The organism is Marinococcus salis, assembly GCF_054971365.1.
Genome location: NZ_JBQOJB010000006.1, coordinates 1 through 57,671, shown reverse-complemented (window position 1 = coordinate 57,671; position 57,671 = coordinate 1). Strand labels below are relative to the sequence as shown.

Here is a 57,671-nt window from a genome sequence, read left to right as displayed (position 1 = left end):
ACCGTGACCGGGGCAAGCACGATGATACTTTTTCTAAGAAAAAGAAATCGGCGGCTGATTCTTTGCCGTGGAAGCTGCAAACAGACCATGAAGCATTTCCTTATTCACTGTGATATCTTTAACCGTGTACTTATCAAGCACTGCTAAATAAGCTTTCAGAGCCTCTCCCAAAACACCCTGGAGCCGGCATCTTCCTGCTAAAATACATTGATTCGTTTCCGGATCAAAGCATTCCACCAGCGTCAGGTTATCTTCTGTCTGCCTTACAAGCCAGCCAACGTTAATTTCTTCCGGTTCTTTAGCTAAACGAATTCCTCCATTCCGCCCTTTCACCGTATGAATAACGCCAAGCTTCGACAACTCATGCCCGACTTTTGTCAGATGGTTGTATGAAATAGAGTATGCTGTCGATATTTGTTTAATGCTGTGCAGGGACTCGTCTTCATCATGAGCAGCCAAATACATTACCATCCGTAATGCATAATCCGTATAGGTTGTTAACTGCAAAGCCCTCGCTCCTTTTCATCCAGGATAGTGTTAGTTTATCACACCCCGTAAATGTTAATCTAATTAACTGCCCACAAAAAAGAAGAGACAGCGTCTCCTCTTTTTTGTGTGGTTTTTGCAGAAAAATGGAGCCTCAAATGCTCTGAATGAGCGATGATGCCACCGTAAAATAAATAAGCAGACTGATAATATCAGTGAGTGTTGTAATGAATGGGCCTGAAGCAATGGCCGGGTCCAGTTTCAGCTTGTTAATCACAAGCGGTACAAGTGTCCCGATAACACTGGCGACTCCAAGCGAAATCATAATGGAAAAACCGACAATAACTCCTATCAGAGGCTCCCCGTAAAAAAGATACAATAAGATCGTAATTACAATACCAGAGGCAACCCCAATCATAATCCCCGTGGAAAACTCCCGGCTTATAGTCCGCCACAGCCCTTTTCGCTCAATATTTCCAGTTGCAAGCGCCCGCACGGATACAGCAAGCGATTGTGTACCTGTGTTTCCCGCTGACCCCATAATCATTGGGATAAAAGCCGCAAGCAGAACGACGCTTTCAAGTGTGCTTTCAAACCAACCGATCACCTGGGCTGTAAACAGCCCTAAAAACATCAGTAGAATAATCCAGGGTGCCCGGAGCCTAGCTGCTTTAAAAGCGTTAACACTTACATCCGTAGAGCCACGGGAACCTGAGATTTCTCCGATGTCCTCGGACGCTTCTTCTGCAAGCACATCGAGTGCGTCATCTACCGTTACGATTCCCACAAGCCGGCCTTCATTATCAATAACAGGCGTAGCTAGAAAATCATATTTTTGTATCAGCTGGGCGACCTCTTCCTGGTCATCCTCTACGTGAACGGAAACGACCCGGCTGCTCATTACTTCGGCCACGGTGCGGTCTGAATCCGCTACAATCAAATCACGGATCGATGCAACCCCGGCAAGTTTATCCTGTGCATCAACTACATACAGATAATAGATCATTTCTGCATCCGGCCCTTCCCGCCGAAGATGCTCGATTACTGCCTCAATCGTGTCCGCTGCTTTGATAGAGACAAATTCTTTTGTCATGATGGCCCCGGCTGTTTTATCTTCGTAGGCCAGCAGTTCCCGTACGTCGTTGGCGCCCTCTTGATCCATTGCCTGCAGAATATGAGTCATCTGCCTTGGCTCGAGCTCTCCTAAAAAGTCAGCAACATCATCTGCATACATATTATTGTACACTTCGGCAGCGTACTGATCGTTCAACTGCAATGCTACTTCTTTTTGTACTTCAGGTTCAAAGCTGTCAAACACTTCGGCAAATTCTTCCGGAGACAAAAATTCGTAGACGACCGCCCGCTCTTCATCAAGCTCCAAAAAGACTTCTGCCTGGTCCGCAGGATGCAGATCCAGAAATAATTCCCGAAACGTTTCCATGCGCTCCTGCTGCAATGATTCTGCTATCAGCCCCACGAATTCTTCCCGTGCTTGTTCATTTAATTTCTCCATCCTTTTCCTCCTCTCCAGGCCGAAACAGGCAACCGCGGTTATTCTTTCTGCCGACTGCTCTCTTTCCACTGTTTCAAACAAAAAACGCCTTCCACCGTTGGGAAGACGTGCATAATCAGCCAATCACCATATATGCCCGTTCTGTTCCCCTTCGTCGAGCTTTAGCACTGCACAGCGTAGGAATGTATCATCCAGCTTCATTAAAAAACACCTTAATTCGATGAATTCTGTTGACCCATTGGCGTCTTTAGACATTTTTGGGCAGAAGCTTCTATCTATGCAGGAGCCTCACCTAACGAGATTATAACTAGCAGTAACGTTGAATATAACGCTGCTCTCTCTTTTTGTCAACGCAGGGAGCATTCTTTTCCACTGAACATATTCCCTTTCCTGTCGATATAAAAAGAGAGATTTTGACTTTTAAAGACAGGACGTCCAATGATGCGAAACGTATATTTGTTTTTTATAATCACATTCCTATTCACATGCTTCTTATCCCTCGGCGGCCTTTTTTACTATTATTACACTATAACTGCTGGACAAAAAGAGAAAATAACAACGGAGCCCTTGCACGAAGAAGCTTCTACAATTTCTGGCCCGCAGACCATTCTGGTGGCAGGCACAGACAAAGAAGAAACAGCCTCCCGCGCAGATGTCATTATGATTGTCTCTATTCATCCTGATAATGAATCCACTCTGTTATTTAACATTCCAAGAGATACTAAAGTTTACATTCCGGGCAGGGAAGGCACGGATAAAATAAATCATGCCTACAGTTATGGAGGAATGCCTTTATTGAAAAAAACATCTGAAGAATTTCTGGACACCTCCATTGATTTTACAGTCGAAGCAGATATGGAGGGTTTTCGGGAAATTGTCGATGCGTACGGCGGGGTCACCGTCCAAAATGACTTAACCTTTACTAAAGATGAAGGAAAGCCTTTTACTTATACAGAGGGAGAGCTTCATTTAAATGGGGATCAGGCCCTCTATTATGTCCGTATGCGTAAGCAGGATCCAAAAGGGGATTTGGGAAGAAACATTCGTCAACAGCAGGTGCTCGAAGCACTGCTTGAAAAAGCAAAAAGCCCGGCTACTCTGCAAAAAGCGGAAGAACTGCTTTACGCCCTCGGTGACCACATACAAACGGATATGACGTTCCAGGATATCCGCAGCTTTTCTTATCACTACACCCCTGCCCTCTCCCAGATCCAGACGACTGAAATCCAGGGCAGCGCTGCTGAGCAAAACGGTGTAAGCTATTATCTTGTTTCTTCCGAAGAACAAATGAAAACGCAGCTTCGCCTTGAACGGCACCAAACAGGTAACAGCTATTAATTCTTCCAGCCACTAGCTTAGGAGTTTGGTTTCTCCCTGGCCTCACTTCGTTTCCAAATCAGAAAAGAGACCGCGTTGTATCCCGCATGGGCAGCCGCAGCCCCCCACAGCGTTCCCTGCCATAAAAGCAGGCCGCCAAGCAGGAGCCCCAGGACAAAAATCCAGGCGTGGATCAGCTGTTGGCCGGCATATTGCGGCACGTGCACCAGCATAAAAATAAAAGCGGAAACACCTAACGCAAGAAAATCCGGCAGTATAAGCACCAGTGCGCCAAGCACCGCTGCCCGAAACAACATTTCTTCTGATACCGCTGCTCCTGCTGTCACAGCCCAAAAGCTTCCACGGCGGCGAATCAGCTCCTTTAAGAGATCAGTATATGTATTGTCCGGCACGGCAAACCATTGTTTTTCGTGTGCCCACCAGGCGAAAAATCCCGCCGCTATTCCTGTGCAGAGCCCGGTAAAGCTATCGGAAACAGCTGAATTGAAAGGAAATAAACCGCTTATATATCTCAAAGCCTCCCCCTGAAATACAGCAGCAACAACGCCAACACCAACTGCAAACAGCAGCAAAAAATTCAACCATAGAGCACGGCCGGAGATCCGGGACCCTGAACTATTCATCATAGCTGCTTCCTCCTGTGATTGTTATATAAAAACAGCCGGCGAGCTTAGCCGGCTGTTTATCTGTTTCTTATAGTTCGTTGAGTGCTGCAATAATTTCTTTATCGCCACTGATTAAATCAAATTTCTTGCGGATAGTGCCCGGCGTATCCAGAGAAGCTGCGATTACTTTCGCTACATCCGCACGTGGAATTTCGCCCTTTTCATTTAGTTTTTGCTTTAACTCTACTGTGCCGCTAGGATCATCGTTTGTAAGCATCCCCGGCCGTACAATAGTATAATCAAGACCGCTTTCTTCAAGGTAGTCATCCGCCACTCGTTTAGCAATAAAGTAATGGCGCATTTTTTCCGGGCCGTTCTCTGGTTCGTCTGTATTCATTGAACTTACCTGGATGAAGCGTTTCACTCCGTGGGCTTTGGCTGCTTCTACGGACTTTCTCGAACCCCACAAGTCGATAATGGTAGTTTTATCAGGGCCAGTATGCCCGCCTGAACCCGCTGCGAAGACAGCTGCATCCTTACCGGCAAATGCGTCGGAGATATCCCCTTCCAAATCACGGACTGCTGTCTCGTCCGCGCCCAGGCTCTTCAGCTCTTCAGATTGTTCTTCCTTTCTAATTAACGCCGTCACATGATGCTCCGTTTTTTTCAGTTCCTCCACCAGATGACGTGCAATTTTTCCGTTCGCTCCAATTACCAATACATTCATTGCAAGACCTCCTTCGATTAACATTCCATGGTGATATTCCCATAACCTTCACAAAATAAACACAAGCCTCCCCCCTTTCGCTTCGGACCGTCAATATATACGGTGAAGGAGGTGAGACACATGGCTCAGCTAACAAGAACTAATCTTTCATTTGAGTTTTATCTAGGTCCCGGTGAAGACGGAAGCGGCGAATACAAACGAAAAACATTCCGCAATATAACCCCTGAAATTTCAGATGATGATCTGCAGGAAATTGCGAATGGCATTGCTGCTCTTCAGTCCCACGTCGTACAAAGCCTCGAGCGCAACAACGAGTACAGTATGCAGGTCCCGGTGTAAAAGCCCGGAATAATTTTAACCGCAGGAGGTGAAAATGATGAGCAAGCAATTACAGCTTCGTTTTGAAAGCGATTATGGCAAAGCTACTACCCTTTCCATTGAGGATCCAGCAGAACCTGTTGATGAAACAGCAGTAGAAGCATTAATGGATAGCATTATTGCTAAGGAAGCCTTTTTCACAAGTGATGGCATTGTTACTAAAAAAGTGTATGCAAGAGTCGTGGAACGAAATGTGAACACTGTCTGGGAAACCAATTAACCCGCTTCCCTCAGCCTCTCGGGCTGGGGGATTCTTTATAAAGGAGGATTTTTCGTGGAGGAATGGATAAAGTTAGCCGGAGACCAGGGAGCCGCTGTAATGCTAGCCTTTTTTCTCGTTTACCGGATGGAGCGTAAACTGGATACACTTATCTGGACCGTGCAGAGGCAGAATGAACAGCTCTTTTCCTTTTCCGGGAGAGCCGGGGCACTAAAGAATTCTACACACGCCAAAAAACCATAAACAAAAGCCAGCCGTGATCCGGCTGGCTTTTATTGATTTTTGTGATGAGCGAAAAAGTAATTTTTTGAATGATAGCGTACGCTCATTACAATTCCTAAAATAAACATTGTCCCGACAAGCGAGCTTCCTCCGTAGCTGAGAAGCGGCAGCGTAAAGCCAGTAACAGGCAGAAGGCCAAGGCTTTGACCAATATTTTGAAATATCTGGAAAGCAAACAGCCCAATCACGCCTGCGCAGATGTACTTGCCATAAGCGTTATGTGAACGCATGCTAATCAAAAGGATCTGGTACAGTAGCACAAAATAAAGGGTAATAACCATCGCGCCGCCCAGAAAGCCATGCACTGAACCAATAACTGCAAAGATAAAGTCCGTATGGGCTTCCGGAATATAAACCTGGGTTCCGTCATTGCCAAACAACCTTCCAGAGCCGATAGCCGTCAGTGCTCTTGCTGTTTGAAAACCAGCATCCTGATTTTCAAACGGATTCAGCCACCCCTGAATTCTGCTTACCTGGTAAGGGTCCATATTAGAAAATACAAACCGCTCCATCAAATTGGGAAACTGAAAAAATGAAACGACAAATCCAAGTATTGCTAAAAGCGGCCCTCCGATAGCTACTACCAATATTTTATAGGAAATGCCTGAAACGACTAAGAGAGAAACGAAAATAGCACCTACGAGCATGACGCTCCCCATATCCGGCTGCGTCGCCAAAAGCAGAACCACCGGAAGTGTCGGCAAAAACATTTTCCCTATAAGTATAAAGTCAGAGCGCATATTTTTGCTTCCACTGTACTCTGTATGGTGATTGTAAATAATAGCGCTGAGCGTCAAAATCAGGAAAATCCTCATGAATTCCGCTGGTTGAAACTGGCCGAGGCCCGGTATGATATACCATGATTTCGCTCCATTGATTACCGGGGCGATACTTGAGGGAGCGACCAGCAGCCCTGCCAAAAGAGCCAGCCCCACAGCGTATAAAAACCAGTGCAGTACCAAGTAATACTCAAAATCAAAATGTAGAACTACCATCATAATCGCAAAAGCCAGCACGAAAAAAATAATCTGCTGAATCATAAAATTACCTTCATACTGTTCAAGCTGCTGTGCCTGAAAAATGTAGAAACAGCTGACTACTGAAAATAAAAACAATACGAACATCATATTGATATCATACTGTTTTTCTTCGGTCGATTGATGTAAACTCATGGAAGCATGTCCCCATTATATAAAATTTCGGACGCACGGCGTCGCTGTTAACATCATACCTTGTTCTACCTGCGGCGTACAGTCCTGTGAATATTTTTACCGTTCTCCTTCTTCGGTTTTTGCGCTTCCCTATAAGAAACAGGGCTGTTTTCCTCATCGTAAAGGAGAACAGCCCTTTGAATCAAACAGACGCCGTATCCAACGACTCGGCTACTGCATAGACATTTAATAGAGTGAACACGCGGTTTTCTTTCTTAACTACATTCTTTAAATACATTTGTTCTTCTTTCGACATTGCCTGAGGCGGCGCTCCGATTTCACTTTCAAATATATCCATCACGTCGTTAGCCGCGTCCACAATAAGGCCAGCATGGTTGCCTTCAAGAGCTAAAATTAAAATTCTCGTTTCTTCCGTATATGAGACTTCTTCGTAGGAAAGCTTTTTTCGAAGATCAATGATTGGAATGATAACACCCCGTAAATTAATTACCCCGCGTACGCTTTTTTCTGCATTCGGTATACGAGTGAAATTCTGCATTCGTTCGATCGACTGGACATAACTTACTTCAACCCCGTATTCTTCGGCCTCCAGCCGGAATATAATGACTTTTTTCACGGCGTTTTCTTCTGTCATACTATCTTTTCCTCCTTACAATAGAGCATTCGTATCTACAATTAATGCTACATTGCCATCACCAAGGATCGTTGCTCCGGATATGGCGCGCACGTCCCTGAGGTAATGGCCAAGCGATTTCAGTACGACATCCTGCTGGCCAATAAAGCTGTCGACGACCAGGGCGGCCATTTTTTCCCCTTTATGAACCACTACTACAGAATAATTTTCCCGATCCCACTCCCGTGCCACTGGAACTTCAAACACATCCTCCAAAAACATCACCGGGATAATGTTTCCGCGAAAATCAATCATTTTCCGCTTGTGCACATAAAATATGCTGTCGCTCTTAATACTTGCCGTTTCTACAATCGAAGTCAGCGGCAGCCCGTAATGCTCTTGTCCTACATCCACAAGCATTACATCAATAATTGAAAGAGTCAGCGGCAGCTGAATACTGAACTTCGTCCCCTTCCCTTTCTCGGAATGCACACTGATTACACCGCCGAGCGACTCAAACGTGTTTTTCACAACATCCAGGCCTACACCGCGCCCCGATAAATCAGTCACTTTATCGACAGTGCTGAATCCTGCTGAAAAAATAAACTGATGAATATCGTAATCCGTCAGGGCGTCCGCATCTTCTGCAGCTATTACTTCGTTTTCTACTGCTTTTTTCAATACACGCTCCCGGTCAATCCCGCCGCCATCATCCTCAATTTCAATATACACATGATTCCCGCTGTGATAGGCACGAAGCTCTACGTGTCCCTCTTCCGGCTTGCCGTTCTGCCTTCTTTTTTCGGGCATCTCAATTCCATGGTCGATCGAATTTCGTATAAGGTGAACGAGTGGGTCCCCGATTTCATCAATAATAGAACGATCGAGTTCTGTTTCTGCCCCGATGACTTCAAGTTCAATCTGCTTGCCAAGGTCTCTAGACAGGCTCCGCACCATTTTCGGAAAACGGCTGAACACTTGGTCTACCGGCACCATTCGCATATGTAAAATAATTTCCTGCAAGCTTCCGGTCGTCCGGGACATTCTTTCGACTGTCTCTGTCAACTCACTGCTTCGTATTTCTTCGGATATACGCTCGAGGCGCCCGCGGTCAATAACCAGCTCTTCAAAGAGGTTCATCAGCTTATCCAGCCGGTCGATGTTAACCCGGATCGTTTTGTTGGTATCAGCACGCTTCCGTTCTGGAGCACTGGTTTCTTTCTCAACTGGAACCGTTGGCTTTTCGGAACTTTCCCGGTTCTCCGTTTTACTCCCTAGTTCAATTTCCTCTACCAGCACTTCTCCAATTTCGGAAATAGAAGCTATCCGGCTGACCAATTCTTCTTTTGCAGCGGCGGTCACTACTGCTACAGTAAATTCGTTATCAAACCGTTCTGCTTCAATATCTGAAGCTTCCGGCACAGATTTAATAACATAACCGTCTGCTTCAAGAGCTTCAAATACCATATAGGCACGTGCTGCTTTTAGCATGGCATGCTCCTCAAGTACGACTTGAATTGTATATGCCTGCATTCCGCTATCCACCGACTGGGCGATTACTGCCTGGTCGTATTCGTTCCAATCCATGGCAACACTCTTTGTTTTTTCTGTTTTCAAAGCTGTCTCAGATTGAGTGCTTTTGCCAAGAAGCTTCGCCGTAATGGCCTGTATATCTTTTTTTCCATCGCCACCCGAAGCGATATTTTCTACAATTTCTTCAGCTATATCTGCTGCTTCAAGCAATACATCCATCGTTTCTGCATCTGCAAGCCTTGTTTTTTCACGCATTTGGTCAAGAACATTTTCGAGGGCGTGCGTCACATTCGTCAAATCATCGTACCCCATTGTCCCGGCCATGCCTTTCATCGTGTGGGCTGAACGAAAAATTTCCCCGATAATCGTTTCATCCTCCGGTTGCTTTTCAAGTTCCAACAAGTGGACGTTAATCGCCTGAATGTGCTCCTGGCTTTCTTCAATAAACATATCCAAATATTCTGTATGGCTCATGCCCGTACCTCCGCCTTTTGAACTCAATACTAATCAATGGTGAGCTGTAACATCATCTTCTCTTTTTATATCGACAGCCCGGAGCAGGTATTTGAGATAAGAGCAGAGTAAAATTTTTCTTTCAGGGATTCGGGCAGCCTTGCGGCTTCAGGAAAGCATAAAAGCCCCCGCTATATGTGACGGAGGCTTCTTCATGCTTTTCATGTTAATTTAAATCAAAATGTTGGCCATTCACTTCATAAACCACCCACTCTGCCAGGTTGGTTGTATGATCCGCAAACCGCTCGATATAGCGGCCGATAAAAGATAGCTGAGTAATATCTTCCAGCAGTACTTCATCGGCTTTCTGCCGAAGCTGCTTCTGTATAAATGATTTGTATTTACTGTCCACATGATCATCTAAAGAAGCAACACGTTGGGCGTGCATCAATTCCTGATTCTCATATGCCTCCATGGCCTGGTCAAACATTTGCTTGGCAATTTCCGCCATATCAGTTAACTGGTCAGTATCATTCCGGCTTCTATTTTCACTTAATCTGGCTGAGCCTTTGGCAATATCTACTGCAATATCCCCCATTCGTTCAAGATCACCAGCCATTTTTAAAGCCACAATGCATCTTCGAAGATCGGTAGCCACCGGCTGCTGCTTGGCAATGGTCAGCATTGCAGCATCCATGATTTTCAGCTCCATGGAATTGATGTTTTTATCGTCTGCAACAATATTTTGGGTAAGTGATTGATTGTCATTGATTTTTAGGGCGAGCAGGGATTGCTCGAAAGCATACTTCACGTATTTTCCCATAGCGAGCACCTCTTGTTTTAAATACGTCAAATCCTGCTCGTACGACTTTCGAACGCCCATTATATAACCTCTTTCTTCCGGATCAGCCGAATCTGCCGGAAATATAATCTTCGGTTTCCTTTTTTTCCGGTGAGGAAAAGATTTTATCTGTTTGATCATGTTCTACAATGACGCCATTTAAGAAGAAAGCTGTACTGTCCGAAATCCGGGCGGCCTGCTGCATATTATGGGTAACAATAACAATCGTGTAGTCTTTTTTAAGCTCCTGGACCAGTTCTTCTATTTTCAGCGTGGAAATCGGGTCCAATGCTGAGGTAGGCTCATCCATTAAAATAATATCAGGCTCGATCGCGAGGCAGCGGGCGATACATAGACGCTGCTGCTGGCCGCCGGAAAGGCCGAAAGCATTTTCTTTCAGCCGGTCCTTCGTCTCATCCCAGATGGCTGCTTTTTTTAAGCTTCTTTCTACGATTTCATCAAGCGTTTTTTTATCTTTAATGCCATGAATTTTCGGGCCATACGTGACGTTGTCGTAGATTGATTTTGGAAACGGGTTCGGGTTTTGAAACACCATACCTACCTTAGTCCGTAAATATTCTACACTAAAATTCTTTGCAAAAATCTCATTTTCCCGATATTTGATAGAGCCGTTTGTTTTCACAATCGGGTTCATTTCGGTCATTCGGTTTAATGTTTTAATAAATGTCGATTTTCCACAGCCTGAAGGACCAATAATAGCTGTCACAGATTTTTCCGGGATTTTCATTGAAATGTCCTGCAGCGCATGGTTATCAGCGTACCAAAGATTCAACTGCTCAACATTGTAGGCAAGCGGTGCTTTTTCCTCGGCATTAATACTATTATCCTCTACTGAACGGTTTTCATGCTTGGTTTGCATCTGGCTACCCCTTTCTTTGTGCCTTTTATTAAAAGCGCTTCTGGAATTTACTTCTGATAAATACAGCAATCGAGTTCATAACCAAAAGCATCAACAGTAAAATAATGATCCCAGCTGCTGCAATATCCTGAAATTCCTGCTGTGGCCGGCCGGTCCAGTTATATATCTGAACCGGCATTGCTGTGAAATTCGAAAATAGGTTTGAAGGGGTGGAAGCGACGTATGTTAACGCACCAAGCACCAGGATAGGAGCTGTTTCACCGATCGCCCGGGATAAAGCTAGAATGGTGCCTGTTAACACCCCCGGCAAAGCTGTAGGCACAACAATTCTAAAGATTGTCTGCCATTTTGTTGCCCCCATCGCATAGGAGGCATGCTTAACATCTGTCGGCACTGCGCTGATAGCCTCTCTAGAAGCCACAACGATAATCGGAAGCACAAGCAGGGAGAGCGTCAGTCCCCCAGCAATGACGCTTGCTCCCATGCCCATGAGACGGTTAAATATTGTAAGCCCCAGCAGGCCGAATACAACAGACGGGACACCAGCAAGATTCGAAATGTTAGTTTGAAGCAAGTTTGTAAATTTGTTTCGAGGTGCGTATTCCTCCAAATAAACAGCAGTACCGACCCCTAAAATAAATGAAACAGGTGCCGTAACCAGCATGAGCCAAATTGTGCCAGCTAAGGCAGCCAGCAGTCCGGCATCTTCAGCGTTTCTTGACGCAAAATTAGTCAAAAGGCCCCAGTCAAGGAAGCCTGCTCCCTGGGTGACTATTCGTACCAGTAATATGAGAAGCATTGCTATACTAAAAGCTGTAGCGGTAAAGCATACACCCTTGAAAACTTTATTCCAAATCTGTCTTTTACTTAACTGCGGGGAGTTTTCCTTCTGTACTTCCTGCGGTACTGTCGTATTTGCAAATTTCATTTAGTAATCCTCCCGGAATCTGCGGGAAATGTAGTGAGCCAGCAGATTCATAGCCAAAGTAAAGACAAACAACGTCATTCCGACAGCGTAGATACTGTAGTAAATCGGGGTACCAAACCCTGCGTCTCCCTGAGTTGCCTGCACAATGTAGGCAGTCATAGTCTGTACAGCCCCTGTCGGATCGAATGTCATTGTTGGACTCGCTCCACCGGCCACTGTTACAATCATTGTTTCTCCAATCGCCCGGGATATTCCCAGAACAAAAGAAGCAATAATGCCTGACAAAGCTGCCGGCATAACTACTTTTACGGTCACTTCCATTCGGGTGGCCCCTAAAGCAAAAGCGCCCTGGCGGATCGAATTTGGCACAGAACTCATTGCATCTTCCGAAAGGCTTGCAATCATTGGAATGATCATAACACCAACGATAATTCCGGGACTAAGCGCATTATAAATATCCATCCCTGGTATAATGGATCGTAAAATCGGTGTAACAAACGTAAGAGCAAAAAAGCCATACACAATTGTCGGTATGCCTGCCAATACCTCAAGAACAGGTTTTACTGTTTTACGTACTTTTTCCGATGCGTATTCACTTAAATAAATAGCAGCGCCCAGTCCGAAAGGTACTGCCACAAGCATAGCAATTCCTGCAATCATTAATGTCCCGTTCACCAATGGCCAAATACCATACTGTGGGTCAGAGAAAAATGGATACCATTCCACAGAAGCGAAGAAATCAGCAAACGGCACATTACTGAAAAATGTTATTGTTTCAAATAAAAGAGTAAAAACAATACCGACAGTAGTAAGTACCGATATTAAAGCACAAATAAAAAAGACAATAGGCATCAGCTTTTCCATGAAACTCGATGAACCCGAACCTTTGGTTCTCTGCTCGATTCGTTCACTGACCGAGAGTTTTGAACGATCTTCCATTTCTGCACATCCCCTTAACAGATAATTCCCTAAGTGCAAGGATAAAAGCAAGGGAGTATATTCTCCCTCGCTTCTCCGTGCCATTTTCTTCTATTGATTAACTACTTCGTCAATCTTTTGGGCATTTTCTTCATACACTTCCTCTGGAGCCGCTACGTATCCTACTTCTTCCGCTAAACTTCCTGCGTTTTCATTCATGAACCGCACATACTCCACAACATCTTCGTTCTGCTGAAGAGATTCATTTTTCACATATGTGAACAACGGGCGCGCAAGTGGGTATGATTGATCGTTAATTGTTTCCTCGCTAGGCTCAATACCTTCATTTCCGTCTTCTTCCGGTACGATTGGAACTGCTTTTAAGGAATCCTGATTTTCTGCATAGTACGCATAACCGAAGAAGCCGATAGCGTTCTGGCTGCCTGCGACACCGTTCACCAGTACGTTATCATCCTCGGAAAGCTGTGCTTCACGGTTAATGTCTCCTTCTTCAAGCACTGCTTCACTGAAATAATCGTACGTGCCGGAATCCGTGCCTGGCGCGTAGATATCAATTGGCTCCTCTGGCCAGCTATCACGAATGTCAGACCAGTTCTGTGCATCACTTCCATCTGCAAAGATTTGTGATAATTCTTCAAATGTTAAATTGTCCACGAAGTCATTTTCCGTATTTACAGCTACGGTGATGCCGTCGTAAGCCAATTCCAACTCGGTATATTCAATACCCGCTTCTTCCAGCGCCTCTTCTTCTTCCTGTTCAATAGGACGCGAAGCGTTACTTAAATCTGTTTCGCCAGCAATAAAGCGTTCAAATCCTCCCCCGGAACCCGAAACCCCTACAGGAGCTTCGATATCCCCGTGCTCCTGCTGAAACTCTTCGGATACTGCCTCCATAATCGGAAAAACCGTAGAGGAGCCGTCAATAGCAATATCCCCAGAGCCTCCGCCTTCCTGGCCAGCACTTTCTTCTCCGCTGCCTTCACTGCCGGAACTCTCTTCCGAACCCCCGGGCTCTTCTCCCCCGCCGCCACATGCGGATGCAAATACTGCCAGCGTAGCGAATGTTGGAATCATCCATACTTTTTTAAAGTTCAAACCAACTTCCTCCTCTTTATTTATGTAGTCAAGGCAAAGCAACTCTTTTGCTCCCAGTTCTTAGTATAGGACTTAATTATTAAGAGAAAGTAGCTGAACTGTTAAGAATTTGTAAAGGTAAAAATGCTTCCGTTTTCATTTAAACACAAAAAAATCATTCCCCCCGGGAGAAATGATTTCTGCTTCATTCGATAGTTAACTTGAGGCCCGTTGCTGCAAGCTCTACGGGACCAGAAAATATATTTTCTGCTTCTTTTTTTAACTGTATGTGCTCTCCGAAATGAGGAAGATGAGTCAATATTAATTTTCCTGCTTCAGCTTTTTCAGCTAGTTTTGCTGCTTCTTCGGAATTCATATGTCCGGCAAATGACCCATCCTGCCCGGCATAAAAACTCGACTCTGCTATAAGTATATCCACCCCGGCAGCTGCCTGCGCAATTTCGGGTATATATGAAGTGTCCGCGGTAAAAAACAGGCTTCCGGAAGCCGTTTCAATCCGAAAACCAAAGCAGGGCACAGCGTGTTTTACAGCCACAGGAGTAATAGTAAACGGCCCAGCTACAAACGGATCCTCCGCCCGGTATTCTGTCGGCTGTACTACTTCTTTATAAAAAAGGCGCTGAAAGCCTTCTTCATCCTGCCGGTGCGCATAAACCGGCACCTGATGATGCTTTTCCGGCCAGAGTATAGGTTCAAGCAGGCGATAATACTGAAAAGCTCCAAAATCACCTACATGATCCTGGTGGTAGTGGGAAAGCAGTACAGCATCAATTCCGCTAAGCTCTGTATAATGCTGCAGCTGGGAAACCACCCCGCTTCCGCAGTCAAGCAACAGCTGAAATCCTTCTTCTTCAAGCAGGTAACCGGAAGCTGCTTCCCCTGCCTCCGGAAACGCATGCCAAAAGCCTATAATCGTTATTTGCATTTCCCCCGCTCCCTTCAAATAAAAAAATCCGTTTAAACAGAAAATATCTGTTTAAACGGATACAAACGTTACGCTTCTTTTGCATAAACGCTCACGCGTTTACGTTTTTTCCCGACACGCTCAAATTTCACAACGCCGTCGATTTTGGAGAAAAGAGTATCGTCTCCGCCTTTACCGACGTTGTTGCCAGGGAAAATTTTCGAACCGCGCTGGCGGACGAGGATAGAACCACCGGTTACGTGCTGGCCATCGGCGCGTTTGGTGCCCAAACGCTTGGAAATGGAGTCACGACCGTTTTTTGTACTACCTACCCCTTTTTTCTGAGCAAAGAACTGCAGGTCTAATTTCAACATCAACATTCACCTCCTATGCTCTTCAATTGATATAAATTCACCGTATTGATCAGCTATGGTCTCCAAAGAGACAATCATGCCCTCTGCCAGCAGCTGCATCTGTTGGTTATCCTCTTCAGTGCTTTCTTCCGGAAGCACACAATGAAAATAACCGCCTTCTGTGCCTAAATCCACTGTTGGATCTGTATGGCAGAGAGCCGCCATCGCATTAACAGCCCCAAAGGATACTGCCGAGGCGCCGGCACATACTAAATCATAACCGTAAGGGCCTGATTCAGCGTGACCGGTCATGGTAACAGAACGAATACGCTCTGTTTCATCGCGGCTAACAGTGACCCGTATCATAATTACGCATCAATGCTGTTGATTGTAACTTTTGTGTATGGCTGACGATGGCCCTGCTTACGGCGGTAGTTTTTACGTTTTTTGAATTTGAAAACGATGATTTTCTTGTTACGGCCTTGTCTTTCGACTTTGCCTGTAACTTTAGCTCCCTCCACAAAAGGAGAACCAACTTTCACATCGTCGCCTCCGACAAATACTACATTGCCGAATGTTACTTCATCTCCAGCTTCTCCGTCCAATTTTTCAACGAAGATAGTCTGGCCTTCTTCTACTTTTAACTGTTTTCCACCAGTTTCAATAATTGCGTACATTTCTGCACCTCCTAATCACTTAGACTCGCCAATACAGGTGCCTTTCCAGGGCTTAAACCTGTTCTTGTGCGGTTGTAGTTTGGGTGCTTCCAAACAACTAACGTTACAAATAATAGCATATATTAAAAACGAAAGTCAATTCCCCGCTGCTTCATTTGAGCTTTCAATGCCTCATTTCTTTGTGCTGCTACTTCAAGACTTCCCGCATAGCGCACAATGATCTCCTGTTCTGTCGGCGCAGAAACAATGAACAACCGTCCCGGCGCTATTTGCTGCAGGGCTTCATACAGCGCTTTGCCTTCCCGGATGAGCAGCCGGTCCGGCACCTCTAATACAATCGCATCCACCTCTTCTTCCTTCCAGGCGCCGAGCATTCGTTTCGATTTTTCTGCGAGTTCTTTTTCCGACAGTCTCCAGCCTTTACCGTATTCAGTTCCATAGGGTTCGAGTATGTGTTCTTCGAGGCTCTGGCGGGAACGCTGCCGGGTCAGTTCCAGAACGCCAAGTGCAGAGAAGCCGGCAATTCGGATCTTCTGCGGATCCTCATCTGATTTTTCTTCTAATGCCTGCATTAAACGCCTCCGGTCTTTTTCGTCATGCATGCGTATAAAATCAATCATGACCATCCCGGAGAGATTTCTTACACGCAGTTGATGCATTACTTCTGCAGCTGCTTCGAGATTCGTTTTTATGATCGTATCCTCCAGACCATGCTTTCCGGTAAACCTTCCCGTGTTTACATCAATCGTGACGCACATTTCTGTTTTCTCGATCTGTAAAAATCCTCCGCTTTTCAGCCAGGCGACAGGCTTCAAAGCCCGCTCGAGATCCGCATCCACATTCTCTCTTGAAAAAATGTTTTCCGGATGGTCCAGCAGCACAAATTCCGGCCGTTGTTCCAGCGCCCGCCCGCTGAATTGTGCCTTTGCTGTTTCCACCGCTTCTTTTGTATCTGCAACAATTCTTTTTATTTGCTCTCCAGGCACATAAGCCAGGCATTTTATTAAAAAGTGTTCTTCCTGCGACACCTTTCCCGGCGAAGATAAACTCTCCCCCCGGAGGATCATGTCCTGCCACAGGCTCTGCAGCTGGGATACTTCTTTTTTAATTACATCCAGAGGCTGTGTTGTTCCTTCTGTACGCACGATCAGCCCGTCCCCATTCAACGGCAGGGCTTCTTCCTGTTCGAGCCATTCTTCTTTTACAGCGTTCTCCACCTTTTGTGAAATAAACAAACCCGGCTCATCGGGGAGGTAGACACAATATTTTCCCGGCAGTGACAAATTTTCTTTAAGTTTGGCACCCTTGCTGGCCGTTTCTTCCTTCACGACCTGCACAAATAAATACTCCCCCTTTTTAATGAAACTTTTAATCCCCCGCTGCTTTTTTTCAGCAAGCGGCTCTTTCAGCAGCCGGTACGACATAATATTGTCCATGTGCAGATATCCTTTTTTCCCTTTACCGATATCAATAAATGCAGCATCCATGCCTGGAAGCACATCCACGACTCTTCCTTTATAGATTTCTCCGGCCGCCGTGTCATCCATTGCTGACTCGAAAAAGAACTCTTTCACTCTTCCATTATGTTTCAGGGCCGCTCTTGCTTCCCCGGATTTCATATTTGCAATTAATTCCATCGAACGTTCCTCCAGTGGTACATTTCTTTCTGAAAGAAAAAGACTGCCACTTGCTGGTGGCAGTCATTCAGTTAGACTTATTTTCTTCTCTGACCTTCGCCTTTTCGTGAAGAAGAGCAATCTGCGTAGTCAGCCGCTTCAGCTCCTGTTCAGAGGCTGCTTCCTGCATTTGTTTATTTAAAAGAGCCAGTTTCTGGCGTTCTTCATCGGAAAGATAAGGGTGCTTTTCTATAACGGTCATCAGTGATTCCTCCTTCGCGCATTCGGATAGATACTCGAAGCCTTTCATTCTGTAAAAACCTTTGCAGGAAAGACAGGCGATTCGGGAATCAGATCCAAAACAGCATGCCCTTTCATTGTTATTATACCACGCTGATCTTAAAGAAAACAAAATTGGCTTATCTGCCCAAAAAGGACAGGAAGAATGCTCCCTGTCCAAGTATCTGCTATGCTTTTATTCCGAATAAACTTTTCACTTTAGAGAAAAAGCTTTTCTTTTCTTCTACTGCCATCAGCGGCACCGATTCCCCTAGCAGCCGGCGCGCAATATTACGGTACCCCAGCGAAGCTCTGCTGTTGGGATTCATTGCAATCGGCTCGCCTTTATGAGCTGCTTTTAACACATGCTCCTCGTCTACAATCATCCCAAGCAGGTCTACTGCAAGTGTAGCTACGACGTCTTCCACGTCCAGCACATTGCCCTCTCTGGAAAGATCGCTCCGCACCCGGTTCACTACCAGCTTAGGCGGTTCAATGTCTTCATTTTCCAGGAGCCCAATGATACGATCAGCATCTCTGACAGCTGCCGTGTCCGGCGTGGTGACGACGATTGCTTTATCTGCGCCGGATACGGCATTCTTGAATCCCTGCTCAATACCAGCCGGGCAGTCGATAAGAATAAAATCGTATTCTGGGCGCAGTGTTTCTACAATCTCCTGCATTTGTTCCGGGTTCACCGCAGATTTGTCCTTCGTCTGAGCTGCCGGCAGCAAGTGCAGGCAATCGAACCTCTTGTCCCGGATTAATGCCTGCTGTACCTTACAGCGTCCTTCTGCGGCGTCCACCAGATCATAAATAATCCGGTTTTCCAGACCCATTACGACATCTAAATTCCGAAGCCCGATGTCGGTATCAATCAAACATACTTTTTGTCCCTGCAGTGCAAGTGCTGTACCGATATTAGCCGAAGTCGTGGTTTTCCCGACCCCGCCTTTTCCGGATGTAATTACTATTGCCTCTCCCACCAACGGTTCCTCCTTTCAGACCTTACATGCTCCTCGTTCCGGCTAACGGTTACCGGAAAGTGTTTTCGGCCTGACATGCTTATGTATATGAGACCGAGCGTAAATAATGCCCGAGCATTTTTGTTTCCTCAAATGCAATTGCCTTGTATTCTTCTCCAGTGACATACGCGTAGCCCGGACCTTCAATAGCAGGCTTCTGTTCCTGCTTTTCATGCTTTTCCGGTGCGTAGAAATACGTATCCGAAATAGAAATTTGTTTAGGAATCATTACTGAGGCACATACCACAGCATGGCTTTCACCTTCTGTGCCGGCTCTTGCTATTCCCTTTAATGCCCCGATAACATAAATGTTACCCGTAGCTTCGACTACTCCGCCGGGATTGACATCGCCGATAATCAGGATGTCGCCTTTTTTCCGGAGCACCTGGCCGGAACGGACGATCTGTGTGACAGAGGTCACCGTGGCTTTTTCAATGGCCTCGTGTGCTTCATCTTTTGTCATTACGTTCGAATGGACTTCATGCACCCGTACGGAACCCGTTTTGTTCAACACTTCCGTAATTTCTTCTTCGTGACTTTTACTTAAATAACGGTTCCCGGCATGCACACGGACTTCCACTTGAGGCCCGTTTTCAAACAAACGCTGCTCCCGTTCAATCTTCTTCTTTAATTCTTCAAGAAGTTCCTGATAAGAGCACTGATCATTTAATACAATGGTTAGTCCTTCTTTAGTGCCTTTAATCGTTACATAATTTCCATTGTTATTCGTCATATTTTCACCCCTGAACCCTTAAGCGCTCTCCATTCTTAGTAAATGTCGTTCTTTCCATTATACGGTTTCATTTCACAGGAATAAACAGCAAACCACTTCTTTTTTTTGAAAATTATCGCTGTCTGATCTTTTCCTGGTTTTCGATCCAGTCAAAAACACGGCGGAAAGGAACAAGAAGCAGTAAAGCAGCAGCTCCGTTAATAAGCCACGAAGCAATCATACGCTTCACTAAAAATTCCCCGAAAGAAAGTCCGGCAATGCCTAACAAAAAATAAATAAAATAGATGATTAGCTCAAATACGAAAAGCGCGCAAAATATGATCAGCCACTGCCATCCATAACTGTTTCGGACTACCGGCAGAGAATAGGAGCTCATATACGCAATAAAGCCAAAGCAGAACGTATAGATACCGAGAATCTGCGTGTACGTAAAATCATAGAGAAAACCAACAAAAACACCTGCCCATACTCCTGCGACCGGGCCGCGGTATATGCTGGTCAAAACCACCCCGATAAGCGCAAACCTTGGCATCCACACCCATCCACTTTCATTTTCCTGTGGAAAAAGGATTTCAAACCACGTTCCTTCGACAAGAAATAAGCAAAAGATCGATACGGGGATAAGAAAGCGCGTCATGACTCTCCGCCGCCTTCTTCACCGACCGGGTCCACGTTTTCTTCTTCTTGATTTTCCTGCTCCTGATCTTCTTCGAGTGAAGGGAATTCTTCACTCAAGTCTTCAATGCTCCGGTCTAAAACATTCACATACGTGAGGTCACTGAAGTCTGCCGCTGGTTCAATAAGGGCATTGTACGTTAAACCGTACTCATCCGGCTCAACGCTTTGTACTTCACCAATCGGGATACCGCTTGGAAACGCCCCGCCCATTCCTGATGTAACCACCTGCTGGCCTTCTTCAATTTCTGCATCGCTGCGAATTTTCCGGAGCATGAGGCCATCCCGGTCTTCGTCCCAGCCTTCAATAAAGGCGTTGACTGGATCTTCACCAGTATCAACGCTGGCGCTGATACGGTTTGTCCGTTCTCCGTCTGATAGCAATTGGACCGTGGAGGAAAATTCGGAAGCCTCTGCTACACGCCCGATAAGACCTTCGTTTGTAACGACAGCCATATCCTGTTCAATACCGTTTTGAGTACCCTGATTGATGCCAATCGTCTGTGTCCAGCGGTCAGGATTACGGTAGACAACAAGCGCCTGCCGGCTTTCATAGTCGCTCAGCATTTCCTGCGTCTCTGATGATTCCCGGAGCGTTTCATTTTCCTGACGGGTATTTTCAAGCTCTGCCGAAGTGGCAGCATACTTTTCGAGCTGCTGTTTGAGGGTTTTATTTTCCTCGTATGTATCCAGCAGGTTTTCCACAGCTTCGAAGCGATTTGCTGCAAAGTGAGCCGGGCGGCTGATGGTCGATTGAAAGACACCGACAGAGTCTCTTACAAACTCTTCCGGCCACGGCACCGATTCCCGTTCTCTCATAGAGAACCCAATGAGTATAACAAGAAGAATAATGCTTACCATCAAGATGATTAATCGCTTGTTGTTAAAAAAGTGCGGCATGGTTACCCACCTACTCTAAAGATAGATTAAGCATTCCGGCCTGAGCGGGATGTAATACCTGCTTTCGAGCGGAATAAATGAATATTTTCTAAAGCGCGTCCTGTACCAAGTGCCACACAATCCAAAGGCTCTTCCGACACTAAAACCGGCATATTTGTTTCTTCGCTGAGCACCCGGTCAATGTGCTGCAAAAGCGCCCCTCCTCCTGTTAACAGGATCCCGCGGTCCATTATATCCGCGGCCAATTCCGGCGGCGTCTGCTCAAGTGTACTCTTCACCGTGTCAATAATAGTCGATACCGTGTCTTTAAGACAGCCTGAAATCTCTTCAGAGGTAATTGTAACTGTTTTGGGAAGTCCGGTCACTACATCTCTCCCACGAATTTCCATCATTTCATTGTTTTCATTTTCTGAAGGAGGAGCAGCAGCACCGACTTCAAGCTTAATGGCTTCTGCTGTACGCTCTCCAACCATAACATTGTAGGTTTTTCTTATATACTGGATGATTGCTTCATCCATTTCATCACCGGCAATACGGATTGATTGACTTGTGACAATTCCACCGAGAGAAATGATCGCCACTTCTGTTGTTCCGCCCCCAATATCAACGACCATGCTTCCCGTAGGCTCCCATACGGGCAGGTCAGCTCCAATGGCTGCTGCAAACGGTTCTTCAATCGTGTAGGCTTCTCTTGCCCCGGCCTGTTTGGTTGCGTCTTCTACAGCCCGCTTCTCAACTGCTGTAATACCTGACGGCACGCACACCATCACGTTCGGCTTTCTTGAGAATATAGAACGTTTTTTGACCGATTGCCCAATAAAATATTCCATCATGGTAGCCGTCGTATCAAAATCAGCAATGACGCCGTCTTTCATTGGACGTATGGCCGTAATATTCCCTGGCGTACGCCCAATCATGTTTTTTGCACTGTGACCTACAGCTTCAATATTTCCCGTGTCTGTCCGTATGGCCACCACCGAGGGTTCACGAAGAATGACTCCTTCTCCTTTGGCGTAAACGAGCGTATTTGCCGTACCTAAATCGATCCCCAGGTCTCTCGTTCCAAACATCTATGTATATCTCCTCTCGTCTTGCAAAATGCATGACAGCCTTTTTTCAGCAGGTATTATCATTAAATTGTCTAATAAATTGTTATGTTGGATAATGGTTTTTCGGCATCCCCAGAATGCCTGTATGTAGTGGGGCGTTCAGCGGCCTTTAGATGAATAGTGTCATCTGCGGCTTTTTCGCACTTCTGACGCCCCGTTAATATGCATTAAATTATAATTGTCCCTGCATGCACTATTTTTTATTATACTGAAAATTATTTGAAAAACATAGGGTCAATGCACCTGTTTTTTTAGATAGGTGTATTTTCACGCCGGCCAATTTCCTCTTTTTTCAGAAAGCAAATAATTTTTAATCTGTTGTTTTACATAAAACCCTGCTCTTTCATACTCTCAAAGCGGTGATCGCCTACGATAACGTGATCAAGCAGCTCAATGCCCAGCAGTCTGCCGCATTCTGCCACCCGTTTGGTTACCTGAATATCTTCACTGCTCGGCGCCGGATCTCCGGATGGATGATTATGCAGACAGATAATCGACGCTGCTGAACGGCGCAGAGCTTCTTTAAATAGCTCCCTTGGGTGGACAATACTTGAATTCAGGCTGCCAATAAATAATGTCTGTTTATGGATAATTTGATTTTTAGTATTCAGGCATAATACTACAAAATGCTCCTGCTGTAAAAACCTTAGATCTTCCATCATGTATTCTGCTGCATCTTCCGGAGAACGAACAACGTACCTGTCCGGGTAAGAATAACGAAAGATACGCTTTCCCAGTTCGAGTGCTGCTTGCAGTTCCAGTGCTTTCGCCTTTCCAATTCCCGGGATTTCCATCAGCTCTTCTCTGGTAGCTTCTTTCAATAATGGCAGAACGTCAAAGCGTTCCATTACCCGGGCAGCTACTTCCAGTACCGGCGCCTGCTTTGTACCTGTGCGGAGAAGCACGGCCAGCAGTTCCTGTTCCGTCAACGCCTCCGCTCCTTTATGTTCCATTTTCTCACGGGGCCGAAACGGTTCTTTTCCAGCAGGCATTACAGTTACATTCATTAGTAATCGTCTCCTTCATGTGCGGGGATATAAAATGGGGGTTACAAAAACGATAGGTACCACTTCAGGCATATTTCTCCGGCAAACAAAGTAAATATGCCGCCAGCGGCAATAGCGGGAGCAAAGGGGAAAGGTTTTCCTATTTTAAAAATGCCAAAAGGATACAGGAGGAAAACAACCATAGAGGCTGTAAATACAGCAGCCGCAAAATTGACGGCAAGCAGGCAAGGCCCAAAGAAAAAACCGAGAGCGGTAAATATTTTCAGGTCACCGCCGCCCATCCCTCCTCTTGTCGTCATGATAATGGCTGATAAAAGGAAAAAACCGGCGACTGCGCCTATGAAGCTTTCGGTCCAGGCAGGCTCTTCCAACCAGAAAAATTTTAAAAGCACCGCTCCAAGTAAAAACAGAAGCGACACCCTGTCTGGAATGAGCATGGCTGTAATATCACTGATAGTAATAATAAAAAGGTAGGAAATAAGAAGTAAAGCTGCAGCGAATTCTGCCGTCAGCCCGAAGCGGGCATAAGCGAGGAAAAACAAGACACCACCGGCGCCTTCCATAAGAGGATAAATCGCAGAAATACGGTTTTTGCAGAAACGGCATTTACCGCCCAGATACAAATATGAACAGCAGGGGACTAAATCTCTTTTTTTGATCGGCTGGATACATACCGGGCAGCGCGAAGGGGGCCGCCACACGGACCCGCCGGTAGCCAGACGCATGCCGGCGACATTACAGAAGGAACTCACTATCATCCCTGCCGCTGTAATATATACAGCGAGCAATATGCTCATCACAACACCTCTTCCATTTTTTTCTTATTATAGCATGAATTTCTTTTTATTAGCTCGAAAATATATTAAAAAAGCAGAAGCCGGCGTGCTTCTGCTTTTCGTTTCATTATTGATTCCACTCCTGCGTCAGCTGGGAGATGAAATACAGGGATCCGGCAAACACGACCACGTCTTCCTGTCCCCGGCCCGTGTTGGCGTTTTCCCATGCTTCCTGCCAGCTCCGGGCTTGTTGAACATCTGCCGAATTGGCTGCCGCAATATCTTCCGGGGCTGCTGCCTGTGGAAAATCAAAAGGCACTGCTGTGATAGATTTTATATTCAATCCGTCCAGCTGGTCGAGCACCGGTGCCTGTAATTTATCTTCTTTCATGCCAACAATAAAGTGGAAACGACTGTTGGGATAGTGCTGTCTTAATGCTTCTTTAAGACTTTTCATGCCTTCTTCATTATGAGCACCGTCGAAAAGGACACGCTGTTCGCCAGGCGCATTTTCAAGTCTTCCCGGCCAGGATGCTTTCTTCAGGCCGGTCCGGATGTGCTCATCTTCTGCGGGCAGGGCGTAATACATTTTCAAATAACGTGTAGTAATCACAGCGGCTGCCGCATTCTCTACCTGATGCTCCCCGAGCATGGACACTTCGAGATCTTCCATGTCTCCAAGCAGGGAATAAAAAGAAAATTGGGTTCCCGATTCTGATGGTGCGAGGCGGCGGACATGAAACTGACGGCCAAGCTGGTAAAATTTCGAACGCTGGTAATCGGCAGCTTCCTCAAAAATGCCAGCAAGCTCTTCATTCTGTTCACACGTTATTACAGGTACCCCGCCCTTAATAATACCGGCTTTTTCCCGGGCTACTTCTTCGAGCGTGTCCCCGAGTATTCCCTGATGATCGTGCCCGATGTTTGTGATAATGCTCACCATAGGGTGGATCGCATTAGTAGCGTCCAGGCGACCGCCAAGGCCAACTTCCCATATGACTACGTCCGGAAACGTTTTTCTGGCAAAATACATTGCCGCGATGACAGTAATCACTTCAAACTCCGTCGGCGAACCAAACGGGGTGCGCGCAATACTCTCTACTACCGGGCGGAGTACTGCAGCAAGCTCCAAAAAATCCTCCTCACTGATCGGCTCTCCGTCTGTCGCAATCCGCTCACGGAAATGATGGATATACGGCGAGGTGAACGACCCGCAGACAATGCCTGCTTCTGTCATAATGCTTCTCGTAAATGCTGCGGTAGATCCTTTACCGTTTGTACCGCCAATGTGAATGCCTTTCAGCCGGCGTTCCGGATTGCCGACAGCTTCAAGCATCATATTCATCCGGTCAAGGCCCGGGCGGATGCCAAACGTTTCGAGTGAGTGCACCCATGCTTCTGCTTCTTTATATGTGTGCAAAATATACCTCCCTTTAAACAGCCATGCAACAGGCCCCCTGGCCGGGGGCCGGCTCTTGCTTAGCTTTTTTGCAGTTCTTTCATTCTGGCCGTTACTTTTTCTCTTTTTTGTTCATAATCTTTTTGTTTTTCTTTTTCTTCTTCAACAACGTGGGCAGGAGCTTTGCTGACAAATCCTTCGTTGTTCAGCTTTTTAGTGACCCGTTCCACTTCTTTATCGAGCTTGTCTTTTTCCCGCTGCAGACGCTCTATTTCTTCATCTACGTTAATCAAGCCTTCGAGCGGCAGAAAGATTTCTGCCCCGCTCAGAACGTGAGAAATGGACTTTTCCGGAGCTTCCAGTGCCGCATCAATAGTCAATGTCTCCGGGTTTCCGAACCGTACAATATAGTCCCGGCTCCGTTCGATTCGTTCCAAGACCTGGCTGCTGGACGGCTTCAGGCTCATCGGCACTGCTTTACTCGGTGGAACATTCATTTCCGCCCGTGTATTCCGGACTGAACGAATAACCTCCTGAATTAATTCCATATCACGTACCGCTTCCTCGTCAAACAGCTGAGGGTCTGCTGTCGGCCAGGAAGCACTCATGATCGACGTCCCCTCATGGGGAAGGTGCTGCCAAATTTCTTCTGTAATAAATGGCATCATAGGGTGAAGCATGCGCATCGTCTGGTCGAATACATGAACAAGCACGGACTGGGCCATTTGTTTCGGCTGTTCGGCTTCGCCGTACAGTGGAAGTTTAGCCATTTCGATATACCAGTCGCAGAGGTCATCCCAAATAAAGTTATAAAGCGTCCTTCCGGCTTCGCCAAACTCATATTTTTCCATCAGCTGGGTGGCGTTCTGTTTTGTTTCCTGCAGCCGGTGTAAAATCCAGCGATCTGCTACCGTTTTTGTGCCTTTGAGCTCGATGTCTTCTGCCGTTACCCCTTCCACATTCATCAGCGTAAACCGGGCGGCGTTCCAAATTTTATTGCCAAAATTCCAGTTGGCCTCTACTTTTTCCCACTGGAAACGAATATCGTTGCCCGGCGTCGTGCCTGTAGCGAGCAGAAAACGCAGAGCGTCCGCCCCGTACTGATCGATAACATCCATCGGGTCCACCCCGTTGCCGAGGGATTTACTCATTTTCCGTCCTTCACTGTCACGTACCAGGCCGTGAATAAGCACGTCCTCAAACGGGCGTTCTCCGGTAAATTCCAGCCCCTGAAAAATCATCCGTGACACCCAGAAGAAAATAATGTCATACCCGGTCACAAGCGCACTAGTTGGGTAATAGCGCGTATAGTCTGTGCTTTTTTCCGGCCAGCCCATAGTGGAAAACGGCCATAAAGCCGAACTGAACCAGGTATCAAGCACATCCTCATCCTGCTTCCACTCTTCTGGGTTTTCCGGTGCCGTGCGCCCGACATAAATTTCACCTGTTTCTTTATGATACCAGGCCGGGATACGGTGCCCCCACCACAGCTGTCGGGAAATACACCAGTCCCGAATATTTTCCATCCACTGCAGATACGTTTTTTCGAAGCGTTCCGGCACAAAGGTAACTTTTTCTTCCTTCTTCTGAAGCTCTACGGCCTGGTCCGCAAGCGGCCCCATATTTACAAACCACTGCGTGGAAAGATACGGTTCAACTACGGCGCCGCTCCGTTCGGAATGGCCGACAGAGTGCATATGTTCTTCAATATCAAACAGAATGCCCTCTGCCTTTAGATCCTTCGTTAGCTGCCGACGACAGGCAAAGCGGTCCATGCCTTCGTAGACGCCGGCATTTTCATTCATGCTGCCGTCTTCATTCATCACAAGCACGCGCGGCAGATCATGGCGGTTGCCCATTTCAAAATCATTCGGATCATGCGCAGGCGTAATTTTCACTGCCCCTGAACCAAAATCCATGTCTACATAGTCATCTGCGATGATCGGAATTTCTCTTCCAATCACGGGGAGCACGGCTGTCTTACCAATAAGGTGTTTATAACGACCGTCCTCTGGGTGTACGGCTACTGCCGTATCGCCGAGCATTGTTTCCGGCCGGGTCGTCGCTACTTCGATCGAGGTGTTTTCGCCTTTAACCGGGTAACGCATATGGTAAAAGTGACCCTGTACTTCTTTGTATTCCACTTCAATATCTGAAAGTGCTGTCTGCGTTTCAGGATCCCAGTTGATAATGTATTCACCCCGGTAGATAAGGTCTCTTTCATACAATGAAACAAACACTTCCCGCACCGCTTCCGACAGGCCTTTATCAAGCGTGAACCGCTCTCTCGAATAGTCGAGTGACAGCCCGAGCTTGGCCCACTGGCTGCGGATGAAATCTGCATATTCTTCTTTCCACCCCCACGTTTTTTCGAGGAACGCTTCCCGCCCGAGCTCATATCGGCTTGTGCCTTCTTCCTTCAGCTGCGCCTCGACTTTGGACTGGGTGGCGATACCAGCATGGTCCATCCCCGGAAGCCATAAAGCGTCATAGCCCTGCATGCGTTTCATGCGGATTAAAATATCTTGAAGTGTTGTATCCCACGCATGGCCGAGGTGAAGCCGGCCGGTCACATTCGGCGGCGGAATAACGATAGTATACGGGGTGCCATCTGTCTGGCCTGCTTCAAATTGGCCGGTTTCTTTCCAAAACTCATACCAGCGGTTCTCTGTTTCTTTTGGATCATACTTTTTCGCCATTTCCATTTCTTGTTTTCCCATACAAATCCCCTTTCTTCTCATAAAAAAACTCCTCATCCCTAGTAAGGACGAAGAGTTTTCGCGGTACCACCTTAATACCCGCTGCCAAGCAGGCACTTTCCCATAACGGCGGTTACCGTCTTTTCTTACTGTATGCGTTCAGAAAAGAAGCTCGAGGGCGACTTTCCGCACGGGTTGTTAAAGAATCTCTCAGCCCTGGATTCTTTTTCTGTACAACGAACCTGCGTGCGTACTCCTCCCTGTTTCTGCTTTTATTATTAATATTGCTTTAGTGTCTTTATTTTACGAAACGAAGACCCATGCGTCAACTGTCTTCCCCGTGTTCTTTATTTGCAGCCAGGCTTGCAAAGACGCGGTCAGCCGCATCAATGGTCCGCTCGATGTCTTCTTCACTGTGCTCTGTCGATAAAAACAGCCCTTCGAACTGCGAAGGCGGAAGCGAGATGCCTTCTGCCATCATTCCACGGAAATAACGGGCGAACATCCCTAAATCAGATTTTTTCGCAGAGGCAAAGTCAACAACGGGTTCATCGGTAAAGAACAAGCCGATCATTGCCCCGGCCCGGTTAATTTGATGAGGGATACCGTGTTTAGAAGCCGCCCGGTTCAGTCCTTCTTCAAGCTGGGCAGCACGGGCACGAAACGTTTCGTAGCTTTTTTCGTCCACCTGCCTGAGCGTTTCAAGTCCGGCTGTCATCGCCAGTGGATTGCCGGAAAGTGTGCCTGCCTGATAGATAGGCCCGTCCGGCGCAATCTGCTGCATAATATCGGCACGGCCGCCGTAGGCTCCCACCGGAAGGCCGCCGCCAATGACCTTTCCAAGGCACGTGAGATCAGGCGTCACGCCGTAGTGGCCCTGGGCACTGTTATAGTCCACCCGGAAGCCGCTCATAACTTCATCAAAAATCAACAGGCTTCCGTACTGGTTCGTAATGTCACGAACGCCTTCCAAAAACCCTTCTCCGGGGGTGACAACGCCCATGTTACCGGTAACAGGCTCGAGGATAACTCCGGCAATTTCGTCACCGTACTCGTCGAATGCCTTTTGCAGGCTGTCGAGATCGTTGTACGGAACCGTCAGCGTGTTCTGGGCAATGGAGCCCGGGACGCCCGGGCTGTCCGGCAACCCCAGCGTAGCAACACCGGAACCGGCTCGAATAAGAAGGGAATCCCCGTGGCCGTGGTAACAGCCTTCCATTTTCACGATTTTATCCCGGCCGGTAAATCCGCGGGCTAGGCGCAGAGCGCTCATGGTCGCTTCCGTGCCCGAATTCACCATCCGTACTACTTCAATAGATGGTACCCGGTCAACGACAAGCTCTGCCAGGCCGGCTTCGGTTACGTGCGAGGCTCCAAAGCTCGTACCCTTTTCAGCCACGATCTTCAAGCTGTCGACCACGTGTTCATTCGCATGCCCGAGAAGAAGCGGTCCCCAGGACATCACATAGTCAATGTATTCGTTTCCGTCGATATCTTTAATGCGGGAACCTTTGCCTTCGTCCATATAAACGGCCGGATGGCCGACAGATTCATATGTCCGCACAGGGCTGCTGACGCCGCCCGGCATTACTTTCTTTGCGCGTTCATGTGCGTGTATTGAATTATGATACGATTTCATGTCATACCTCCTGAATACTTAAAGTTATCTTGTTGCTATTCCCGTCCTTATTATAACGAAAACAAGCCCTGGACTGAATACATTCCAGAGCTTGTTTTTATTATTTACTGTCTTCCTGCATATAACGGACAGCGTCTTTGGCAAAGTAGGTTACGATCAGGTCCGCACCGGCACGCTTCATGCTGGTCAGTTTTTCCATAACTATATCTTTTTCATTTACCCATCCGTTTTGGGCAGCAGCTTTAATCATCGCATATTCCCCGGACACATTATACGCTACCACTGGATAACCGGTGCGCTCTTTCACTTCTCTCACAATATCGAGATAAGCAAGAGCCGGCTTCACGATAAGAAAATCGGCTCCCTCTTCGACATCGGTTTCCGCTTCCTTCAACGCTTCAAGCCGGTTCGGAGGGTCCATCTGATAGGTTTTCCGGTCCCCAAACGAAGGCGTGCTGTGAGCCGCGTCACGGAAAGGCCCGTAAAAGGCACTGGCATATTTAACTGTGTAGGACATCAGCGGGACCGTGACGTGCCCAGCCCGGTCAAGTCCTTCCCGGATCGCCGCTGTAAAGCCATCCATCATGTTCGACGGGGCAATAATATCTGCCCCGGCTTCTGCCTGGGACACGGCAGTTTCTGTTAAGTTTTTCAGCGATTCATCGTTATCCACATAGCCTCCATGAATCACCCCGCAGTGGCCATGGTCCGTATACTGGCACAGACAGGTATCCGCAATTACTGTTAACTCCGGATTGTGTTCTTTTATCTGCCGGATTGCCCGCTGGACGATACCGTTTTTTAGAAAAGCCGGCGTCCCTTCTGCATCTTTTTCTTCCTCATGAGGCACGCCAAATACGATAACGCTCGGAATTCCGAGGGATTCCAACTCATCCATTTCTGCATTCAAATAATCCAGAGAAACGTGGTAAACGCCCGGCATGGACGGTACTTCTTTACGCACATTCTCTCCTTCGACCACAAAAATAGGATAGATTAAATCGTTGGGCCTTAGTTCGTTTTCTCTTACCATTGCTCTTATACCCGGCGTCGTCCGCAGCCTGCGGTGCCGGCGGAAATGTAAATCAGCCAATGTGAAGCCTCCTAAATGATTTCCTTGGTTTTTTCTATGATTCCTTCGACGGAATGGACCTCTGCTTCATAAACATGCTTGAAGCCGCTCTCGCGGGCAGCGCGTCCGGTCGAGGGGCCGATTGCCACTACGGGAATAGCTGAAAGCACCTGCCGGTAAGCACCTGCAAGCTGGTGCAGCGCATTTATAGAGGAGGGACTCGCCGCTGTCAGCACGTCGATCTCCCGGGTTTTTAAGACAGACTGAAGGAGGGAGTTATTTTTTTCTTCGGGTACCGTTGTATACAAATGCCACACCCAAATGTTGATACCCTGGGCTGCCAGCAACCGGTGCAAGGTGTCAGCCGCCTGGGCGCTTTGAGGAAGAAGTACACTTTCCCGGCGGTCGATTACCCGCCCGGCTGATTCAGCTAACGAAACAGCGTTATATTTTTCCGGCATCAGCTCTACCTGAAAGCCTTCCAGTTCCAACGCTTGTCTGGTTTTTGGTCCTACAGCAGCTGTTTTTAAACCGTCAGGAATACCAAGACCATACCGTTTTTTCCATCCTGCCAAATAGTAGACGGCATTCACGCTTGTAACAAGCATCCAGTCTATATCGCCGTTCTTCCAGCGCTCTGCTGCCTCCTCCTCCTGTTTGTATCTTGGCACCGTAGTAATAACCGGCACCGCTTTAACACAACAGCCTGCAGACTGAAGACCCTGCACCAGACTTGCATTCTGGCCGGTCCCTCTTGTCACCAGCACTGTTGCTGTCACTACTCTTCCCCCATCTCTTCCCGGGCCTGTTCCAGAATTTCTTTGCCGCCTCTTCCAAGCAGGGCATGAGCAGCTTTTTTGCCCATACCCTCTGGATTATCACCTGTCAGCTTTTCCCTCAATATATTTTTTCCGTCTGTAGAGCCGATCATCGCAGTTAACTGCACATTCCCCTGTTTATTTAAAGTAGCATACCCGCCGATCGGCACCGCACATCCACCCTCTACTGCTTTAAGGAAAGCCCGTTCCGCAGCTACACATACCGCTACCGGCTCATCATGCAGATGTTGAATGATCTTTAATATATCTTCATCTCCGCTTCGGCATTCAATACCAAGCGCTCCCTGTCCTACAGCCGGTACGCACATAGCAGGGTCCAGGAATTCTGTTACAATTTCATCGCTCCAGCCCATACGCTCGAGGCCTGCAGCCGCCAGAATAATAGCGTCGAAGCTTTCCTCCCGCAGCTTTCGAAGCCTGGTTTCAATATTGCCCCGAATCCACTGAACGTTCAAATCCGGACGCTCCGCTTTAATTTGAGAAGTGCGTCGCAGACTGCTTGTACCGATCACAGCCCCGAGCGGAAGATTATGAAATTTTACATGATCGTTTGCAATATAGGCGTCTCTTGGATCCACACGGTTTGTCACCGCACCAACTTCGAAGCCTTCCGCCATCTCCCCGGGAAGATCTTTCATACTGTGCACAGCTATATCGATTTCACCGTCTGTAAGCGCCTGTTCAATTTCCTTTACAAAAAGTCCTTTCCCGCCAACTTTGGAAAGCGTTCGATCCAGAACACGGTCACCTTTTGTGGAAATTTTTTTTACTTCAAAGCGATAAGGAAGGTCCAGCTTCTCAAGCTCTTTTTGCACCCACTCCGTCTGTTTTAAAGCCAGATTACTTTTTCTCGTACCAAGGGTAATTGTCCGCATGCGTCTAGCCATTCCTTTCTAAGCATCCTTATTTATTATAAGTACCATATATGAAACTGACTCAAATCACTGGAGATAAAATAATTAATCAGTAAAACCACAAAACAGGCAACATTTAAAAGCGCCATTCGGTAACCGCGCCAATGATGAACAGCCAGTAAATAAATATACGTGCTGTAAAAACCAAGAAGAATGATCGAGCCAATCACTTTCGCATCCTGCCAGGGAAGAGCATCGTACCACCTGCCTGCCCAGAGAAAACCAAAGACCAGCCCTGCGAATAAAAGAGGGACTCCGATCACTGTGGTCGTGCCTGCCAGCTTTTCCATTTTCGGAAGGTTCTCCATCCTGATTAACCGTTTCCCCCACAGCTTTCTTTTTAAAAGCTGGTGCTGCAGCACATACATCGCTGAGAATACAAATGCCAGTGTGAACGAAGCATAAGAAAGCAGAATAAAAATTATATGCACAACGAGCGTTTCAGATAGCAGCAGTGTTTCAAGCTCGTTTGGGATATCGCCATTAAACGAAAACGAGCTGAACGTCATCAGTAAAAAACCGATCACATTTAAAAAGAAAACCAGTACATCCATTCGAAAAAACCAATTCACAATAAGTGAAATGGTTACAAGAGACCAGGCGTAGAAGTACATGCCTTCAAAAGGCGTTATTACGGGCGCACGGTCATACATAATTATTCTAAGTACTAAAAAGGCCGTCTGCGACGCCCAGACAATAGAAAGCAACCAGAAGGCGAGTCGGTTCACCTTCCGGTTGGTCTGGGAAAAATCAACGAAGTAGCAAAGGACGCTCAGGCCGTATAGTACAATCGTTAAAATATAAATAATTCCTTCGGCTGCAACCATCCTGACGCCCCTCTCTTAGGAACGAACAGCGACGTCTGTCGCGTAAGCATACGGAAGGCGGAATCCGCGTGATTCTCTAGAGGCATTCCATTCCTCCTCCGCTTCTTCCTTGCGTATTTGGCGCTCCTCTGCTGCTCTTGCTTCTTCTACTTCCTCTTCAAGTGCAAAGATTTCAGTAAACAGCTGCAGCATTTCTTCTGCATCGTTATTATCAGCCATTTCTTTTGCTTTTGTTATCGGATCCTTGATCATTTGATTAATGATACTTTTCGTATGCTTACGCAGTACTTTTTTCTCCCGCTCCGTAAGCTCCGGAAGTTTACGCTCTACGCTTTCCATAGTATCTGCCTGGATGGCCAAAGCTTTTGTGCGCAGAGCTGAAATCACCGGCACCACTCCGAGCGTGTGTACCCAGTCCTTGAAGTCCGACACTTCGGTATGGATCATTCTCTCCATCAGTGCCGCAGCTTTTTTACGTTCCTCCATATTGGAATTTACGATATCCTGCAGATCATCAATGTCATACAGAAAAACGTTATCGAGCTGATTCAGTGCCGGATCAAGATCTCTTGGCACAGCAATATCCACCATAAACAGCGGCTTGCCTTTTCGTTTCTTGTTAGCGGAAGCAACCTGTTCTTTACTCAGTACATACGCATCCGATCCCGTGGAGGAAATCAACACGTCTGCCTGTACAAGCGCATTAGTAAGCTCATCCATCGATTTTGCTTTTCCATTAAACTGTCTGGCAATCTGTTCTGCTTTTTCGTACGTGCGGTTAAACACCGTCACTTCGGCAGCACCGCCCGAATGCAGGTGTTTAGCTGTCAATTCGCTCATCTTTCCGGCTCCCAGAACAAGCACGCGTTTATTTTTGAACGAGCCGACTACTTTTTTTCCAAGCTCTACAGCCGCATAGCTGACCGAAACGGCATTGTCATTAATTTCTGTTTCGTGATGGGCCCGTTTGGCGTACGTGACTGCACGTTTAAACAGTTCGTTAAATATTGTGCCGGTGGTATCATTTTCATGGGCAGTAGCAAGTGCATTTTTCACCTGTCCCAGTATTTGCGTTTCTCCGATCACCATGGAATCCAGACCGCTTGTGACCTGAAATAAATGCTGCACTGCTGCATCATTTTCACGTATATTCAGGAAAGGGCCGAATTCTTCCTGCGGCATTTCAAACCAGCGGCCGAGAAATTTTTTCACAAAATGTCTTCCTGTGTGCAGCTGATCGACGACCGCATACACTTCTGTCCGGTTACAAGTAGATACGATGACGCATTCCAGGATACTTTTCATATCACGAAGCTCCTGCAGTGCCTGAGGAAGCGTATCCTCTTGAAAAGCCAATCGTTCTCTCGTTTCAACTGGAGTTGTTTTATAGTCTAATCCAGCGACAATAATATGCATGTTCGTATCTTCACCCCCTGCGTCATCAATACCATGTTTAATGCAACCACCAGATGTTCAACTCTATTTTTACATTCCACTCTTCACACAACCCATTGTATCACACAACTATTTATCTTTTAGCGTTAATTTGTGAACAAGGGCTGACAGTTTCTTTTCTGCTTTATTTATCATTCACTCACTTTTACAATGTATAACTTCCACTTTTTATTTTCAAATAAACTGCTCAATAGCCCGCCACGCTTCATCTTTTCCCTGGGCAGTTTCTGCAGAAAACACCACCGTCTGGTCTTCTGACTTAAGATTAAGCGTTTCTTTGACACGCTTTAAATGCCGGGGACGTTTGTTTTTTGTAATTTTGTCCGCCTTTGTGGCGATAATGACTACCGGAAGCTCGTGGAATTTCAGGTAATCGTACATCGCGATATCATCTTTTGTCGGCTCGTGGCGAAAATCAATAATCAAAAAAGCGGCTTTAAGCACATCTCTGCTTTTAAGATATTCTTCCATCATTTCGCCCCAGGCAGCCCGCTCACTTTTTGAAACTTTCGCGTAGCCGTAGCCGGGGACGTCTACAAACAAAAAACGATCCTCGATATTATAAAAGTTGAGCGTGCGTGTTTTACCGGGTTTTGAGGAAGTCCGGGCCAGATTTTTTCTTGCCAGCAGGGAATTAATAAATGAAGACTTCCCTACGTTGGACCTTCCGGCCAAAGCAATTTCCGGAAGCCCCCCCTCAGGGTATTGCTTAGGGCTGACCGCGCTTATCACCAGCTCCGATTTATGAACTTTCATGTTTCTCCTCCAATGCTTCTTTTAACACTTCATCAAGATGTTTCACCGTGATAAATGTAATGTCTTTTTTGATGCTCTCCGGTATATCTTCCAGATCCTTTTCATTATCGGCCGGTATTAGGATCGTCGTTAGACCGGCCCGGTGGGCGCTCATTGATTTTTCCTTCAGTCCGCCGATCGGCAGCACTCTGCCGCGCAGAGTGATTTCTCCGGTCATTCCTACTTCCTTTTTCACTTTTCGTCCGGACAATGCAGACACCAGGGCTGTTGCAATCGTAATACCAGCGGAAGGCCCGTCCTTTGGAGTGGCTCCTTCCGGGACGTGGATATGAATATCCCATTTTTCCTGAAAATTAGGATCCACTCCCCAATCGTCCGCTTTTGCCCGAATATAGCTGAAAGCGGCCTGGGCGGATTCTTTCATAACATCGCCTAGTTTTCCGGTTAACTGGAGCTGGCCGTTTCCTTTTGCAAGAGAAACTTCGATAGATAGAGTTGTGCCGCCAGCCGAGGTATAGGCAAGGCCGGTAGCTGCCCCCACCTGGTCTTCTTCTTCCGCGCGTCCATAGCGGTATCTTGGACGTCCAAGCAGTTCTTCAATTTTCCCTGGCGTTACTACTACCTTTTTATTTTCACCCATAACGATCAGCTTTGCTGCTTTCCGGCAAACCGCTGCAATTTCTCTTTCCAGTCCCCGGACGCCTGCTTCTCTCGTGTACTCGCGGATCAGCTTCAAAAGAGCCCCCTGCCGGAATTGAATACTGCCCTTTGTCAATCCATTCTCTTTAATCTGCTTTTCTACAAGGTGATTTTTGGCGATGCCTTCTTTTTCAACTTCGGTATACCCGGCTATTCGGATAACCTCCATACGGTCAAGCAGCGGCTCAGGAATGGAATTCATATTGTTGGCGGTGGTGATAAACATCGTTTTGGAAAGGTCGTACGGCTCTTCCACATAATGATCTTCAAATGTATTATTTTGTTCCGGATCTAATACTTCAAGCATGGCTGAGGACGGGTCTCCGCGGAAATCACTTGCCATCTTGTCGATCTCGTCAAGCAGAAATACCGGATTAACAGTTCCAGCTTTTTTCATGCCCTGAATAATGCGTCCGGGCATAGCGCCGACATACGTTCTTCGGTGGCCGCGTATCTCTGCTTCATCCCGGATGCCTCCGAGGCTCATTCTCGTGAAGTTACGGTCGAGCGAGCGGGCAATGGAACGTGCTAAGGATGTTTTTCCAACGCCTGGCGGTCCGGTAAGGCACAAAATAGGTCCCTTCACTGATTCTGTCAGCTGTTGTACAGCTAAGTGCTCGAGCACCCGGTCTTTGACTTTTTCGAGGCCGTAATGATCTTCGTCGAGCACACGCTGGGCACGCTTAATGTCGAGCTGGTCTTCAGTTTCCTCATACCACGGTATATCCACAAGCCATTCGATATATGTCCGGATAACGGAAGTCTCTGCAGAAGCCCCAGGCATTTTTTCGTATCTCCGGAGCTCCCTTTCGGCCTTTTCCTGCACCTGCTCCGGCATGTTTGCCTGCTGAATTTTTTCCTGCAGTTCATCGACTTCGCTTTCTTTTCCATCAGATTCTCCGAGTTCTTTTTGGATGGCCCGCATTTGTTCGCGCAGGTAGTATTCCCGCTGCGTCTTTTCCATGGATTTTTTCACGCGCTGGCCAATCTGGTTTTCAAGTCCTAATACTTCTTGTTCTTTCTGCAGAATATCGATAATTTTACGAAGCCGCTCCGATGCAGTGAACTGTTCAAGCAGCTCCTGCTTCTCTGCCACTTTTAACGGCAGATGGGAACTGATCATATCAGCGAGCCGGTCAGCTCCTGCTATATCCTGCACCGACTGTATTGTTTCACTGGAAATACGCTTGGAGGCAGTGGCGTATTGTTCAAAAGCCTCGAGTGCTTTTCTCATAAGCGCCTGCTCTTCAGCTGAATCTGTGTGCTCTTCTGTAGGCAGTACTTCCATTTCCACTTCGAAAAAATCGTCTTTGTCGATAAACTCTTTTATTTCTGCGCGTTCCAGACCTTCCACCAGCACACGGATAGTTCCGTTTGGAAGCTTCAGCATCTGCTTGATTTTTGCCACCGTACCGACATGATACACATCAGCTTCTCCCGGATTATCTACTGATAAATCTTTCTGCGTTACGAGCAGGATGCGGCTGTCTTTCGCATTAGCCTGTTCAAGGGCTTCTACTGATTTATCTCTTCCCACATCCAAATGAAGCACCATCGAAGGGAAAACAAGCAGCCCGCGAAGCGGCAGCATCGGAATGGAGATCGTGGTTGTATTTGGCATTCATTAACACCTCTATCGTCAAATTATGTTCGTTTGCTGGGCAATAATACAGTTGTTACGTTCTAAAGGTATACTATTTATTTTATCCTATTTATAAATTTACTGTCTATGAAACATTACTCATTGACAGGAAGTGGCGTATAAATACTATGTATAAATAATCAGAACCCCCGCACCATACGGATGCGGGGGTTTCTGTATAAGGTTCCTTTTCATTCAGGCGAAAAACCGTTTATGCACTTTCTTTCGGTTTGTACTGTTTTAATGTCACTTCTTTGCCGTCTTTTGTTTTCAGAAGAGGTGATCCATCACTATCTACGCTTTCTGCTGTAATAGTGCAGGAAACAATTTCTTCTTTGGAAGGCAGATCATACATGACATCAAGCATGATGCCTTCGATAATAGAACGAAGTCCCCGAGCCCCGGTTTTACGCTCAATTGCTTTGCGGGCAATCGCACGTAGCGCGTCTTCAGTGAATTCAAGCTCCACTTCGTCCATTTCCAGCAGCTTCTGATACTGCTTAACGAGCGCGTTTTTCGGCTGCGTAAGAATTTCAATCAATGCTTCCTCGTCCAATTGCGACAAGCTGGAAATAACCGGGATACGGCCGATAAATTCAGGAATCAGGCCATAACGGAGCAGGTCTTCCGGCAGAATCCGGCTCATGTATTCATCGTGGCCCATCTCTGCATTTTCAGATTCCGCTCCGAAACCGATAATTTTACGGCCGAGACGTTCTTTTACAATCTGCTCGATACCATCAAATGCACCGCCGCAGATGAAAAGCACGTTGCTTGTATCGATCTGGATGAATTCCTGATGAGGATGCTTTCTGCCGCCTTGCGGTGGAACACTTGCTGTTGTTCCTTCCAGAATTTTCAGGAGGGCCTGCTGCACCCCTTCCCCGGACACATCACGAGTAATAGACGGGTTTTCTGATTTACGGGCTACTTTATCGATTTCATCAATATAAATAATCCCTTTTTCAGCTTTTTCTGTATCGTAATCAGCTGCCTGGATCAACTTCAGCAGAATATTTTCCACGTCTTCGCCTACGTACCCTGCTTCTGTTAAAGAAGTCGCATCCGCGATCGCAAACGGGACGTTCAGAATACGGGCCAGCGTCTGGGCTAATAACGTTTTCCCGCTACCGGTCGGGCCTAGAAGCGCTATATTACTTTTGGCCAACTCCACATCGTCGGTTTTCTTAGTCGAATTTACACGTTTGTAGTGATTATAGACCGCTACAGAAAGTGATTTTTTCGCTCTTTCCTGGCCGATAACATAATCATCAAGTGTCTCATTAATTTCGTACGGCTTCGGAATTTCTTCGAATTCCACTTCTTCTTCTGAACCTAATTCTTCTTCCACGATCTCCGTGCACAGTTCGATACATTCATCACAAATGTATACCCCGGGCCCGGCGACCAGTTTACGAACCTGATCCTGAGTTTTTCCACAGAAGGAACATTTCAACTGACCTTTTTCTTCATTGAATTTAATCAACTGGTTCACCCCTCACCTAAATATGAAACGCTTGAAACAGCGTAATGTATACAATCAAACCGTCTGATTGAGCCTTCCAGCTATTCTTCTCAGCGCGGCATATTCTCTGTTCTATCTACAAACAAATATTAATTCTTCGTTTACTATATAGGAGATTTTTAAATAACACAATTATTGCGCTTGAGTTGAATTGTATCATACTTTCCTATGGAAATCGAAACAATACCCTCCGCCCTGCGCAGGGCAAAACAATTGGGTTTTAAGCGTTTTAGGCGGAAAAATCCTGAAGGCACACTTCACCCTCAGGATTTTTACAGCATTTATGCCTTATTCGCTTTCGGCTTCTTCAGCTTCTGGTTTTTCCTTCTTCGGTACAGTTTTGCTGTGCTCTACAAGGTAATCAATCGCACGCTGCAGACGAAGATCCTGTTTCAGCATATCCACGCCGCCCTGCATTTCGATGAGGCTGCGGATTTCTTCTTTATCACGCTGGTACATGTCAGCCATTTTTTGAAGTTCGTTTTCCACGTCTTCTTCACTTGCTTCGAGGTTTTCCTGCTCGGCTACAGCTTCGAGTGTCAGATTCATGCGGACACGTTTTTCAGCTTCCGGCTGGAACTGCTCTTTCATGCCTTCTTCGTCCGTACCAGTAACCTGCTGATACATTTCAAGAGTCATTCCCTGGGACTGGAGACGCTGGCTGAATTCCTGAAGCATACGGTCGGATTCTGTGTTGATCATTGCCTGCGGAATTTCTGCTGAAGCTTTCTCCGCTGCTTGTTCAACTACTGTGTCACGCTCGTGATGCTCTTTTTCATGCTCACGATCATGTTCGAGCTGATGGCGCACTGCTTCTTTAAGTTCGTCGAGTGTTTCTGCTTCGTGCTCTTCTACGTCCTTCGCGAATTCATCGTCGAGCTCTGGAAGCTCTTTACGCTTGATTTCATGAAGTTTGACATGGAAGACAGCTTCTTGCCCGGCAAGGTTTTCAGCATGGTATTCTTCCGGAAAGGTAACCGTAATGTCTTTTTCTGTACCCGGCTGCATGCCTACAACCTGCTCTTCAAATCCTGGAATGAAGGAATCGGAGCCGATTTCAAGCGAATGATTTTCCGCACTGCCGCCTTCAAAAGCTTCTCCGTCTACGAAGCCTTCGAAATCAAGTACAGCAGTATCCCCGTCCTGAACTTCGCCTTCTTCGACCACGGCAAGATCTGCATATTTGCTTTGAAGATTTTCAAGCTCTTCATTCACTTCTTCATCTGATACAGAGGTATCGAACTCTTCTACTTCAAGCCCTTTAATTTCGCCGAGCTCTACTTCCGGCTTCACGGTAACTGTTGCTGTGAATTTCAGGTCTTTGCCCTTTTCCACTTCTTCCACATCAATTTCCGGCCGGTCAACTGGTTCAATTCCCGCTTCATCCACTGCTTCGGCATAAACATCCGGAAGCAGGATATCCAATGCGTCCTGATATAAAGACTCTACTCCAAAACGGCTTTCAAAAAGCTTCCGCGGTACTTTTCCTTTACGGAATCCTGGAATAGATACATCGTTTTTCACTTTATTAAATGCTTGATCCAGAGCTTTATCAAACCGTTCCGACTCTACGTCTACGGTTAAGACTCCCTGGTTTCCTTCTTTCTTTTCCCAACTGGCATTCATTCAAATTCCCTCCAAATAACTAGGTTCTACCGTGTAAACAACTACCCTATTATAACATAACACTAAACCATTTCAATGAATGAATCATTTTCCGCTAAACTTACTCCCACAAGGGATTAAACAATACTCTCAAATGGGGTGTTTCAAATTTCCTGAATGAACCCCTGAATCCTTTCATATTCCTGCTGCATCGACTTAAATCCTGGTTCAGCCACCCCGTAAAAATCCCTGATACCCTTTTCGTCCGGGAGCGGCTCAAACTGCCGGAACGTCTCGAAGTGCAGAACTGCTGCCAGCACTTCAATCTGGACTGAAGGCGGGAAAGGATAGTAGTACAACAGCAGCTGCTGCAGCAACTCTTTTGCATGCTGCAGAAGAACCGGGTCTTTGTCGCTGAGCGAGCTGTCCAGCAGAAACGAGGACTCCTTATATGAACTGCTTTCTTCCAAAGCCGGCAGCGTCGAGGGGGCAAACTCCCCTTTCCTTCCCAGCTTCTCCACCCATATAGTCTCCTCGACCTGCCAATCCTTTAAGAGCAGCAGAAGGAAACTCTTCATTAAAGGAGAGGTCTCCGGGCGGGCAAGCAGCTCCCTTATCGCAGACCTCCATGTTTCCGGCCCTTCTTTTCGAAGCACGTTTAACACATTCAGTTTCTGCTCCTCCGTGCCCATTTGAAGTATCATTTCCCATTCCACCGGCAGCGAAGAACGGTCCTCCGGTATTGGATTATTATATTGTTCTGTATCAACTTCCGTCTGCATCATTCCGCCAGCCAGGGTATACAACTCCTCGAACTGCTCCCGAAGATGGCTGGGGATGCTTTTTGTCTCCTGTACTTCGTCCAGCGTTTCAACTACCTGGTCGTACCTGCCCAGTTGGGCCAGGACCGGCACATATACTTGCAGGATTTCGAGAAAATCACTGGTCCTGTCTTGCAGCAGCTCTTCCCCCCATGCGGCTGCCTTCTGCAGTTGCCCTGCTTCAGCATACGCCAACAGAAGACCATAGGAAGCATCCGGGTTAACACTGTCATGCATCAGTGCATGGCGAAACACATGTACTGCCTGTTCTTTTTCCCCCGCTTTCAGTTGTTCAAGTCCCTGCTTAACCAATCGGCTGGCTGTTCCGGGGAAAGAAACAACCTTCTGCTTCGGCATTTTACCCATCTGAAGCCTCCTTCTGTGCAAATCCGCTATGCCAGTAGATCATACATTTTCGGGTGGGCAGGTCAAATTGTATATATATGTATAAAGCTATGCAGCAAATCTTAATGTACAAAAGAAGACGGCCGCTATGGGCCGCCTATCCCGTTAAACTTTGACCCGTTTTTCATACGCTTCGATGTCTTCTTCATATTGAAGCGTAATACTAATTTCATCCCATCCGTTTAACAGCATCTCTTTCCAATAAGGATCTATTTCAAATGTCGCCTGAAAACCTTCATTTTTATCAGAGATCTGCTGATTTTGTAAATCTACTGTTAAGTGGTACTCTTTATTCTTCCCGTTCTGCATCAGTTCATAAACCTGATTTTCGGGTAGTCTTACCGGCAGTATACCGTTTTTAACACAGTTATTGTAAAAAATATCTGAATAGCTGGGTGCGATAATAACCCGAAACCCATAGTCCTGAAGGGCCCACGGGGCGTGTTCCCTCGACGAGCCTGAACCAAAATTGTGATCAGCAATCAAAATCGAAGCATTGACTGCCGATGGATAGTTCAGTTCAAAAGAAGGGTCTTCTTCCCCATCTGACTTGAAACGCCAATCGAAAAATAAAAATTGACCGAACCCAGTACGCTCCACGCGCTTTAAGAACTGCTTCGGAATAATCTGGTCTGTGTCCACATTAGCCCTTTCCAGTACAGCCGTATTTCCTTCATGCACCGTGAGTGCTTCCATCCCGGTCCCTCCTTATGACGAAACTGTTTTATCTAAATTGCGCACATCTACGAAGTGTCCATAAATAGCAGCCCCTGCTGCCATAGCCGGACTGACCAGATGTGTCCTTGCTCCTTTTCCCTGCCTGCCTTCAAAGTTCCTGTTGGAGGTGGAGGCACACCGCTCTCCCTCCGGCACGAAATCAGGGTTCATACCGAGGCACATGCTGCACCCCGAGTCTCTCCATTCAAATCCAGCTTCCTTGAACACCTGGTCGAGTCCTTCCTCTTCCGCCTGCAGCTTTACCTGCTGGGAGCCCGGCACCACCATTGCCCGGATGCCCTCAGCTACTTTGTTGCCGCGGATAATTTTAGCAGCTTCACGAAGGTCTCCGATCCGTGCATTGGTACAGGAACCAAGAAACACATGCTGCACATGGATATCTGTAATTTTCGTCCCGGGCTCCAGTGCCATGTAATCCAGCGATGTTTTAATCACTTTTTTTTCAGTGGCATTTCTGCCGTCTTCCGGATACGGAACGGTGCCATGGATACCTACACCCTGGGATGGATTGGTCCCCCATGTTACCATTGGCTCAATTTCGTCTCCGGCGATCACCACGCGTTCATCGTATTCGGCTCCTTCGTCTGTAGCAAGCTGGCGCCACTGGTTCACTTTTTCATCAAACGCTGCACCTTCCGATACAAATCGGCGGCCTTTCAAGTAATCAAACGTTACCTGGTCCGGGCTGATCAGACCGGCACGCGCGCCGGCTTCGATAGACATGTTGCATATCGTCATCCGCTCTTCCATTGTCAGCCCACGGATTGCCTCGCCTGTATATTCCAGTACATAACCGCTGCCGAAATCAACGCCGAATTTTGCAATGATCGACAAAATAATATCCTTGGCTGTTACCCCGGTGCCCAGTCTTCCATCCACGTGGACCTCCATCGTTTTCGGAGGAGACTGCCACAACGTCTGCGTGGCAAGCACATGCTCCACTTCACTTGTACCAATTCCAAAAGCAAGAGCTCCAAAAGCACCGTGAGTAGACGTGTGACTGTCACCGCAAACTATTGTTTTCCCTGGCTGGGTCAGTCCGAGCTCTGGACCGATAATATGCACGATACCGTTATTTGGGCTGTGAATATCAGCAAGCTCCACGCCAAACTCTTTACAGTTATCAAAAAGAGTATCAATCTGCTTTTTCGAAATGGCGTCTGTAATAGACTCCCGGTTCAACGTCGGCACATTATGATCCATCGTCGCAAAGGTCAGATCCGGCCGCCTTACCGGGCGTCCGCTCAGCCGGAGTCCTTCAAAGGCCTGCGGGGACGTGACTTCGTGGACCATGTGAAGGTCAACATACATTAAATTCGGTTTACCGGCTTCGGCACGAACTGCATGCTCATTCCAGATCTTATCAATGATAGTTCTAGGCTTCATGGAACTTCCTCCTTTTATTATTTTAATGCCAGCCTTTCAATATGACGGCATACAGCTTTTGTGATTTCGTCAGTCGAGGCAGCAGAGGTTTCACCCCTGCTTAGGTCTGCTGGAAGAAGCCCCTCTAAAAGTACCTGTTCAATAGCTTCTTCTACGACATCTGACTCTCTCTGAAGGCCGAATGAATATTTCAGCATCATGGCACTTGAAGCGATCGTGGCCAGAGGATTGGCTATTTTCTTTCCAGCGATATCAGGTGCCGACCCGTGGACCGGTTCATATAAAGCTGGCTTTTCACTGCCTATGCTCGCAGACGGCAGCATGCCGAGTGACCCTGTCAGCATGGACGCTTCATCGCTTAAAATATCTCCAAACATGTTTTCCGTTACGATGACATCCAGCTTTTTGGGATCATACATAATTTGCATGGCAGCGTTATCTACAAGCATATGCTCAAGCTCCACGTCCGGGTAGTCTCTGGCTGTTTCTTCGGCTGTTCCCCGCCACAGGCGGCTTGATTCAAGAACGTTCGCTTTATCAACTGATATTACTTTTTGCGTGCGTAAACGGGCAATTTCAAAAGCCTGCTGAACGATTCTTTGAATCTCTGATTTTTTATATACTAATGTGTCCACCGCTGCTTCTTCCCCATCGATGGTCCGGCGTTCTCTCGGCTCACCAAAATAGAGACCTCCGGTTAGTTCCCGGACAATCATCACGTCGACTCCATCAATAACTTCTTCACGCAGAGGCGAACTGTGCAGCAAACTTTTGAAACTGCGGACCGGGCGCAGATTGGCAAACAGTCTTAATTCTTTACGGATGCGGAGCAGCCCCTTTTCCGGACGTTTTTCTCCCGGAAGGTGGTCCCACGCCGGGCCTCCTACTGCCCCGAGCAGAATGGCATCGCTTTTTTTACAAATATCAAGCGTATGAGCAGGAAGCGGGTCATCGTACTTGTCCACCGCACCTCCGCCGATATCTGCATACTCAAACGTAAATGAATGGTTAAACGATGTTTCAACCTGCTTCAGCACCTGAGCTGCAGCCTCTGTTACTTCCCGTCCGATACCGTCACCGGGCAGGATCGCAATCTTCTTTTCCATCTCGATCTCTCCCTTGTCCGCTGCTTCAGTAATTATTTTATGGCGTGGATATATTTGCTACTTTCGGCTGGTTTTCTGCACGCCGCTGGTTCATTACACGATTCACCGCGTTAATATACGCTTTTGCAGAAGCTTCAAGCACATCGTTATCTGTTCCGCGTCCACTTGATTCTGTTTCTTCAAATGCCAGGCGCACAAATACTTCTGCTAACGCATCGCGGCCACCGGTGGTGGACTGGATACGATAATCCTGAAGTGTAAATCCTTCACCAACAATTTTTTCAAGCGTGTTGTAAAGAGCTTCCACACTTCCCGAGCCAGTACCTGCATGCTCGAGGCGCTCTCCTGCCTGATCCAATACCGTAACCGTAGCAGTTGGTATATTGGCGGTTCCATACGTGACCTGCAGAGTTTCAAGAGTATAGTATTTTACCGCATCGCCGGCTTTCTCATCGGCCATTAAAGCAAAAATATCTTCATCCGTAATCTCTTTTTTCTTATCTGCCAGTTCTTTAAATGATTTGAAGACTTTATTGATCTCTTCTTCGGTGGCATTGTAACCAAGAGAAATAATTTTTTCTTTAAAGGCGTGCCGGCCGGAAAGTTTGCCGAGCACCATCCGGTTCGCTTCTACACCGACAAGCTCCGGCGTAATAATTTCATACGTTGACGTTTCTTTCAATACGCCGTCCTGATGAATACCGGATTCATGGGCAAAAGCATTGTCGCCGACGACGGCTTTGTTGTTTGGAACCTGCATACCCATCAGGGAACTGACAAGGCTGCTCGTCCGTTTAATTTCGTTTAGCGTAATATTGGTCGATTTGCCATAAAAATCATTCCGGATATGCAGAGCAACTGCAATTTCTTCCAACGAAGCATTGCCAGCACGTTCTCCAACCGCGTTGATGGTACATTCCACCTGCTCGGCGCCGCCTTCTACAGCAGCCAGCGAGTTAGCGGTCGCCATGCCGAGATCGTCATGGCAATGCGCTGACAGTACAGCTTTATCGGCGTTCGGTACCTCATTCTTAATATAGCGGAACATACTGCGGATTTCCTCCGGCATAATAAAGCCGACTGTGTCCGGCAGGTTCACTACGTCGGCGCCGGCATCGATAACTGCTTCGACGACTTCTGCCAGGAATGGCAGCTCTGTCCGGCAGGCATCCTCTGCAGAAAACTGGACTTTGGCAAAACGTTCTTTTGCATAGCGTACCGCGTTAACCGCTGTCTCAATTACCTGTGCCTGTGTCATATGAAGCTTGTGCTCACGATGGATGGGGGAAGTAGCCAAAAACACGTGAATTCTTGGCTCCGCCCCTCCTTTTAACGCTTCCCAGCAGGCATCGATATCAGAAGTAAGCGCCCGGGACAAGCCGGTTACTGAACTGTTTTTGACAGTATCCGCGATTTCCTTTACAGAACGGAGGTCGCCTTTAGAAGCAGCTGGAAATCCCGCTTCAATAATATCAACACCCAGACGTTCGAGCTGTTTCGCAATTTGAAGCTTTTCTTCAAAGTTCAGGTTGACGCCCGGCGTCTGCTCTCCATCTCGAAGCGTCGTATCGAAAACGTTAATGTTTTTCACAGCATTACACTCCCTTGGAATTTGGGTTAACAAACGGCATCATTTCGCGGAGTTCACGGCCTACCTGCTCAACGAGGTGATTTCTTTCCCGGGCGTTGGTAGCGTTGAATTCTGGACGGTTCGCCTGGTTTTCTGCAATCCATCCTTTAGCAAAACGGCCGGTTTGAATATCAGTCAGAATGCCTTTCATGGCCTGTTTGGTATCTTCTGTTACAATGCGCGGTCCAGCCTGGAAATCTCCCCACTGGGCGGTGTCTGAAATAGAATAGCGCATACCTTCAAGACCGCCTTCATACATCAAATCAACGATCAGCTTCAGCTCGTGCAGGCACTCAAAATAGGCAATTTCCGGCTGATATCCGGCTTCAACAAGCGTTTCGAACCCGGCTTTAACAAGCGCGGACGTTCCGCCGCAAAGAACAGCCTGTTCCCCGAAGAGATCGGTTTCTGTTTCTTCCTGGAAAGACGTTTCTAAAATACCGGCACGACCGGCGCCAATTTGTTTTGCATAAGCAAGTGCAGAGTTCATGGCATTTCCACTTGCATCCTGATACACAGCATACAGGGCAGGCACACCGGCTCCCTGTTCGAATGTCCGGCGCACAATATGTCCCGGCCCTTTAGGTGCTACCATGAATACGTCCACATCTTCCGGTGGCACAATCTGGCTGAAATGAATATTGAAACCGTGCGCAAACGCAATCGCTTTTCCAGCTTTAAGCTCCGGCTTGATTTCTTCTGTGTAGATCGTCGGCTGATACTCATCCGGAAGGAGGATCATGATAACGTCTGCTTTTGCTGACGCTTCTTTTACAGAATATACTTCAAATCCATCCTCCGACGCCTTGTCCCATGACTTTCCTCTGCGAAGTCCAATGATAACGTGAACGCCGCTTTCGCGAAGGTTTTGGGCGTGGGCGTGGCCCTGAGAGCCATAACCTACGATTGCTACTGTTTTCTCCTGAAGTGCTGCCTCATTTACATCGTTGTTATAAAATACCTTTGCCATTGCTAGAACCTCTCCTTTTATGAATACTCATTAATTAATAATGGAATACCTGGTTTGATCATTGCTTTTTTTCGTAGCTCTTTGGAAAGCCGTTACACCCGTGCGGGCCATTTCTTTAATGCCGTACGGCCTTAAGAGATCGATGAGCGCCTCTACTTTCGGTGTGTCCCCAGTTACCTGAATCGTGACGCTTTCTCTGCCGACATCGATGACTGTGGCACGGAACGGGGCAATTAAATCCGATATTTCTCCACGCTGGCCGGAACCTGTCATGACTTTAATCATCGCGAGTTCTCTGGCTACAATCGCTTCATCGGTAATATCACGGACTTTTAGTACGTCCACCTGTTTGTTCAGCTGCTTGATGACCTGGTCGAGCCCCCGTTGGTCACTCACGTTCACCACGAATGTCATTCTCGACACCTCCGGGTTTTCCGTCATCCCAACCGTGATGCTTTCAATATTAAAATGACGGCGGGCAAACAGGCCCGTAATGCGGTTCATTACTCCTGTTGTATTGTTTACTGTCGCTGTAATGGTCCGCCTCATGGTTTCACTCCTTCCATTTGATGATGCCCCTGCCCGGGAGCGATCATCGGATACACATTTTCTTCTTCGTGTACTCTGCAGTCGATAACCACCGGGCCATTATAATTAAATGCTTCTTCAAGCACTCCTGCTACTTCATTTTCGTCAGTGATTTTGTACCCTTTAATATCGTACGCTTCCGCCATTTTCACGAAATCCGGCTGGATCGGGAACAGGGAGTTCGAATACCGCTCTTCATAAAAGAGCTGCTGCCACTGGCGGACCATACCAAGGGAGGCATTATTGACCAAAAGCACTTTCACCGGCAGATTCAGCTCCTGCAGAATCGATAGCTCCTGCATTGTCATTTGAAAGCCGGCATCTCCAAGAATAGCTACCACCTGACGGTCCGGCTCAGCAAACTGGGCACCGATTGCAGCTGGAAACCCGAATCCCATTGTTCCGAGTCCTCCGCTTGTCACCCAGGCGTTCGGATGGTCGAATTTATAATACTGGGCAGCCCACATTTGGTGCTGGCCAACGTCCGTCGTGATAATCGCTTCGCCATTAGTTTTCTCATACACTAACTCTGTAAGCTTCTGCGGTTTAATATACTCAGAGCCTTCCTTGTACCAGAGCGGGAATTCCTGCTGCCATTCGTCCACTTTCATTCTCCAGCGCACGCTTTCGCCAGGCTGTGGGTTTACTTCATTCAAAAGGCGAAGGGCTTCTTTGGCATCCCCCACTACCGGGATATGCGTTTCAATGATTTTACCGATCTCTGCCGGATCAACGTCAATGTGGGCGACTGTCGCTTGCGGGGCGAAGTGCTCCAGATTCCCGGTGACACGGTCGTCAAAGCGGGCGCCAATATTGATAAGCAGGTCAGCTTCGTGGAGGGCCATATTGGCTGCATACGTTCCGTGCATTCCGGCCATGCCAAGCGCCAGTTCATGAGTACCTGGAAATCCGCCAAGTCCAAGAAGCGTTGAAGCAACCGGAATCTGCTGCTGTTCAACGAATTCAAGCAGTTCCGGGGAAGCACCGGCATGCAGAATGCCCGCTCCGGAGAGAATTACCGGACGCTTGGCTTTCGTTACTGCCTCGGCAAGCTTGCGGATCTGAAGTTTGTTTGGTGTGTACGTTGGCTGGTAGCCAGGGAGGTTCGGCTCATCATCGTAATGAAACATTCCAGAGGCAATGGATACGTCTTTAGGAAGGTCAATTACGACCGGTCCCGGACGCCCTGTGGTAGCAATATGGAATGCTTCCCTGATAATTCTCGGCAGGTCTTCTACCGTTCGTGCCTGAAAATTATGCTTCGTGATCGGCATCGTAATACCCAGGATATCTGCTTCCTGAAAAGCGTCCGTACCAATCACGGAGGTAGCTACCTGACCGGTCACAACCACAAGAGGGAGAGAGTCAATCATAGCGTCAGCAATGCCGGTGACCACGTTTGTAGCTCCTGGTCCTGACGTTACGACACACACACCGGGCTTCCCTGAAACTCTTGCATATCCCTCTGCTGCATGAATGGCCCCCTGCTCATGCCGCGAAAGGATATGACGGATACCGGTACGGTAGATTTCGTCGTAAGTGGGAAGAATAGCCCCGCCGGGATAGCCGAAAATAGTGTCTACATTTTCCCTGGCCAAAGCCTGGATCAGCATGCTTGAGCCACTCATTTCCTGGTTTTCGTCTTTCAGTTCGCGCCCTTTTACTTCTCTCACTCTTGTATTCATACTCGCTCCTCCTTTTATACTCAAATCTTTTCTTTCTCACTGCCTGCCTCTATATACGTCCTCCGAGAAGGGAACTACTGGATAATAAAAAACGCCCTTTCACCTCCAATAGACAGCTGCTGCTGCTCTAAAGGGGCGAAAAGACGTCTGCTTTTCACGGTACCACCCTTTTTTACAATAAGCTCGCACTTATTGCCTTAAGAACCGCTTTTCCGGTTCGGTTTGCCATAACGGAGGCCCACTCGGCATCCGGCTTTCCCTACTCAGGTTCAGGAAAGCTCTCAAGGGGGAGTTCAATACGATTTCCTGCTGCTCTTTCAGCCACGGCAGCTCTCTGTGAAGGAAAATACATTATTTACTGGTCCCTGTCGTCGATTTCTCAATACTATTTAATTATATTGTACATCTATTCAGTCAATTAGCCAATCTCTATGCGGGAATTGTCTGAATAAACTTTTACTCCGTCCTCTACTACTTTCTGTCTGAAAGCGCGCAGAAGACGGTTTGTTTCTTCTCCCGGCTCCCCGTCCCCAATTATTCTTCCGTCTACCTTCACAACGGCAATGACTTCTGCAGCTGTGCCGGTCAGAAAGACCTCCTCGGCGGTATAGACGTCGTGTCTTGTAAAGGCCTCTTCGCGCACGTCGTATCCCATGTCTGCAGCCATTTCCAGAATCGCCTGCCGGGTGATTCCCTCTAAAGCTCCAATGTATCCCGGCGGCGTCATCAGCGCTCCATTTCTAATAATAAAGATATTATCTGCGGACCCTTCCGCGACATACCCCTGATCGTTCAGCATCAATGCCTCACTGACGCCGGCCAGGCTTGCTTCCATTTTCACCAGTATATTATTCAGATAATTTAATGATTTCACCTTAGGACTTAACACATCCGGCCGGTTCCGCCGGGTCGCCACTGTCACAATTTCAAGGCCGTGCTCATAAAATTCTTTTGGATAGATTGCAAGCTCCTCTGCGATAACTATGATAGAAGGATTTGCACACGATGCAGGATCCAGGCCAAGGTTTCCTACGCCTCTTGAAACGACAAGCCGGATATAAGCATCTTCAAGTTTATTTTTCTGCAGTGTCTGCCTGATGATTTCCGTCATCTCTTCTTTAGATTGAGGTATATCAAGCATGATCGATTTCGCAGAGTGGTATAAACGCAAAAGGTGTTCATCCAGCTTGTAAATATTGCCATTGTATACGCGAATGCCTTCGAAAACGCCATCGCCGTATAAAAAACCATGATCATATACGGAGATTTTGGCATCTTCCTTTTTGACGAATTCTCCGTCCAAAAATATCCATTGTTCCGACACTGATATCACCTCTGCGTCCCTTCAATCTATCGTCTGCCTTTCTAATTTAACAGGGTAATGTGTACACCCTCAAAAGGCAAATGTTCTTTCTCTGACTACATTTTTAACGTTTGACGTATATATTACGCCCAATCTAGTTTGTGGTCAACCATTTTAAATAAACTTTTTAGATAATTTGTACTTCTGCATCAGATATAAGTTCCAGTGTCCACTATGCTGAAATATAATCTTCCATATTTTCCGCTTTTCTCTTTTCCAACAGCGGTTTGAAAGTAAAATAAAAGGGACAGAAAAGGAGGCCCCTTTTCTGTCCCTTGAACATATCGATAATTAAAAATGGCGTCCCAGGCAGGACTCGAACCTGCGGCCTACAGCTTAGAAGGCTGTTGCTCTATCCAGCTGAGCTACTGGGACATCTGTTTTTTGCGACATTCATTATGTTAAAATATTTTTCCTTAAAAGTCAATAAAGGTTTCCAGAGGGATTTTATTCACCCTCTGGAAACGGAAAGCTTTTTGAAAGATCAAGAAGCTCATTGCCTGAGTCTCTCTCGTAAAAATGGACGTTAATCGACTGGCCCTGATTGGAGACATTTACGATAGCATACGTCTGTTCGGGCCGTTCCTGCGGAAGCAGCAGGCTTCCGGGATTCACAAAAATTGTTCCGTCTTCTTCGAACGCCCCAGCTACGTGAGTATGGCCGGAGCATACCAGGTCAGCGTTGATTTGCTCAGCTTTAGAAAAGAGCGAAGCATACGATGTTTTCACCTGGTATAAATGTCCGTGAGTAAGATACGTTTTAATGTGCCCCACATCTACCGTTAATTCATCAGGGAAATTTCCCGGACTGTCGACATTGCCCTGTACGATGTGCACATTATTTAACAGTTTGTCATCCGGCGAGGCTTCCGAATCCCCGCAGTGCAGCACAGCACTTACTCCTTCCTGATGACGGTCGAGTACCTGCTTTAATACTTCTTCGCTTCCATGATTGTCGCTTACCACTAAAATGTCCATTGATTCTGCCTCCAACTCTTTATGATTCATAAAATTATTTTCAGCTGTCCAGCAGCAGCTTCCGGCCCTGAGCCCAAAGCTTTTCAAGCGCCCTGCCCCGATGACTGATACGGTGCTTTTCTTCTGCATTCAACTCTGCCATCGTCTTTTTGTAGTCTGGCAAATAGAACACAGGATCATAACCAAAACCGTTAGTTCCAGCCCGCGCCTCTGCTATTTCCCCTTCACACGTTCCCGTAAATGTATGCACACTTCCGTCTGGCAGTGCCACGGCCAGCACACAAACAAAACGGGCGCTGCGTCTATCACGAGGAATATGCTTTAATTCCTGTAAAACTTTTTCCATGTTCGCTTCGTCATCTTTGTTTTCTCCTGCATACCGGGCAGAGTACACGCCCGGACGGCCGTCTAAAGCATCAATCTCCAGACCTGAATCGTCTGCAATCACTGTACAGTTGAGATGGTCTCTCACAGCTTCTGCTTTAATAATGGCATTTTCTTCAAAGGTAACGCCTGTTTCAGGGATATCGTCAATCTTTTTCTCCAGTAAAGATTCCACTTTATACTGACTGCCAAACATGTGTTCAAACTCTTTTACTTTGCCAGCGTTTTTTGTAGCTATTACGATCGTTTTCAATTACACCATCCTTCCGCTGCCATCATCTGAAAACTTTTCTTCGATAGAAGCCGCTGCGGGCCCAATAACCTGCTTTTGAAGCTGAATGATCTCATATACTCCTGTCTCTGCAGTATCGAGCATATCATTAAGCTGTCCTCTTGTATACGAGGCTTCTTCCCCTGTACCCTGTACTTCTACGTATTCCCCGTTTCCAGTCATCACTACGTTCATATCTACATTTGCCTGTGAATCTTCTGCATAAGCAAGGTCGAGGATGGTCTTCTGTTCAGCGTTAAGCCCTACAGATACAGCCGCTAAATAATCCGTTATGGGAAAGCCTTTGAATTTCCCCTGCTCGTGGTAGGACTGCACAGCCATAGCAAGTGCAATAAAGGCTCCTGTTACCGAAGCGGTACGAGTCCCTCCGTCGGCCTGAATGACATCGCAGTCAATCCATACGGTGCGTTCACCGAGAAGTTTTAGATCCACTACCGCCCGGAGCGCACGCCCAATTAAGCGCTGAATTTCCATAGTCCTTCCCGTAAGCTTGCCTCGTGCCGCTTCCCGGATATTACGGGTTTCAGTCGCTCGTGGCAGCATCGAGTATTCTGCCGCAATCCATCCTCTTTTCTCCCCACGCATAAAAGGGGGGACCCGTTCTTCAATACTCGCCGTACAAATCACCTTTGTCTGTCCAAAGGAAATCAGCACCGAGCCTTCAGGATGCTTTAAATAATCTGTTTCAATTTGAATAGAACGAAGTTCATTCCATTCCCTTCCGTCCAATCGATTCATACAATCTTCCTTTCTTTTCACTCCTGGTAAACCTTCCGCTAGTATCAAGCCGAATAGAAACTACCTGTTCTATATGTTGGTCCATCCATTGGTTTGCTATGTTTCGGAATTCTGTTTCAGGGCCTGTAGTATAAAACCTGTGAATTGGAGGAATATCTCCCGCATTTAAGGTTTCATGATAATTAAGCAGCGTGCTTACTTCCCTGGCTGTTTCATCGCCGGAGGAAATTAACTGAATTTCCGGTCCAACTGCCTCCTGGATGACACTTTCAAGCAATGGGTAGTGAGTACAGCCTAAAATCAGCGTATCATACGAAACGTGCTCTAATGGCAGCAGTGTCTGCTTCACGATATCGAGAACTGCCTTCCCCTCGCATTGCCCCTGCTCAACAAGCGGAACGAATGGCACACATGCAAGCGAGGTGACTTCTACCTCTTCATTTATGGACTTCAAGGCCCGTTCGTATGCGCCGCTGCTGACGGTGCCACTCGTACCGATAACGGCTACCTGATCTGTCTTTGTTACTTTCAGTGCGGAGATGGCTCCAGGAGTTATTACACCTACGACCGGAATGTCCAACGCCTGTTTTACTTCTTCAAGAACCACGGCTGTTGCTGTGTTACAGGCGATCACAAGCATTTTAATATTCTCAGACTGCAGCCGCTCAATCATCTGCCAGGTAAAAATCCTTACTTCTTCAATCGGCCGCGGGCCATACGGACACCTGGCAGTGTCCCCTATGTATATCATTTCTTCTTTTGGCAGCTGCCTTAAAATTTCCCGGGCAACAGTCAGGCCTCCGAGGCCTGAATCAATAACGCCAATAGGTTGTTTCATGTTTGCTTCTCTCCATTTTCAGCCCGTGTTGTCCGGACTTGGACTAACCAGGTTTTTTCACTCTATGCCCTGCCTCAGGACTACTACCAATATTATAATTTTTGTAAAGAGCTTTTTCACTCAGGAACATCAACTTTTTCAGTATACAAGAAAATGAGCGTTTCATCACCCACAAAAAAGCCTGGAACCTATCAACGGTTCCAGACTTTTCACTTGCCTGCGTCCTGCTTACTGAATGATAAACCCTCTGTTTTCCACAAGCTCAGCGATTTCATCCGCTGTGGCACATTTCATCGCTTCTTCTACAAGCCCTTCTGCATCTGTTTTCTTCAACGAACGCAGCTGGGTTCTTGCCGGGAGCACTGAGGTGGCGCTCATGCTGAATTCATCCAATCCTAACCCTAACAGAAGAGGAACCGCTGCAGGTTCGCCAGCCATTTCGCCGCACATTCCTGCCCACTTGCCTTCTTTATGAGCAGCGTCGATTACGTTTTTAACTAAACGAAGAATCGCCGGGTGGTAAGGCTGATACAGATGAGCAACTTTTTCGCTCATCCGGTCCGCAGCAAGCGTGTATTGGATTAAATCGTTAGTACCTATACTGAAGAAGTCCACTTCTTTAGCAAAAATTTCTGCTGCCGCCGCTGTGGAAGGAATTTCTACCATAATACCTACTTCAATATCATCGGAAACTTCGATATTTTCACCCTGGAGCTCTTCTTTTGCCTCCGCGAGCATCGCTTTGGCTTCACGGACTTCTTCTACTGTAGCAACCATCGGGAACATAATTTTTAACTTCCCGTAGGAGCTCGCCCGCAAGAGAGCGCGGAGCTGTGTCCGAAACATATCTTTTTTTTCGAGGCACAGACGGATCGCTCGAAAGCCGAGAAACGGATTCATTTCTTTTGGCAGATCCAAGTATGGAAGTTCTTTATCGCCGCCGATATCAAGCGTACGTATAACTACTGGTTTTCCTTGCATGCGCTCAAGCACTTCTTTATAAGCCTCAAACTGCTCTTCTTCAGAAGGAAGTTCATTTCTGCCCATGTACAAAAACTCTGTCCGGTATAAACCGATGCCTTCTGCTCCGTTAGCTAAGACGCCGTCGAGGTCGTTCGGGGTACCAATATTAGCTGCCAGTTCTACCGTGTGCCCGTCCTCTGTTTCCGTCGGCTCATTGACCAGCTTCGCCCACTCTTCTTTCTGGCGGTTAAACTGTTCTAGCTTTTCTTTGTACTCCTGGACTTCGGCATCACTTGGATTAACGATAACCCGGCCCTCCAGGCCGTCTACAATCAAAAGGTCGTCCTGATTAATCGTGTCCGTTGCTTCTTTTGTGCCCACGACAGCCGGAATTTCCATCGATCTGGCCATAATAGCAGAATGAGACGTACGCCCGCCGATGTCTGTAGCAAAGCCTCGAACGTATTCGTTCAATTGGGCCGTATCAGACGGGGTCAGGTCATCAGCAATAACTACTACTTCCTGGTCAATCGTTGCCAGGCTGGTATTCTCAAGACCAAATAAATGCATAAGAACACGTTTTGACACATCCCGGATATCTGCGGCGCGCTCTTTCATGTATTCATTATCCATGTTCTCAAACATATCCACATACATATTGGCTACTTCGCTGAGAGCATATTCTGCATTGGCGCTCTCTTCCGTAATTTTACTGGAGACACCATCCATAATCTCAGGATCCTCCAGAACGAGCAGATGGGCAGAGAAAATCTCCGCCTGGTCTTCTCCCATGTCCTGAAGTGTTTTTTCCTTAATCACCTGAAGTTCATGCTTGGACTCCTGAACTGCTTCTTTAAATCTTGTGATCTCTTCCTGGGCGCTATCCACCGTTTTTTTACTTATGTCTAATTCCGGTTCTTCCAAAAGAAAAGCTTTTGCAATCGCTATTCCTTTTGAGGCAGCAATCCCTGTCAGGCTGGCACTCATTATTCTCCAAGCCCTTCTTTAATCACTTGATCCACTGCTTCCATCGCTTCCTCTTCATCGTTGCCTTCAATTTTAACCGTTACCTCGGAACCTTTTCCAACGCCGAGGGACATAACGCCCATGATGGATTTCAAGTTTACCGATTTGCCGTTGTATTCTAAAGAAATGTCTGAAGAAAACTGGCCGGCTTTGTTTACAAGCTGCGTCGCCGGACGCGCGTGGATTCCTGTTTCGTTTGTAATAGTGAATGTTTTTTCCTGCATGATTTATACCCCTTTTCAATATAGATCGCTTTCACTAAGAAGCACGCACCATGTGCGCTTTTCTGGAAAGCAGGCTTTTTATATTGTACTTCACCCTTAATAAAGTCGCAACTGCGATCTGCTCCATAAACCCGGAGCCTTGTACACTGCTATTATCAACGGTTTCAGTATGTAAATACTGTTATATTGTACCACTGAGTTTTATGGGAAACAAGAATAGACGCAGCAGCCGGCTTTCTCATAATGAACAAAGCTGCTTTCGCTGTATTGGCAGGCAAAACGGTCAGTGACTTTTCATAAATATAATAAAAAAGACAGCCCGGGGGCTGCCTCAGATTGTAGACAAAGGCCTCCGAAAATGATTTTCGGAGGCCTTTGTTTGTGCCATTGAGGGAAAAAGAAGCATCC

The 57,671-nt window shown here is 47.0% G+C and carries 57 protein-coding genes, 1 tRNA gene, 1 riboswitch and 3 other annotated features; of the genes, 4 read left to right on the top strand and 54 right to left on the bottom strand.

The features are described 5' to 3' along the window. Positions 1-33: 33 nt before the first annotated feature. Both ACTTK6_RS07445 and mgtE read right to left on the bottom strand, forming a co-directional pair. Complete coding sequence (locus tag ACTTK6_RS07445; RefSeq protein ID WP_079475849.1) at positions 34-507, bottom strand: RrF2 family transcriptional regulator; 474 nt, start codon at positions 505-507, stop codon at positions 34-36. Between the two features lie 133 nt (positions 508-640). Beyond that, positions 641-1,999 (bottom strand): magnesium transporter, encoded by a 1,359-nt coding sequence (mgtE, locus tag ACTTK6_RS07440; RefSeq protein ID WP_079475848.1) that lies wholly within the window; start codon positions 1,997-1,999, stop codon positions 641-643. Between the two features lie 139 nt (positions 2,000-2,138). Further along, a riboswitch (M-box (ykoK) riboswitch) is annotated at positions 2,139-2,306 on the bottom strand. Positions 2,307-2,566: 260 nt separating this feature from the next. On the opposite strand from mgtE, the gene ACTTK6_RS07435 reads away from it, so the two are divergent. Continuing rightward, positions 2,567-3,337: an LCP family protein gene (locus tag ACTTK6_RS07435; RefSeq protein WP_462833090.1), complete on the top strand. Its 771-nt coding sequence runs from the start codon at positions 2,567-2,569 to the stop codon at positions 3,335-3,337. A 17-nt stretch (positions 3,338-3,354) separates the two neighbouring features. Here ACTTK6_RS07435 and ACTTK6_RS07430 read toward each other — a convergent pair whose 3' ends face one another. Next, positions 3,355-3,963: a CPBP family glutamic-type intramembrane protease gene (locus tag ACTTK6_RS07430; RefSeq protein ID WP_462833089.1), complete on the bottom strand. Its 609-nt coding sequence runs from the start codon at positions 3,961-3,963 to the stop codon at positions 3,355-3,357. A 67-nt stretch (positions 3,964-4,030) separates the two neighbouring features. Then, positions 4,031-4,669, bottom strand: coding sequence for an SDR family oxidoreductase (locus ACTTK6_RS07425; RefSeq protein ID WP_079475845.1), 639 nt, complete (start codon positions 4,667-4,669; stop codon positions 4,031-4,033). A gap of 120 nt (positions 4,670-4,789) precedes the next feature. On the opposite strand from ACTTK6_RS07425, the gene ACTTK6_RS07420 reads away from it, so the two are divergent. From ACTTK6_RS07420 to ACTTK6_RS07410, 3 genes are read left to right on the top strand one after another with little or no spacing between them, the layout of a single operon-like run. Further along, the gene (locus ACTTK6_RS07420; RefSeq protein WP_079475844.1) at positions 4,790-5,008 is read left to right on the top strand and encodes a DUF1659 domain-containing protein; all 219 of its coding nucleotides are present in this window, start codon (positions 4,790-4,792) and stop codon (positions 5,006-5,008) included. A 37-nt stretch (positions 5,009-5,045) separates the two neighbouring features. Continuing rightward, positions 5,046-5,267 (top strand): DUF2922 domain-containing protein, encoded by a 222-nt coding sequence (locus tag ACTTK6_RS07415; RefSeq protein ID WP_079475843.1) that lies wholly within the window; start codon positions 5,046-5,048, stop codon positions 5,265-5,267. Between the two features lie 54 nt (positions 5,268-5,321). Then, positions 5,322-5,510 (top strand): hypothetical protein, encoded by a 189-nt coding sequence (locus ACTTK6_RS07410; RefSeq protein WP_462833088.1) that lies wholly within the window; start codon positions 5,322-5,324, stop codon positions 5,508-5,510. A 29-nt stretch (positions 5,511-5,539) separates the two neighbouring features. Here the strand turns inward: ACTTK6_RS07410 and ACTTK6_RS07405 are convergent, their stop codons facing one another. From ACTTK6_RS07405 to ACTTK6_RS07160, 50 genes are all read right to left on the bottom strand, one after another. Next, on the bottom strand, positions 5,540-6,721 hold the full coding sequence (locus ACTTK6_RS07405; RefSeq protein ID WP_079475841.1) for an FtsW/RodA/SpoVE family cell cycle protein: 1,182 nt from the start codon (positions 6,719-6,721) through the stop codon (positions 5,540-5,542). Between the two features lie 181 nt (positions 6,722-6,902). Continuing rightward, positions 6,903-7,355, bottom strand: coding sequence for a chemotaxis protein CheW (locus tag ACTTK6_RS07400; protein ID WP_094908477.1), 453 nt, complete (start codon positions 7,353-7,355; stop codon positions 6,903-6,905). 15 nt (positions 7,356-7,370) lie between these two features. Then, positions 7,371-9,341 carry a chemotaxis protein CheW gene (locus ACTTK6_RS07395; RefSeq protein ID WP_462833087.1) on the bottom strand — a complete coding sequence of 657 codons (1,971 nt, stop codon included), beginning with the start codon at positions 9,339-9,341 and terminating at the stop codon, positions 7,371-7,373. Between the two features lie 205 nt (positions 9,342-9,546). After that, positions 9,547-10,203: a phosphate signaling complex protein PhoU gene (gene phoU / locus ACTTK6_RS07390; protein WP_158219146.1), complete on the bottom strand. Its 657-nt coding sequence runs from the start codon at positions 10,201-10,203 to the stop codon at positions 9,547-9,549. Positions 10,204-10,225: 22 nt separating this feature from the next. Further along, entirely contained in the window at positions 10,226-11,041 is an 816-nt protein-coding gene (pstB, locus tag ACTTK6_RS07385; RefSeq protein WP_079475837.1) for a phosphate ABC transporter ATP-binding protein PstB, read from the bottom strand. Between the two features lie 28 nt (positions 11,042-11,069). Then, a complete protein-coding gene (pstA, locus tag ACTTK6_RS07380) occupies positions 11,070-11,969 on the bottom strand; it encodes a phosphate ABC transporter permease PstA (RefSeq protein ID WP_079475836.1) in 900 nt (299 codons plus the stop codon). Then, complete coding sequence (gene pstC / locus ACTTK6_RS07375) at positions 11,970-12,908, bottom strand: phosphate ABC transporter permease subunit PstC (protein ID WP_462833086.1); 939 nt, start codon at positions 12,906-12,908, stop codon at positions 11,970-11,972. Positions 12,909-12,998: 90 nt separating this feature from the next. Further along, a complete protein-coding gene (locus tag ACTTK6_RS07370) occupies positions 12,999-14,003 on the bottom strand; it encodes a PstS family phosphate ABC transporter substrate-binding protein (RefSeq protein ID WP_233133331.1) in 1,005 nt (334 codons plus the stop codon). Between the two features lie 184 nt (positions 14,004-14,187). Further along, positions 14,188-14,928: an MBL fold metallo-hydrolase gene (locus ACTTK6_RS07365; protein ID WP_094908474.1), complete on the bottom strand. Its 741-nt coding sequence runs from the start codon at positions 14,926-14,928 to the stop codon at positions 14,188-14,190. 68 nt (positions 14,929-14,996) lie between these two features. Next, positions 14,997-15,281 carry a 50S ribosomal protein L27 gene (rpmA, locus tag ACTTK6_RS07360; RefSeq protein WP_022793178.1) on the bottom strand — a complete coding sequence of 95 codons (285 nt, stop codon included), beginning with the start codon at positions 15,279-15,281 and terminating at the stop codon, positions 14,997-14,999. Positions 15,282-15,287: 6 nt separating this feature from the next. Further along, positions 15,288-15,626, bottom strand: a complete 339-nt coding sequence (locus tag ACTTK6_RS07355; RefSeq protein WP_079475833.1) for a ribosomal-processing cysteine protease Prp — start codon at positions 15,624-15,626, stop codon at positions 15,288-15,290. 2 nt (positions 15,627-15,628) lie between these two features. Continuing rightward, positions 15,629-15,937: a 50S ribosomal protein L21 gene (rplU, locus tag ACTTK6_RS07350; protein ID WP_079475832.1), complete on the bottom strand. Its 309-nt coding sequence runs from the start codon at positions 15,935-15,937 to the stop codon at positions 15,629-15,631. Positions 15,938-15,948: 11 nt separating this feature from the next. Further along, positions 15,949-16,021 (bottom strand) — a sequence feature (ribosomal protein L21 leader region). A 38-nt stretch (positions 16,022-16,059) separates the two neighbouring features. Further along, positions 16,060-17,574, bottom strand: coding sequence for an Rne/Rng family ribonuclease (locus tag ACTTK6_RS07345; protein WP_462833085.1), 1,515 nt, complete (start codon positions 17,572-17,574; stop codon positions 16,060-16,062). 67 nt (positions 17,575-17,641) lie between these two features. After that, positions 17,642-17,815, bottom strand: coding sequence for a hypothetical protein (locus ACTTK6_RS07340; RefSeq protein WP_022793174.1), 174 nt, complete (start codon positions 17,813-17,815; stop codon positions 17,642-17,644). 205 nt (positions 17,816-18,020) lie between these two features. Continuing rightward, positions 18,021-18,818, bottom strand: a complete 798-nt coding sequence (gene minD, locus ACTTK6_RS07335) for a septum site-determining protein MinD (protein WP_079475830.1) — start codon at positions 18,816-18,818, stop codon at positions 18,021-18,023. A gap of 79 nt (positions 18,819-18,897) precedes the next feature. After that, positions 18,898-19,590, bottom strand: coding sequence for a septum site-determining protein MinC (gene minC / locus ACTTK6_RS07330; RefSeq protein ID WP_079475829.1), 693 nt, complete (start codon positions 19,588-19,590; stop codon positions 18,898-18,900). A 112-nt stretch (positions 19,591-19,702) separates the two neighbouring features. Next, on the bottom strand, positions 19,703-20,227 hold the full coding sequence (mreD, locus tag ACTTK6_RS07325) for a rod shape-determining protein MreD (protein WP_079475828.1): 525 nt from the start codon (positions 20,225-20,227) through the stop codon (positions 19,703-19,705). Next, a complete protein-coding gene (gene mreC / locus ACTTK6_RS07320; RefSeq protein WP_094908472.1) occupies positions 20,224-21,165 on the bottom strand; it encodes a rod shape-determining protein MreC in 942 nt (313 codons plus the stop codon). Before mreC ends, mreD begins: the two co-directional genes overlap by 4 nt. Positions 21,166-21,191: 26 nt before the next feature. Next, positions 21,192-22,235, bottom strand: a complete 1,044-nt coding sequence (locus tag ACTTK6_RS07315) for a rod shape-determining protein (protein ID WP_079475826.1) — start codon at positions 22,233-22,235, stop codon at positions 21,192-21,194. 362 nt (positions 22,236-22,597) lie between these two features. Continuing rightward, a complete protein-coding gene (gene radC / locus ACTTK6_RS07310; protein WP_079475825.1) occupies positions 22,598-23,281 on the bottom strand; it encodes a RadC family protein in 684 nt (227 codons plus the stop codon). A gap of 41 nt (positions 23,282-23,322) precedes the next feature. Continuing rightward, entirely contained in the window at positions 23,323-24,078 is a 756-nt protein-coding gene (locus ACTTK6_RS07305) for a prepilin peptidase (RefSeq protein ID WP_462833084.1), read from the bottom strand. 106 nt (positions 24,079-24,184) lie between these two features. Further along, positions 24,185-25,477 carry a bifunctional folylpolyglutamate synthase/dihydrofolate synthase gene (locus ACTTK6_RS07300; protein WP_094908471.1) on the bottom strand — a complete coding sequence of 431 codons (1,293 nt, stop codon included), beginning with the start codon at positions 25,475-25,477 and terminating at the stop codon, positions 24,185-24,187. Between the two features lie 59 nt (positions 25,478-25,536). Continuing rightward, positions 25,537-28,176 (bottom strand): valine--tRNA ligase, encoded by a 2,640-nt coding sequence (locus ACTTK6_RS07295; RefSeq protein ID WP_079475822.1) that lies wholly within the window; start codon positions 28,174-28,176, stop codon positions 25,537-25,539. Between the two features lie 40 nt (positions 28,177-28,216). Then, positions 28,217-28,431, bottom strand: a binding site (T-box leader). Between the two features lie 49 nt (positions 28,432-28,480). Continuing rightward, complete coding sequence (hemL, locus tag ACTTK6_RS07290) at positions 28,481-29,794, bottom strand: glutamate-1-semialdehyde 2,1-aminomutase (RefSeq protein WP_462833083.1); 1,314 nt, start codon at positions 29,792-29,794, stop codon at positions 28,481-28,483. Between the two features lie 100 nt (positions 29,795-29,894). Then, complete coding sequence (hemB, locus tag ACTTK6_RS07285) at positions 29,895-30,887, bottom strand: porphobilinogen synthase (RefSeq protein ID WP_462833082.1); 993 nt, start codon at positions 30,885-30,887, stop codon at positions 29,895-29,897. A gap of 11 nt (positions 30,888-30,898) precedes the next feature. Beyond that, positions 30,899-31,645 (bottom strand): uroporphyrinogen-III synthase, encoded by a 747-nt coding sequence (locus ACTTK6_RS07280; RefSeq protein ID WP_462833081.1) that lies wholly within the window; start codon positions 31,643-31,645, stop codon positions 30,899-30,901. Continuing rightward, entirely contained in the window at positions 31,645-32,580 is a 936-nt protein-coding gene (hemC, locus tag ACTTK6_RS07275; RefSeq protein WP_462833128.1) for a hydroxymethylbilane synthase, read from the bottom strand. The genes ACTTK6_RS07280 and hemC overlap by 1 nt, the downstream gene beginning before the upstream one ends. Before the next feature lie 35 nt (positions 32,581-32,615). After that, entirely contained in the window at positions 32,616-33,446 is an 831-nt protein-coding gene (locus ACTTK6_RS07270; RefSeq protein WP_079475817.1) for a cytochrome C assembly family protein, read from the bottom strand. 15 nt (positions 33,447-33,461) lie between these two features. Then, positions 33,462-34,862, bottom strand: coding sequence for a glutamyl-tRNA reductase (gene hemA, locus ACTTK6_RS07265; RefSeq protein ID WP_462833080.1), 1,401 nt, complete (start codon positions 34,860-34,862; stop codon positions 33,462-33,464). Between the two features lie 213 nt (positions 34,863-35,075). Beyond that, positions 35,076-35,657 carry a ribosome biogenesis GTP-binding protein YihA/YsxC gene (gene yihA / locus ACTTK6_RS07260; RefSeq protein ID WP_079475815.1) on the bottom strand — a complete coding sequence of 194 codons (582 nt, stop codon included), beginning with the start codon at positions 35,655-35,657 and terminating at the stop codon, positions 35,076-35,078. After that, entirely contained in the window at positions 35,644-37,977 is a 2,334-nt protein-coding gene (gene lon, locus ACTTK6_RS07255; RefSeq protein ID WP_462833079.1) for an endopeptidase La, read from the bottom strand. Before lon ends, yihA begins: the two co-directional genes overlap by 14 nt. A 232-nt stretch (positions 37,978-38,209) precedes the next feature. Beyond that, positions 38,210-39,484 (bottom strand): ATP-dependent protease ATP-binding subunit ClpX, encoded by a 1,275-nt coding sequence (gene clpX / locus ACTTK6_RS07250; protein ID WP_079475813.1) that lies wholly within the window; start codon positions 39,482-39,484, stop codon positions 38,210-38,212. 327 nt (positions 39,485-39,811) lie between these two features. After that, positions 39,812-41,149, bottom strand: coding sequence for a trigger factor (tig, locus tag ACTTK6_RS07245; protein ID WP_079475812.1), 1,338 nt, complete (start codon positions 41,147-41,149; stop codon positions 39,812-39,814). A 143-nt stretch (positions 41,150-41,292) separates the two neighbouring features. Beyond that, positions 41,293-42,315, bottom strand: a complete 1,023-nt coding sequence (locus ACTTK6_RS07240) for a tetratricopeptide repeat protein (RefSeq protein ID WP_462833078.1) — start codon at positions 42,313-42,315, stop codon at positions 41,293-41,295. A gap of 144 nt (positions 42,316-42,459) precedes the next feature. Beyond that, positions 42,460-43,050: a 3-isopropylmalate dehydratase small subunit gene (gene leuD, locus ACTTK6_RS07235; RefSeq protein WP_462833077.1), complete on the bottom strand. Its 591-nt coding sequence runs from the start codon at positions 43,048-43,050 to the stop codon at positions 42,460-42,462. Between the two features lie 12 nt (positions 43,051-43,062). Further along, positions 43,063-44,478, bottom strand: coding sequence for a 3-isopropylmalate dehydratase large subunit (leuC, locus tag ACTTK6_RS07230; RefSeq protein ID WP_462833076.1), 1,416 nt, complete (start codon positions 44,476-44,478; stop codon positions 43,063-43,065). 17 nt (positions 44,479-44,495) lie between these two features. Continuing rightward, positions 44,496-45,584, bottom strand: coding sequence for a 3-isopropylmalate dehydrogenase (gene leuB, locus ACTTK6_RS07225; protein ID WP_462833075.1), 1,089 nt, complete (start codon positions 45,582-45,584; stop codon positions 44,496-44,498). Positions 45,585-45,621: 37 nt separating this feature from the next. Beyond that, positions 45,622-47,175, bottom strand: coding sequence for a 2-isopropylmalate synthase (locus ACTTK6_RS07220; protein ID WP_094908461.1), 1,554 nt, complete (start codon positions 47,173-47,175; stop codon positions 45,622-45,624). Positions 47,176-47,179: 4 nt separating this feature from the next. Beyond that, positions 47,180-48,184 (bottom strand): ketol-acid reductoisomerase, encoded by a 1,005-nt coding sequence (gene ilvC, locus ACTTK6_RS07215; protein WP_079475807.1) that lies wholly within the window; start codon positions 48,182-48,184, stop codon positions 47,180-47,182. A 30-nt stretch (positions 48,185-48,214) separates the two neighbouring features. Next, positions 48,215-48,733 (bottom strand): acetolactate synthase small subunit, encoded by a 519-nt coding sequence (ilvN, locus tag ACTTK6_RS07210; protein WP_079475806.1) that lies wholly within the window; start codon positions 48,731-48,733, stop codon positions 48,215-48,217. Continuing rightward, positions 48,730-50,457, bottom strand: a complete 1,728-nt coding sequence (gene ilvB, locus ACTTK6_RS07205; RefSeq protein WP_079475805.1) for an acetolactate synthase large subunit — start codon at positions 50,455-50,457, stop codon at positions 48,730-48,732. Before ilvB ends, ilvN begins: the two co-directional genes overlap by 4 nt. A gap of 128 nt (positions 50,458-50,585) precedes the next feature. Then, positions 50,586-50,838 (bottom strand) — a binding site (T-box leader). Between the two features lie 37 nt (positions 50,839-50,875). Then, on the bottom strand, positions 50,876-51,781 hold the full coding sequence (gene ilvE, locus ACTTK6_RS07200; protein WP_079475804.1) for a branched-chain-amino-acid transaminase: 906 nt from the start codon (positions 51,779-51,781) through the stop codon (positions 50,876-50,878). Between the two features lie 337 nt (positions 51,782-52,118). Continuing rightward, positions 52,119-52,195: transfer RNA gene (locus tag ACTTK6_RS07195), tRNA-Arg, on the bottom strand. Positions 52,196-52,267: 72 nt separating this feature from the next. Next, positions 52,268-52,798: a metallophosphoesterase gene (locus ACTTK6_RS07190; RefSeq protein ID WP_462833074.1), complete on the bottom strand. Its 531-nt coding sequence runs from the start codon at positions 52,796-52,798 to the stop codon at positions 52,268-52,270. Positions 52,799-52,838: 40 nt separating this feature from the next. Next, entirely contained in the window at positions 52,839-53,435 is a 597-nt protein-coding gene (locus ACTTK6_RS07185) for an XTP/dITP diphosphatase (protein WP_462833073.1), read from the bottom strand. Continuing rightward, positions 53,436-54,212 carry a ribonuclease PH gene (gene rph / locus ACTTK6_RS07180; RefSeq protein WP_462833072.1) on the bottom strand — a complete coding sequence of 259 codons (777 nt, stop codon included), beginning with the start codon at positions 54,210-54,212 and terminating at the stop codon, positions 53,436-53,438. It lies immediately after the preceding gene. Continuing rightward, on the bottom strand, positions 54,181-55,050 hold the full coding sequence (gene racE, locus ACTTK6_RS07175) for a glutamate racemase (RefSeq protein WP_462833071.1): 870 nt from the start codon (positions 55,048-55,050) through the stop codon (positions 54,181-54,183). Before racE ends, rph begins: the two co-directional genes overlap by 32 nt. A 228-nt stretch (positions 55,051-55,278) precedes the next feature. Continuing rightward, entirely contained in the window at positions 55,279-57,000 is a 1,722-nt protein-coding gene (ptsP, locus tag ACTTK6_RS07170; protein ID WP_462833070.1) for a phosphoenolpyruvate--protein phosphotransferase, read from the bottom strand. Further along, positions 57,000-57,263, bottom strand: a complete 264-nt coding sequence (locus ACTTK6_RS07165; RefSeq protein WP_022793139.1) for a phosphocarrier protein HPr — start codon at positions 57,261-57,263, stop codon at positions 57,000-57,002. The genes ptsP and ACTTK6_RS07165 overlap by 1 nt, the downstream gene beginning before the upstream one ends. 164 nt (positions 57,264-57,427) lie before the next feature. Continuing rightward, the coding region (locus ACTTK6_RS07160) for a hypothetical protein (RefSeq protein ID WP_462833069.1) at positions 57,428-57,671 on the bottom strand (244 nt) is incomplete at its 5' end.

Bases quoted from the DNA above. Each gene is read 5' to 3' on its own strand.
- mgtE (WP_079475848.1), bottom strand. From the start codon at position 1,999: ATGGAGAAATTAAATGAACAAGCACGGGAAGAATTCGTGGGGCTGATA.
- ACTTK6_RS07430 (WP_462833089.1), bottom strand. From the start codon at position 3,963: ATGATGAATAGTTCAGGGTCCCGGATCTCCGGCCGTGCTCTATGGTTG.
- ACTTK6_RS07425 (WP_079475845.1), bottom strand. From the start codon at position 4,669: ATGAATGTATTGGTAATTGGAGCGAACGGAAAAATTGCACGTCATCTG.
- ACTTK6_RS07420 (WP_079475844.1), top strand. From the start codon at position 4,790: ATGGCTCAGCTAACAAGAACTAATCTTTCATTTGAGTTTTATCTAGGT.
- ACTTK6_RS07415 (WP_079475843.1), top strand. From the start codon at position 5,046: ATGAGCAAGCAATTACAGCTTCGTTTTGAAAGCGATTATGGCAAAGCT.
- ACTTK6_RS07405 (WP_079475841.1), bottom strand. From the start codon at position 6,721: ATGAGTTTACATCAATCGACCGAAGAAAAACAGTATGATATCAATATG.
- ACTTK6_RS07400 (WP_094908477.1), bottom strand. From the start codon at position 7,355: ATGACAGAAGAAAACGCCGTGAAAAAAGTCATTATATTCCGGCTGGAG.
- ACTTK6_RS07395 (WP_462833087.1), bottom strand. From the start codon at position 9,341: ATGAGCCATACAGAATATTTGGATATGTTTATTGAAGAAAGCCAGGAG.
- phoU (WP_158219146.1), bottom strand. From the start codon at position 10,203: ATGGGCGTTCGAAAGTCGTACGAGCAGGATTTGACGTATTTAAAACAA.
- pstB (WP_079475837.1), bottom strand. From the start codon at position 11,041: ATGCAAACCAAGCATGAAAACCGTTCAGTAGAGGATAATAGTATTAAT.
- pstA (WP_079475836.1), bottom strand. From the start codon at position 11,969: ATGAAATTTGCAAATACGACAGTACCGCAGGAAGTACAGAAGGAAAAC.
- pstC (WP_462833086.1), bottom strand. From the start codon at position 12,908: ATGGAAGATCGTTCAAAACTCTCGGTCAGTGAACGAATCGAGCAGAGA.
- ACTTK6_RS07365 (WP_094908474.1), bottom strand. From the start codon at position 14,928: ATGCAAATAACGATTATAGGCTTTTGGCATGCGTTTCCGGAGGCAGGG.
- rpmA (WP_022793178.1), bottom strand. From the start codon at position 15,281: ATGTTGAAATTAGACCTGCAGTTCTTTGCTCAGAAAAAAGGGGTAGGT.
- ACTTK6_RS07355 (WP_079475833.1), bottom strand. From the start codon at position 15,626: ATGATACGGGTCACTGTTAGCCGCGATGAAACAGAGCGTATTCGTTCT.
- rplU (WP_079475832.1), bottom strand. From the start codon at position 15,937: ATGTACGCAATTATTGAAACTGGTGGAAAACAGTTAAAAGTAGAAGAA.
- ACTTK6_RS07345 (WP_462833085.1), bottom strand. From the start codon at position 17,574: ATGGAATTAATTGCAAATATGAAATCCGGGGAAGCAAGAGCGGCCCTG.
- ACTTK6_RS07340 (WP_022793174.1), bottom strand. From the start codon at position 17,815: ATGACCGTTATAGAAAAGCACCCTTATCTTTCCGATGAAGAACGCCAG.
- minC (WP_079475829.1), bottom strand. From the start codon at position 19,590: ATGACGAATAACAATGGAAATTATGTAACGATTAAAGGCACTAAAGAA.
- mreD (WP_079475828.1), bottom strand. From the start codon at position 20,227: ATGACGCGCTTTCTTATCCCCGTATCGATCTTTTGCTTATTTCTTGTC.
- mreC (WP_094908472.1), bottom strand. From the start codon at position 21,165: ATGCCGCACTTTTTTAACAACAAGCGATTAATCATCTTGATGGTAAGC.
- ACTTK6_RS07315 (WP_079475826.1), bottom strand. From the start codon at position 22,235: ATGTTTGGAACGAGAGACCTGGGGATCGATTTAGGTACGGCAAATACG.
- radC (WP_079475825.1), bottom strand. From the start codon at position 23,281: ATGAATGTAACTGTAATGCCTGCTGGAAAAGAACCGTTTCGGCCCCGT.
- ACTTK6_RS07305 (WP_462833084.1), bottom strand. From the start codon at position 24,078: ATGAGCATATTGCTCGCTGTATATATTACAGCGGCAGGGATGATAGTG.
- ACTTK6_RS07295 (WP_079475822.1), bottom strand. From the start codon at position 28,176: ATGGGAAAACAAGAAATGGAAATGGCGAAAAAGTATGATCCAAAAGAA.
- hemL (WP_462833083.1), bottom strand. From the start codon at position 29,794: ATGAAATCGTATCATAATTCAATACACGCACATGAACGCGCAAAGAAA.
- hemC (WP_462833128.1), bottom strand. From the start codon at position 32,580: ATGCGGACAATTACCCTTGGTACGAGAAAAAGTAATCTGGCTTTAAAA.
- ACTTK6_RS07270 (WP_079475817.1), bottom strand. From the start codon at position 33,446: ATGGTTGCAGCCGAAGGAATTATTTATATTTTAACGATTGTACTATAC.
- hemA (WP_462833080.1), bottom strand. From the start codon at position 34,862: ATGCATATTATTGTCGCTGGATTAGACTATAAAACAACTCCAGTTGAA.
- yihA (WP_079475815.1), bottom strand. From the start codon at position 35,657: ATGAAAGTTCATAAATCGGAGCTGGTGATAAGCGCGGTCAGCCCTAAG.
- lon (WP_462833079.1), bottom strand. From the start codon at position 37,977: ATGCCAAATACAACCACGATCTCCATTCCGATGCTGCCGCTTCGCGGG.
- tig (WP_079475812.1), bottom strand. From the start codon at position 41,149: ATGAATGCCAGTTGGGAAAAGAAAGAAGGAAACCAGGGAGTCTTAACC.
- ACTTK6_RS07240 (WP_462833078.1), bottom strand. From the start codon at position 42,315: ATGGGTAAAATGCCGAAGCAGAAGGTTGTTTCTTTCCCCGGAACAGCC.
- leuD (WP_462833077.1), bottom strand. From the start codon at position 43,050: ATGGAAGCACTCACGGTGCATGAAGGAAATACGGCTGTACTGGAAAGG.
- leuC (WP_462833076.1), bottom strand. From the start codon at position 44,478: ATGAAGCCTAGAACTATCATTGATAAGATCTGGAATGAGCATGCAGTT.
- leuB (WP_462833075.1), bottom strand. From the start codon at position 45,584: ATGGAAAAGAAGATTGCGATCCTGCCCGGTGACGGTATCGGACGGGAA.
- ilvC (WP_079475807.1), bottom strand. From the start codon at position 48,184: ATGGCAAAGGTATTTTATAACAACGATGTAAATGAGGCAGCACTTCAG.
- ilvN (WP_079475806.1), bottom strand. From the start codon at position 48,733: ATGAGGCGGACCATTACAGCGACAGTAAACAATACAACAGGAGTAATG.
- ilvB (WP_079475805.1), bottom strand. From the start codon at position 50,457: ATGAATACAAGAGTGAGAGAAGTAAAAGGGCGCGAACTGAAAGACGAA.
- ACTTK6_RS07190 (WP_462833074.1), bottom strand. From the start codon at position 52,798: ATGGACATTTTAGTGGTAAGCGACAATCATGGAAGCGAAGAAGTATTA.
- rph (WP_462833072.1), bottom strand. From the start codon at position 54,212: ATGAATCGATTGGACGGAAGGGAATGGAATGAACTTCGTTCTATTCAA.
- racE (WP_462833071.1), bottom strand. From the start codon at position 55,050: ATGAAACAACCTATTGGCGTTATTGATTCAGGCCTCGGAGGCCTGACT.
- ptsP (WP_462833070.1), bottom strand. From the start codon at position 57,000: ATGAGTGCCAGCCTGACAGGGATTGCTGCCTCAAAAGGAATAGCGATT.
- ACTTK6_RS07165 (WP_022793139.1), bottom strand. From the start codon at position 57,263: ATGCAGGAAAAAACATTCACTATTACAAACGAAACAGGAATCCACGCG.